56 protein-coding genes and 3 pseudogenes (2 of these 59 only partly in view) are annotated in these 55,903 nt (G+C 61.7%); 31 read left to right on the forward strand and 28 right to left on the reverse strand.

Annotation, left to right across the window (positions count from 1 at the left end):
- The 4 genes in view from OZ411_RS14645 to OZ411_RS14660 are tightly spaced (at most 26 nt apart) and all read left to right on the forward strand, a layout consistent with a single transcriptional unit that may run on beyond the window.
- Window positions 1–96 carry the 3' end of an ABC transporter substrate-binding protein gene (locus OZ411_RS14645; RefSeq protein WP_282528525.1) on the forward strand. The gene continues 1,230 nt to the left of window position 1, outside the view, so 96 of the gene's 1,326 nt are visible here — the last part of the coding sequence; its start codon lies off the left edge, out of view; the stop codon is at window positions 94–96.
- A 21-nt stretch (window positions 97–117) separates the two neighbouring features.
- Entirely contained in the window at window positions 118–372 is a 255-nt protein-coding gene (locus OZ411_RS14650) for a hypothetical protein (protein ID WP_282528526.1), read from the forward strand.
- Between the two features lie 10 nt (window positions 373–382).
- Window positions 383–1,564, forward strand: coding sequence for an acyl-CoA dehydrogenase family protein (locus OZ411_RS14655; RefSeq protein ID WP_282528527.1), 1,182 nt, complete (start codon window positions 383–385; stop codon window positions 1,562–1,564).
- Between the two features lie 26 nt (window positions 1,565–1,590).
- Window positions 1,591–2,991, forward strand: a complete 1,401-nt coding sequence (locus OZ411_RS14660; RefSeq protein ID WP_282528528.1) for an LLM class flavin-dependent oxidoreductase — start codon at window positions 1,591–1,593, stop codon at window positions 2,989–2,991.
- A gap of 28 nt (window positions 2,992–3,019) precedes the next feature.
- Here OZ411_RS14660 and OZ411_RS14665 read toward each other — a convergent pair whose 3' ends face one another.
- The 5 genes from OZ411_RS14665 to OZ411_RS14685 all read right to left on the reverse strand — a co-directional run bounded on the left by OZ411_RS14665 (window position 3,020) and on the right by OZ411_RS14685 (window position 6,959).
- Window positions 3,020–3,502 carry a MetQ/NlpA family ABC transporter substrate-binding protein gene (locus tag OZ411_RS14665; protein ID WP_282528529.1) on the reverse strand — a complete coding sequence of 161 codons (483 nt, stop codon included), beginning with the start codon at window positions 3,500–3,502 and terminating at the stop codon, window positions 3,020–3,022.
- A gap of 151 nt (window positions 3,503–3,653) precedes the next feature.
- Window positions 3,654–4,043 carry a tetratricopeptide repeat protein gene (locus OZ411_RS14670; RefSeq protein ID WP_282528530.1) on the reverse strand — a complete coding sequence of 130 codons (390 nt, stop codon included), beginning with the start codon at window positions 4,041–4,043 and terminating at the stop codon, window positions 3,654–3,656.
- Between the two features lie 133 nt (window positions 4,044–4,176).
- Entirely contained in the window at window positions 4,177–4,956 is a 780-nt protein-coding gene (locus tag OZ411_RS14675; RefSeq protein ID WP_282528531.1) for an ABC transporter ATP-binding protein, read from the reverse strand.
- A gap of 41 nt (window positions 4,957–4,997) precedes the next feature.
- On the reverse strand, window positions 4,998–5,837 hold the full coding sequence (locus OZ411_RS14680; RefSeq protein WP_282528532.1) for an ABC transporter permease: 840 nt from the start codon (window positions 5,835–5,837) through the stop codon (window positions 4,998–5,000).
- 84 nt (window positions 5,838–5,921) lie between these two features.
- On the reverse strand, window positions 5,922–6,959 hold the full coding sequence (locus tag OZ411_RS14685; RefSeq protein ID WP_282528533.1) for an ABC transporter substrate-binding protein: 1,038 nt from the start codon (window positions 6,957–6,959) through the stop codon (window positions 5,922–5,924).
- A gap of 222 nt (window positions 6,960–7,181) precedes the next feature.
- On the opposite strand from OZ411_RS14685, the gene OZ411_RS14690 reads away from it, so the two are divergent.
- The 3 genes and pseudogenes from OZ411_RS14690 to OZ411_RS14700 all read left to right on the forward strand — a co-directional run bounded on the left by OZ411_RS14690 (window position 7,182) and on the right by OZ411_RS14700 (window position 9,763).
- Entirely contained in the window at window positions 7,182–8,063 is an 882-nt protein-coding gene (locus OZ411_RS14690) for a transporter substrate-binding domain-containing protein (RefSeq protein ID WP_282528534.1), read from the forward strand.
- Window positions 8,060–9,190 (forward strand): cytochrome c peroxidase, encoded by a 1,131-nt coding sequence (locus tag OZ411_RS14695; RefSeq protein ID WP_282528535.1) that lies wholly within the window; start codon window positions 8,060–8,062, stop codon window positions 9,188–9,190. The genes OZ411_RS14690 and OZ411_RS14695 overlap by 4 nt, the downstream gene beginning before the upstream one ends.
- A gap of 142 nt (window positions 9,191–9,332) precedes the next feature.
- Window positions 9,333–9,763, forward strand: a pseudogene (locus OZ411_RS14700) (Rrf2 family transcriptional regulator).
- Between the two features lie 9 nt (window positions 9,764–9,772).
- Here OZ411_RS14700 and OZ411_RS14705 read toward each other — a convergent pair.
- Window positions 9,773–10,726, reverse strand: a complete 954-nt coding sequence (locus OZ411_RS14705) for a sulfonate ABC transporter substrate-binding protein (protein WP_282528536.1) — start codon at window positions 10,724–10,726, stop codon at window positions 9,773–9,775.
- A 474-nt stretch (window positions 10,727–11,200) separates the two neighbouring features.
- On the opposite strand from OZ411_RS14705, the gene OZ411_RS14710 reads away from it, so the two are divergent.
- The 8 genes from OZ411_RS14710 to OZ411_RS14745 all read left to right on the forward strand — a co-directional run bounded on the left by OZ411_RS14710 (window position 11,201) and on the right by OZ411_RS14745 (window position 18,020).
- On the forward strand, window positions 11,201–11,773 hold the full coding sequence (locus tag OZ411_RS14710; RefSeq protein WP_282528537.1) for a carboxymuconolactone decarboxylase family protein: 573 nt from the start codon (window positions 11,201–11,203) through the stop codon (window positions 11,771–11,773).
- Between the two features lie 3 nt (window positions 11,774–11,776).
- A complete protein-coding gene (locus OZ411_RS14715) occupies window positions 11,777–12,880 on the forward strand; it encodes an acyl-CoA dehydrogenase family protein (protein WP_282528538.1) in 1,104 nt (367 codons plus the stop codon).
- Window positions 12,877–13,647, forward strand: coding sequence for an ABC transporter ATP-binding protein (locus tag OZ411_RS14720; protein WP_282528539.1), 771 nt, complete (start codon window positions 12,877–12,879; stop codon window positions 13,645–13,647). The genes OZ411_RS14715 and OZ411_RS14720 overlap by 4 nt, the downstream gene beginning before the upstream one ends.
- 13 nt (window positions 13,648–13,660) lie before the next feature.
- On the forward strand, window positions 13,661–14,851 hold the full coding sequence (locus OZ411_RS14725; RefSeq protein WP_282528540.1) for an ABC transporter substrate-binding protein: 1,191 nt from the start codon (window positions 13,661–13,663) through the stop codon (window positions 14,849–14,851).
- The gene (locus OZ411_RS14730) at window positions 14,848–15,699 is read left to right on the forward strand and encodes an ABC transporter permease (protein WP_282528541.1); all 852 of its coding nucleotides are present in this window, start codon (window positions 14,848–14,850) and stop codon (window positions 15,697–15,699) included. The genes OZ411_RS14725 and OZ411_RS14730 overlap by 4 nt, the downstream gene beginning before the upstream one ends.
- 242 nt (window positions 15,700–15,941) lie before the next feature.
- Window positions 15,942–16,655 (forward strand): MetQ/NlpA family ABC transporter substrate-binding protein, encoded by a 714-nt coding sequence (locus OZ411_RS14735; RefSeq protein WP_282528542.1) that lies wholly within the window; start codon window positions 15,942–15,944, stop codon window positions 16,653–16,655.
- On the forward strand, window positions 16,579–16,752 hold the full coding sequence (locus tag OZ411_RS14740; RefSeq protein ID WP_282528543.1) for a MetQ/NlpA family ABC transporter substrate-binding protein: 174 nt from the start codon (window positions 16,579–16,581) through the stop codon (window positions 16,750–16,752). Before OZ411_RS14735 ends, OZ411_RS14740 begins: the two co-directional genes overlap by 77 nt.
- Before the next feature lie 11 nt (window positions 16,753–16,763).
- Window positions 16,764–18,020 carry an amidohydrolase/deacetylase family metallohydrolase gene (locus OZ411_RS14745; protein ID WP_282528544.1) on the forward strand — a complete coding sequence of 419 codons (1,257 nt, stop codon included), beginning with the start codon at window positions 16,764–16,766 and terminating at the stop codon, window positions 18,018–18,020.
- Between the two features lie 58 nt (window positions 18,021–18,078).
- Here OZ411_RS14745 and OZ411_RS14750 read toward each other — a convergent pair whose 3' ends face one another.
- Window positions 18,079–18,921, reverse strand: coding sequence for an alpha/beta hydrolase (locus tag OZ411_RS14750; protein ID WP_282528545.1), 843 nt, complete (start codon window positions 18,919–18,921; stop codon window positions 18,079–18,081).
- A 61-nt stretch (window positions 18,922–18,982) separates the two neighbouring features.
- On the opposite strand from OZ411_RS14750, the gene OZ411_RS14755 reads away from it, so the two are divergent.
- Window positions 18,983–19,345 (forward strand): hypothetical protein, encoded by a 363-nt coding sequence (locus OZ411_RS14755; RefSeq protein ID WP_282528546.1) that lies wholly within the window; start codon window positions 18,983–18,985, stop codon window positions 19,343–19,345.
- 40 nt (window positions 19,346–19,385) lie between these two features.
- On the opposite strand, the gene OZ411_RS14760 is transcribed toward OZ411_RS14755, so the two are convergent.
- Genes OZ411_RS14760 through OZ411_RS14770 form a run of 3 tightly spaced genes read right to left on the reverse strand, consistent with a single transcriptional unit; the run spans window position 19,386 to window position 22,453 of the window.
- Window positions 19,386–20,228 (reverse strand): ABC transporter ATP-binding protein, encoded by an 843-nt coding sequence (locus OZ411_RS14760; protein ID WP_282528547.1) that lies wholly within the window; start codon window positions 20,226–20,228, stop codon window positions 19,386–19,388.
- The gene (locus OZ411_RS14765) at window positions 20,225–21,028 is read right to left on the reverse strand and encodes an ABC transporter permease (protein ID WP_282528548.1); all 804 of its coding nucleotides are present in this window, start codon (window positions 21,026–21,028) and stop codon (window positions 20,225–20,227) included. The genes OZ411_RS14760 and OZ411_RS14765 overlap by 4 nt, the downstream gene beginning before the upstream one ends.
- 3 nt (window positions 21,029–21,031) lie before the next feature.
- Window positions 21,032–22,453 carry an ABC transporter substrate-binding protein gene (locus OZ411_RS14770; protein ID WP_282528549.1) on the reverse strand — a complete coding sequence of 474 codons (1,422 nt, stop codon included), beginning with the start codon at window positions 22,451–22,453 and terminating at the stop codon, window positions 21,032–21,034.
- 443 nt (window positions 22,454–22,896) lie between these two features.
- Between OZ411_RS14770 and OZ411_RS14775 the strand changes: the two genes are divergently transcribed.
- The gene (locus tag OZ411_RS14775; protein ID WP_282528587.1) at window positions 22,897–23,589 is read left to right on the forward strand and encodes a Crp/Fnr family transcriptional regulator; all 693 of its coding nucleotides are present in this window, start codon (window positions 22,897–22,899) and stop codon (window positions 23,587–23,589) included.
- On the opposite strand, the gene OZ411_RS14780 is transcribed toward OZ411_RS14775, so the two are convergent.
- The 10 genes from OZ411_RS14780 to OZ411_RS14825 form a co-directional block, all read right to left on the reverse strand.
- On the reverse strand, window positions 23,590–24,552 hold the full coding sequence (locus OZ411_RS14780) for a HEAT repeat domain-containing protein (protein ID WP_282528550.1): 963 nt from the start codon (window positions 24,550–24,552) through the stop codon (window positions 23,590–23,592).
- Window position 24,553: 1 nt separating this feature from the next.
- The gene (locus tag OZ411_RS14785; protein WP_282528551.1) at window positions 24,554–24,787 is read right to left on the reverse strand and encodes a ferredoxin family protein; all 234 of its coding nucleotides are present in this window, start codon (window positions 24,785–24,787) and stop codon (window positions 24,554–24,556) included.
- Between the two features lie 15 nt (window positions 24,788–24,802).
- A complete protein-coding gene (locus OZ411_RS14790; protein ID WP_282528552.1) occupies window positions 24,803–26,539 on the reverse strand; it encodes a fumarate reductase/succinate dehydrogenase flavoprotein subunit in 1,737 nt (578 codons plus the stop codon).
- Between the two features lie 9 nt (window positions 26,540–26,548).
- Window positions 26,549–26,842 carry a gamma-butyrobetaine hydroxylase-like domain-containing protein gene (locus OZ411_RS14795; protein WP_282528553.1) on the reverse strand — a complete coding sequence of 98 codons (294 nt, stop codon included), beginning with the start codon at window positions 26,840–26,842 and terminating at the stop codon, window positions 26,549–26,551.
- Between the two features lie 85 nt (window positions 26,843–26,927).
- Window positions 26,928–27,737: an ABC transporter permease gene (locus tag OZ411_RS14800; RefSeq protein ID WP_282528554.1), complete on the reverse strand. Its 810-nt coding sequence runs from the start codon at window positions 27,735–27,737 to the stop codon at window positions 26,928–26,930.
- Between the two features lie 2 nt (window positions 27,738–27,739).
- Window positions 27,740–28,537, reverse strand: a complete 798-nt coding sequence (locus tag OZ411_RS14805; protein ID WP_282528555.1) for an ABC transporter ATP-binding protein — start codon at window positions 28,535–28,537, stop codon at window positions 27,740–27,742.
- 14 nt (window positions 28,538–28,551) lie between these two features.
- On the reverse strand, window positions 28,552–29,541 hold the full coding sequence (locus tag OZ411_RS14810; RefSeq protein ID WP_282528556.1) for an NrtA/SsuA/CpmA family ABC transporter substrate-binding protein: 990 nt from the start codon (window positions 29,539–29,541) through the stop codon (window positions 28,552–28,554).
- Window positions 29,538–30,974: an allophanate hydrolase gene (gene atzF, locus OZ411_RS14815; RefSeq protein ID WP_282528557.1), complete on the reverse strand. Its 1,437-nt coding sequence runs from the start codon at window positions 30,972–30,974 to the stop codon at window positions 29,538–29,540. Before atzF ends, OZ411_RS14810 begins: the two co-directional genes overlap by 4 nt.
- A complete protein-coding gene (locus OZ411_RS14820; RefSeq protein WP_282528558.1) occupies window positions 30,971–32,410 on the reverse strand; it encodes an amidase in 1,440 nt (479 codons plus the stop codon). Before OZ411_RS14820 ends, atzF begins: the two co-directional genes overlap by 4 nt.
- A 224-nt stretch (window positions 32,411–32,634) precedes the next feature.
- On the reverse strand, window positions 32,635–32,982 hold the full coding sequence (locus OZ411_RS14825; protein ID WP_282528559.1) for a DUF3088 domain-containing protein: 348 nt from the start codon (window positions 32,980–32,982) through the stop codon (window positions 32,635–32,637).
- 96 nt (window positions 32,983–33,078) lie between these two features.
- On the opposite strand from OZ411_RS14825, the gene OZ411_RS14830 reads away from it, so the two are divergent.
- The 5 genes from OZ411_RS14830 to OZ411_RS14850 are packed head-to-tail and all read left to right on the forward strand — an operon-like array spanning window position 33,079 to window position 38,678.
- Window positions 33,079–34,428 (forward strand): NrtA/SsuA/CpmA family ABC transporter substrate-binding protein, encoded by a 1,350-nt coding sequence (locus OZ411_RS14830; protein WP_282528560.1) that lies wholly within the window; start codon window positions 33,079–33,081, stop codon window positions 34,426–34,428.
- Window positions 34,425–35,195, forward strand: a complete 771-nt coding sequence (locus tag OZ411_RS14835; RefSeq protein ID WP_282528561.1) for an ABC transporter ATP-binding protein — start codon at window positions 34,425–34,427, stop codon at window positions 35,193–35,195. Before OZ411_RS14830 ends, OZ411_RS14835 begins: the two co-directional genes overlap by 4 nt.
- Window positions 35,192–36,058 (forward strand): ABC transporter permease, encoded by an 867-nt coding sequence (locus OZ411_RS14840; protein ID WP_282528562.1) that lies wholly within the window; start codon window positions 35,192–35,194, stop codon window positions 36,056–36,058. Before OZ411_RS14835 ends, OZ411_RS14840 begins: the two co-directional genes overlap by 4 nt.
- Complete coding sequence (locus OZ411_RS14845; protein WP_282528563.1) at window positions 36,055–37,734, forward strand: amidohydrolase; 1,680 nt, start codon at window positions 36,055–36,057, stop codon at window positions 37,732–37,734. The genes OZ411_RS14840 and OZ411_RS14845 overlap by 4 nt, the downstream gene beginning before the upstream one ends.
- Before the next feature lie 32 nt (window positions 37,735–37,766).
- A complete protein-coding gene (locus OZ411_RS14850) occupies window positions 37,767–38,678 on the forward strand; it encodes an EamA family transporter (protein WP_282528564.1) in 912 nt (303 codons plus the stop codon).
- 79 nt (window positions 38,679–38,757) lie between these two features.
- Here the strand turns inward: OZ411_RS14850 and OZ411_RS14855 are convergent, their stop codons facing one another.
- The 6 genes and pseudogenes from OZ411_RS14855 to OZ411_RS14880 form a co-directional block, all read right to left on the reverse strand.
- A complete protein-coding gene (locus OZ411_RS14855) occupies window positions 38,758–39,144 on the reverse strand; it encodes a tautomerase family protein (RefSeq protein ID WP_282528565.1) in 387 nt (128 codons plus the stop codon).
- Between the two features lie 92 nt (window positions 39,145–39,236).
- Window positions 39,237–40,046, reverse strand: a complete 810-nt coding sequence (locus OZ411_RS14860; protein WP_282528566.1) for a PhnD/SsuA/transferrin family substrate-binding protein — start codon at window positions 40,044–40,046, stop codon at window positions 39,237–39,239.
- A 90-nt stretch (window positions 40,047–40,136) separates the two neighbouring features.
- Window positions 40,137–41,174, reverse strand: coding sequence for a fatty acid desaturase (locus tag OZ411_RS14865; RefSeq protein WP_282528567.1), 1,038 nt, complete (start codon window positions 41,172–41,174; stop codon window positions 40,137–40,139).
- 525 nt (window positions 41,175–41,699) lie between these two features.
- Window positions 41,700–42,341, reverse strand: a pseudogene (locus tag OZ411_RS14870) (CmcJ/NvfI family oxidoreductase); the annotation flags it as partial.
- Between the two features lie 12 nt (window positions 42,342–42,353).
- Window positions 42,354–42,509: a hypothetical protein gene (locus OZ411_RS14875; RefSeq protein WP_282528568.1), complete on the reverse strand. Its 156-nt coding sequence runs from the start codon at window positions 42,507–42,509 to the stop codon at window positions 42,354–42,356.
- Window positions 42,510–42,822: 313 nt separating this feature from the next.
- Window positions 42,823–43,437: a TetR/AcrR family transcriptional regulator gene (locus tag OZ411_RS14880; protein ID WP_282528569.1), complete on the reverse strand. Its 615-nt coding sequence runs from the start codon at window positions 43,435–43,437 to the stop codon at window positions 42,823–42,825.
- An 89-nt stretch (window positions 43,438–43,526) separates the two neighbouring features.
- Between OZ411_RS14880 and OZ411_RS14885 the strand changes: the two genes are divergently transcribed.
- The 3 genes from OZ411_RS14885 to OZ411_RS14895 are packed head-to-tail and all read left to right on the forward strand — an operon-like array spanning window position 43,527 to window position 46,063.
- Entirely contained in the window at window positions 43,527–44,546 is a 1,020-nt protein-coding gene (locus OZ411_RS14885) for an NAD(P)-dependent alcohol dehydrogenase (protein WP_282528570.1), read from the forward strand.
- Window positions 44,543–45,400 carry an alpha/beta hydrolase gene (locus OZ411_RS14890; protein ID WP_282528571.1) on the forward strand — a complete coding sequence of 286 codons (858 nt, stop codon included), beginning with the start codon at window positions 44,543–44,545 and terminating at the stop codon, window positions 45,398–45,400. Before OZ411_RS14885 ends, OZ411_RS14890 begins: the two co-directional genes overlap by 4 nt.
- Before the next feature lie 3 nt (window positions 45,401–45,403).
- Window positions 45,404–46,063 carry a nitroreductase gene (locus OZ411_RS14895; protein WP_282528572.1) on the forward strand — a complete coding sequence of 220 codons (660 nt, stop codon included), beginning with the start codon at window positions 45,404–45,406 and terminating at the stop codon, window positions 46,061–46,063.
- A gap of 33 nt (window positions 46,064–46,096) precedes the next feature.
- Here the strand turns inward: OZ411_RS14895 and OZ411_RS14900 are convergent, their stop codons facing one another.
- Both OZ411_RS14900 and OZ411_RS14905 read right to left on the reverse strand, forming a co-directional pair.
- Complete coding sequence (locus OZ411_RS14900; protein WP_282528573.1) at window positions 46,097–47,320, reverse strand: acyl-CoA dehydrogenase family protein; 1,224 nt, start codon at window positions 47,318–47,320, stop codon at window positions 46,097–46,099.
- 106 nt (window positions 47,321–47,426) lie between these two features.
- Window positions 47,427–47,765 (reverse strand): hypothetical protein, encoded by a 339-nt coding sequence (locus tag OZ411_RS14905; RefSeq protein WP_282528574.1) that lies wholly within the window; start codon window positions 47,763–47,765, stop codon window positions 47,427–47,429.
- A gap of 330 nt (window positions 47,766–48,095) precedes the next feature.
- Here OZ411_RS14905 and OZ411_RS14910 point away from each other — a divergent pair, with 330 nt between their 5' ends.
- The 6 genes and pseudogenes from OZ411_RS14910 to istA all read left to right on the forward strand — a co-directional run.
- Window positions 48,096–49,694 (forward strand): ABC transporter substrate-binding protein, encoded by a 1,599-nt coding sequence (locus OZ411_RS14910; protein WP_282528575.1) that lies wholly within the window; start codon window positions 48,096–48,098, stop codon window positions 49,692–49,694.
- A gap of 13 nt (window positions 49,695–49,707) precedes the next feature.
- Window positions 49,708–50,775, forward strand: a complete 1,068-nt coding sequence (locus OZ411_RS14915; RefSeq protein WP_282528576.1) for an ABC transporter permease — start codon at window positions 49,708–49,710, stop codon at window positions 50,773–50,775.
- Window positions 50,775–51,647 carry an ABC transporter permease gene (locus OZ411_RS14920; protein WP_282528577.1) on the forward strand — a complete coding sequence of 291 codons (873 nt, stop codon included), beginning with the start codon at window positions 50,775–50,777 and terminating at the stop codon, window positions 51,645–51,647. The genes OZ411_RS14915 and OZ411_RS14920 overlap by 1 nt, the downstream gene beginning before the upstream one ends.
- Before the next feature lie 9 nt (window positions 51,648–51,656).
- Window positions 51,657–53,294, forward strand: coding sequence for an ABC transporter ATP-binding protein (locus OZ411_RS14925; protein ID WP_282528578.1), 1,638 nt, complete (start codon window positions 51,657–51,659; stop codon window positions 53,292–53,294).
- 134 nt (window positions 53,295–53,428) lie between these two features.
- Window positions 53,429–54,511, forward strand: a complete 1,083-nt coding sequence (locus OZ411_RS14930; RefSeq protein ID WP_282528579.1) for an ISAs1 family transposase — start codon at window positions 53,429–53,431, stop codon at window positions 54,509–54,511.
- Window positions 54,512–54,603: 92 nt separating this feature from the next.
- Window positions 54,604–55,903 (forward strand): annotated as a pseudogene (gene istA, locus OZ411_RS14935) (IS21 family transposase); its annotated part runs 192 nt beyond the window's last position; the annotation flags it as partial.

The raw sequence follows: 55,903 nt of genomic DNA on the forward strand, positions 1-55,903 counted from the left end.
TTCAAGCGTACCTACACCAACCGAGATTTCGACTTCATGAGCAACGGCATGAGCCATTCGTTCGACCCGTCGGTTGGAGTCCAGCGCCTCTATTGATCGAAGAACTTCAAGCCGGGCGTGCCGTTCTCCAACGGCTCGGGCTACAGCAATCCGGAAGTCGATCGGCTGCTCGAAGCAGCCGCGGTCGAAAGCGATCCGGCCAAGCGTCGAGAGCTGTTCTGCGCGTTCCAGGTGATCATCGCCACCGACCTGCCTGATATCAACCTGGTGACTGGTGCCAATTTGACGATCGCCAACCGCAAGGTGCGCGACCACACCATCACGATCGACGGCCCATCGGCCAATTTTGCCGATGTCTGGCTGGAAGCCTGAGGTTCACGCCATGAGCTTTGATCTGGATACATCCAATCCGCATTTCGCAAAGGCCGTCGAACTGCGTGAGATTTTTGCCCGCGACGCCGCGGCGCGCGATCGCGAAGGGGGCAAGCCGCTGGAGCAGCTTGCGCGGCTGAAGGCCAGCGGCCTGCTGAACATCCTGGTGCCGCAAGAATATGGTGGCGCCGGCGAGCGCTGGTCGACGGCGCTGAAGATTGCACGCGAGTTCGCCAAGGTGGACGGTGCGCTCGGCCATCTCTATGGCTACCATTTCGGCTCGCAGCACGCCGCCCAGCTTCGCGGCACGCCGGAACAGGCGGCGGACATCTTCCGCCGCACGGTTTCCGGCAACTGGTTCTGGGGCAACACGGCCAACAGCTTCTCCAAGAGCCTGTTCGGGCGCCGCGATGGCGACGGCTATGTCCTCGATGGCTACCGTCCCTTCACCTCCGGGTCGCACATCGCCGACTATCTGCAGATCGCCTGGGAGGACTACGACACCAATGCGCGCAGCTTTGCTGTGATTCCGGCGTCGCGCGAAGGCCTCCGTATAGAGAACGACTGGGACGGCTTTGGCCAGCGCCAGACCGGCAGCGGGCGCGTCACCTACACCGCAGTGCGCGTTCACCGCAACGAAGTGCTTGAGTACAAGCCGGACGGCGGGCGTCCCTACCAGACCGTCACGCCGTTCCTGCAGCAGAGCGCGCTGCTCAACGTCTTTATCGGCAGTGCGCAAGGCGCCCTGATTGCGGCGCGTGACTACACGCGCGAGAAATCGCGGCCCTGGATTCATTCCGGCGTCGAGAAACACACCGACGATCCCTGGATCAAGCGCATCTATGGCGAACTCTACACCCGCGTGAAGGCCGCGACTTTGCTTGCTGACGAGGCGGCCGAGACGCTTGATCGGGTCCGAGCACGCGGCCAGGATCTGACGGCGAGCGAGCGAGGTGAAGCATCGGTCGTCATCGCCGGCGCCAATGTTCTGGCCGGAGAGGTCGCGCTCGAGGTCACCAGCAAGATCTTCGAGGTGATGGGCGCCCGCTCGGCGACCATCACCAACGGCTATGACCGGTTCTGGCGCAACGTCCGCATCCACACGCTGCACAATCCGGCGGAGTACAAGATCCGCAATGTCGGCTCCTGGTTCCTCACCGGCGCCCATCCCGACCCTTCCGCCTTCCAGTAAATACCCCGAGCGTGAGAGAGAGCAGCGTGTCCAAGATCATCCAAGTCAACGGCTTCGCCATCTTCAGCCTGGTCCATCTATCGCCCGGCCTGTGGCGTCATCCAGACGATCGGTCGCTCGATTTCGCGAGCCTCGACTATTGGACCGACGTAGCTCGCACGCTCGAGGCCGGCAAGTTCGATGCGATCTTCATCGCCGATGGCATCGGTATTCACGACATCTACGCCGGCAATGCCGACGCAGCGCTGCGTAGCGGCGCACAGATCCCAAAGCTCGATCCGATGCTGCTGGTATCGGCAATGGCGCACGTCACGGAGCATCTCGGCCTCGGTGTCACTGCTTCCGTGTCCTATGAACCGCCCTTCACGCTTGCCCGCCGGTTTTCCACGCTGGATCATCTGACCAAAGGCCGGGTCGCGTGGAATATCGTCACGGGCTATTCGAATGCTGCCTCGCGGCCGGTTGGTCGCGACAAGGTCATGTCACATGATCCGCGCTACGATCTGGCGGACGAGTTTCTCGACGCGGTCTACGCGCTGTGGGAAGGGAGCTGGGACGACGGCGCCGTGTTTGCCGATCGCGAAAGCGGCACGTTTGCCGATCCGACGCGAATCCGCAAAATTCGGCATCACGGTCAGCACTTCAAGGTGGACGCCATACATCTCGTCCACCCGTCGCCACAGCGTACGCCGTTCCTGTTCCAGGCCGGCGCCTCCAATCGCGGCAAGGATTTTGCGGCGAGGCATGCCGAGGCGGTGTTCCTGGGCGAGCTTTCGAAGGCCGCCACCGCCGCCAACGTCGCGGAGACCCGGACGCGCGCCCAGAGCTTCGGCCGCGACGGCCGTGATATCCGTTTCTTTGCCCTTATGACTGTGATCGTTGGAAAAACCCGCGCAGAGGCAGAGGCGAAATACCGCGACTACCAGCACTACATCGATCCGAGAGGCGCGCTCGCTCTTCTCTCGGGATGGACCGGTATCGACCTGTCTCGCTACAGCCTCGACGATCCCTTCCCGTCCGTGAAGAAGGACAACGCGGTCACCTCGATGATCGATTCCTTCGCGCGGACTGAGCGTCCCTGGACGACCCGGGAGATTGTCGAACACAGCGCCATTGGCGGGCGTGGCCCGGTGATCGTGGGCTCGGTATCCGAAGTCGCCGACCAGCTTCAGGCCTGGGTCGACGAGACCGATATCGACGGTTTCAATCTCAGCTACGCGGTGACCCCTGGCGGCTACCAGGATTTTGCAGAACTCGTGGTGCCGGAACTGCAGCGGCGCGGCGTCTACAAGACGGAATACGCTACGGGCACATTCCGCGAAAAGGTCTTCGGTCCCGGCCGCGCACGACTGCCCTCCTCACATCCGGCGGCACGCTTTCGTTCTCGTTCAATCGAGGAGCAGCCGCGAGCAACCGCGCGCGCGTGAGCGCGGTAGCGGGTTGCGCCGGCAGCACTCAGGTCGTGCGGGATGACGGAATGCGCAGTCCCGCCTGCTCCATCAACTGCAGCACGCGACGGCCGAAGAAGTCGAGGTCGGGCTTGAAATCGAAGAAGCTGAGCTGAAGCCCATCTATTCCGGCCTTCTTGAGCTGCAGGAATTGATCCACCACCTGCTCCGGCGTGCCGATGGGGGCGACGATCGTCTCGCCGACGGGGGTGATCTTGTACCCTCTCGTCTTGATCTGATTCTCTAGGAAGGGCTTGTGCTGGAAAGCATTTGCGTCCAGATCGCCTGCGTCGAGCGCGGCGTTCGGCAAGAGGTAGTCGTTGAACACTATCACAGTGAGGTCGAGCCCGTGCTTCGCGGCGATCTCGCTGACCTTCGCCCAGACGATCTCGCCGTCGCCGGCCGCAATGCCGACCTTGATCTTCTCCGCCAAGGCAGGCGTGGCGAGGAGAGCAAGGCCGACGACAACAGAGAGGAACCAGCGTTTCATTTATAGATCTCCATCCAGGCGATCGGACTACATCAGAAATCTCGCGCTCGACAAAACGTGTCGAACCAAGACTGTTCGACTAGACATCATATGAACAACCTATCACCTTCCCAGCTTGGTCAAGGCCTTTCACCGGGTTCAGCTTGACAATCTACGATTTGGATTGGTGCCCAGCGCGAGCGAGAGCGTCTTTCAGCTTGTCATACTCCTCACACCCGCCGGGATGACACAGCAGCCGCAGCAGTTCGAGATTCTTCTCGGCGCGCGCAAAATCGCCGGTATCGATGAACAGCTCCCCCTGATATTCGAGCGCCGGCCGATGAGTCGGATCGTAGAAGATGGCTTCCTTGTACCACCGTGCCGCTTCATCGTAGCGCTTGAGTTTGCGCAGCGAGAAACCGAGCAGGTTATACACGTCGGCATGATGGACGGTTTCCGCAAGCGTCAGCAGCTTGGCGGCCGCTTTCTCATATTCGCCGGAATAGATCTCCGCCCGCACCGCCGACAGGTCGGGAAGATCGCTTGACGGCGCGGTGTCCATGGCCATGGCCGCCCCGCTCGCTGCGAGCCCGATCGCAAGCATCACGTTGCGAAGCAAGTTGGCACCGCGAAGGCGTGCCGTCGTCTGCGACCTCAGCATGATGGAACCTCCCAGGAAGGAGCGCGCGTCGGCGTCAGGCAGCCTGAGGCTTGCCGCCATATTCGCCCATGGCCGACAGAATTCCTCGCTTGTAGCTGGCGAACTCTAGGTCCGCACGGTCGCGGTCGCGCGGCAGGTCGATGTCGATCTCCTCGACGATCCGGCCGGGACCGCCGGCCATCACCACGACCCTGTCGCTAAGATAGATCGCTTCATCCACGTCATGCGTCACGAGGATCATGGTGATTTGCTCGACGCGCCAGATGCGCTGCAGCTCGGCCTGGAGATGGACCCGGGTCAACGCGTCCAGCGCGCCGAGCGGCTCGTCGAGCAGCAGGATCTCCGGACGATTCACCAGCCCGCGGGCAATGGCCGCGCGCTGCGCCATGCCGCCGGACAGTTGATGCGGATAGGCCTTCTCGAACCCTTTCAAGCCGACGAGGGCAACATGTTCGGCGATCGTGGCAGCTTTGTCCGCAGCGCTCCTGCCCGAATTCTCCAGGCTAAGACCGATATTGTCCTCAAGCGTCAGCCACGGCAGCAAACGATGATCCTGGAACACGATGCCCCGCGATAGCGCGGCACCCGTGACCTGCTGACCATTGATGAGGATATCACCGCGATAGTCGCGATCGAGACCGACGATCAGCCGCAACAGCGTCGATTTTCCGCATCCGCTCGGCCCGACCAGCGAAACGAACGCGCCCGGCTTCACATCGAGGCTCACATGGGACAGGACGTGCACCGGCGGGCGGCCGGGGACAGCATAGGTCTTGGATACGTTCCTCACCTCGAGCTGGCCGGACGTGGCCATGGCATACTCCTATTCACGTGATGCGGCTGCCGTCGCGTGGCTCAACCCTCGTAGCCCTGCTTCCAGCGGAGCACGCGACGCTGCAAGAGATACATGCCGCGGTCGATGGCGAAGCCGACGAGACCGATGATGACCATGCACACGACAAGCTGATCGGTCAGCAGCAGGCCCTGCGCGCGGAAGATCAGGAAGCCCAGCCCCTCCAGTCCGCTCAGTCCTTCCGCAACGACCACCAGCGCCCAGGCGAGCCCAGCCGAGTAACGCAGCGCGACCATGATCGAGGGCGTTGCGGCCGGCAGGATCACCTTGCGCACGAACTGCCTGCGAGTCAGCGTGAGGACTTCCGCCAGCTCGACATAACTCTTGTCGACGTTGCGAATGCCTTGCAACGTGTTGAGGAATACCGGGAAGAACACGGATTTGGCGATGACAAGCACTTTCGCCGGCGCGCCGATGCCGAGCCAGAGAACGATCAAGGGCAGCCAGGCAATGCCGGGAATGTGCCGGATTGTATCGAAGGTCGGGCCGAAGAACTGCTCAACTTTGCGCGACAGCCCGGCCGCGATTCCGAGCGCGACGCCGACAAGTGAGCCGTAGATGAACGCCTGCCCGACGATCTTGACGCTGGCCAGAAAGTCCAGCGCCAGATTCTGCTTGGTGAGCATCTTCCAGAACGCCGTGACGACGGTGATCGGCTCCGGCAGGAACACCGGGTCGATCCAGCCACGCGCGGACGCCGTTTGCCATAGGGTCAGGATGATCGCGGGCAGCACAATGCCGATCAGCGCCGGTCCCTTGTAAACCCGCCCCTGCCGTGCCGCGACCGCCGAACCGCCGGTTCGGATTCCTGAGCCGTCGATCGCCTCCGCGCTATCGGTCATGCTGGCAACGCTCTTTCAACAGGTCATCACAACGCTCGGCACTCGCCGGGTGCCGAGGCGTCGCGCGTCGGTTACATCAGTTCGTCAATTGTAGATGGAGTGACTGCCGCCCGCGAAGAAGCGTCCATCGATAAAGGCATCGATCTGCGCGTCGGAAAGCTTGCGCTCTGAAAGGATATCGTCGCCGTTGGCGATGTACCAGGCCTGGAACTTCTTGATCGCATCGCGCGCACGGTCGGCATTCGGTTCGCCGGCCATGAACTCCCATTCGCCGGCGTGGGTAATCTGGAACTTCGCAACCTCGATCGGAACGCGCGTTTCCTTGGCTACAATCTCCGCCGCCTCGTCGACGTGATCGGAGGCCCACTCACGCGTGCGCTCGCGGGCAGCAAGGAAGGCCTTTACGACGTCGGGATATTTGTCCACGAAGTCGCGGCGCGCGAAATAGGTCACGCGGCCCGCGTTATTCACATAGATGCCGTCGTCCGGCGACCGGCCAACCACCTTGAGCTTGCCAGACAACCATGCACCCGTAGCGGCCGCGCCGGCCGCAAGATGGAAGGTGGTGGCATCGGCCGCGCCCGAGAGCACCGCGCTGATCGCAACGGCGGTGTTGTCGATCGAGGTGTAGCGTATCCGGCCCTCCTTCTCGCGCGAGTCGAACGGCAGCCCCGCCTTCTGCGTGATCTCAAAGGGCGACGACCAATAGCAGCTTATGCGGCTCGAGCCGAACTTCTTCCCGTCAAGATCGGCTACGGACTTGATATTGTCGTTGTCCGCGCGGGCGAGAATGGGCGCACGATAACGGTTGGATGCCTCGGAGACCCAGATGATCTCGCCATCGAGACCGTTCGCACGGTGCACCGTGGCGGGGTAAATCATGCGCTGGGCAATCGCGATCGCTCCACCCTTGACCGCGGCAGATTCCGCGCCAATCAATTCAGCCGCACCCGAGGCGATGAGGTTGATCTTCTTGGTGCCGATCTTGTCGAACTCATCCTTGAAGAAGCCCTTCTCGCGCGCGATCACCGTCCAGGGCGTGAGCTGCAGATTGATTTCCGGCAGCGGCTCGGCTGCGCTCACCGGATCGACATGTGCTGCAGCGAGAAGCGCGCCCGCCACTGCTAAGTAACCGAGTGTGCGCCTACTGTTTGCCGCGCGCGTGGCTCGCATGTGAATTCCTCGTTCGGTGATGACAAATGAACGCTTTCACGATACTTCATCATCGCTATAAGTCTATACGTTCTATAGACAACTTTATTCTGTAATCATCTCGCTTCAGGGACGATTATTCGCGACGCCTCAAGCAGCTCGCTTCATAATATCGGCGCAGAAGATAACGTGATGAATGCCAACAACGCACACGTCCCGATCTGGCAAATCCTCGCAGCCATCGTGTCCGGTTTGCTGCTGCCTGTCCTGATCGGCGGAGCCATCGTGATCGCACGAGGCGAGCTGGGCTTTGCGTCGTCTGATGTCGCATCTGCCGAGAGGCCTCGTGATAAAGCCGACAACGAGCACCAGTTGAGGCTTGGCATCGTCTATGTGCCGCCAGCCAAGACACCCGACATGCGCCTCTACATCGAGGAAGGATTCGAAACCGATCTCGCGCGCGAGATCGGGGAACGCCTTCATGCCGACGTGAAGCTCGTGCTCGTTCCGCCCGCCGACCGGCTCGCGGCGCTGAATGAAAATCGGGTCGACGCAGTGTTGGCGCGCATCGCCGATGATGATCCGCTGCGCAAGGCCGCGGAGATATTGCCGACTGGATACGAGTCCGGGCTGAGCCCGGTCATGCGCTCGGACAGGCCGCTGCGGCAATGGAGCGACTTCAAAGACCGCGTGGTTTGCGTCACCCTCGCCAACAATCGCGGCCAAAAGCTCGCCCAATCGCTAGGCGCCGAGGTACGAACCCTGCGAGCGCCGGCGGAAGCCTTGATGCTTGTGAGGACCGGCGAATGCATGGCCGCCATCCACGACCGCGCGGTGCTTGATCCCTTGTTCACGAAGCGATCCTGGCAGAAGTTCTCGGCGACCTTGCCTCCCGTCGATCCGACTTCACTGGTGATTGTCGTGGCAACGCATCGAACCGATCTCGCCATCGCGATCAGGCGCGCGCTGACCACGATCGGCAGCGCGGAGCAATGGCAGCAGCGGCGAGAACGGTGGGCCGAGCTTGCCTCGTTCGAGGTCTACAGGGACCAGGCGGGCCCCGATTGCCATTGAGCCGACTGGCAGATTCGAGCAAGGCGGCAAGTCTTTGCTGCGTGGTCAGCCTGACCGTTCTGACGATGCTCGGCATGATCTTCGCGCATGCGACGTCGGTGACACCACGGGACGAGCATCTAGCGACGCTGCGGCAGGCCTACGCGCGTCCTGCGACCGAATGGCCCGCACCATGGCTCGACGCTGATGTCGCCTTTGTTGAACTCGGCAAGCTGAACCTGCCGTCGTCGCCATCCAGCCATGAGCAACGGCGTGTCGCTCTTGGCGCACGCCTCTTCCACGATACGCTGCTCTCCGCCGGCAACGACCTCGCCTGTTCGACATGCCATGATGAGCGGCACGGCTGGAGCAGCGGGATGCCGACGGCGCCGGGACATGCGCTCGCACGCGGACGACGCAATCCGCCATCCCTCCATAACGTGGCCTTACGGCCGTATTTGGCCTGGGATGGTCGAGGATCGTCTCTGGCGGCCCAGTCGCTCGCGCCACTCACGATATCCGAGGAGATGGCAAATAAGGATCTGGATTCCGTGCTGGCGCGCCTGCACGCCGATACCGACTATGCGGCCCGGTTTGCGGAGGTCTACGGCGCAGGATCGATTTCGGCAGACAAACTTGCGGACGCGCTCGTTGCCTTTCAAACTCGTCTCGAGACCGAGACGCGCTTCGAACGCTTCGCGGCCGGCGACCCGAACGCGCTTACTGATCAGGAATTATGGGGCTTGCACCTGTTCCGGACCAAGGCGCGATGCATCAATTGCCACTTCGGCCCGCTGTTGACGGACGATCGCTTTCATAACCTGAAGATCTCGTTCTTTGGCGAGAAGGCGCAGGATCTCGGTCGCTACCAGGTCACCCATCTCGCTGACGACGTCGGACGTTTCCGCACGCCGAGCCTGCGCCATGTCGGGCAGACCGCACCCTATATGCACAATGGCCTTTTTCCGACGCTAGAAGGCGTGATCAACCTCTACGACCGCGGCGGCGGCGAAGTATGGGCGCGGAACAAAAGCGAAGCGGCAAATCCGCTTTATCCGTTCGCGACGCATCTGTCGTCCCACATCAGGCCGCTCGGTCTTTCCGATCAGGAGAAAGCCGCCCTCGCCTCTTTCTTGCGAACGCTTTGAGCGACAGATTAGGCCGGCCGACTTCAACGGGCTTTATTCTTCAAACGCCTGACCAACGTGTCAATTATTCCAAAATGACCGCCAATCGGCGGCAATATGTCCTATAGTATATCTATTAGCTATTCTAATTCGAAGAGACCCGATGCTAACCGCCAAGGGAAAATATGGCCTCAAGCACTTGTCCATCTGGCAGCCCTGAAACCTGGCCAAGCGCTTCATTCCATCGACATCGCGCAGTCCAACAATATCTCCAAGAAGTTCCTGGAAGCGATCCTGGGCGATCTTCGCAAGGCTAGTCTTGTGCATGCAAAGAAGGGGCCGGGCGGCGGATATATGCTCGCTCGCCCTCCGGAGGCGATCAACATCGGGCAGGCGATTCGCGAGCTCGACGGCCCGCTGGCGCCCATCGCCTGCGCAAGCCGTACGGCCTACCGGCCATGTGTGGACTGCGAAGATCCTCGCAAATGCGTCGTACGCATCACCATGACAAGGGTGCGCGACGCCATGTCGGAGATATTGGACCATATGACGCTGGCCGATTTGACCACGACGAAACGAAAGAAACTGGTGTGACGATGCCGCCTATTGTCCGACCTTCCAGGCTGCGTCCGTCACCCTCACAGCCTTGGGAATGAGCTCCAGCCTTGCGAAGGTGTCCGCGATCTCCTGTTGTCCTTCGAGCGTCGCGGCGTCGATCGGCCGGGCGCCGAGCTCGGAACGGTTGACACCGCGCTCCACGACCTCGGCTGGAAGTCCGGTCTTCGAGGCCAACTCGATCGCGAACTGCTTGCGATTGTCCTTGATCCAGCCGTCGATTTCGTCGATCGCCGAAAGGACCGCTTTCAACACCTCCGAATGCTGCTCCGCGATGGGACGCGATGCCATATAGAAGGACACATTCGGCGCGAGCCCAGTGCCGTCAACGACAGTCCTCGCACCGAGGCTCAGCTCCGCCGCCGCGTAATAGGGATCCCAGATCACCCAGGCATCCACCGAACCACGCTCGAACGCGGCGCGCGCGTCCGCCGGCGCAAGGTAGGCCGGGACAACATCGCCGTAGTTCAGGCCGTTGGCTTCCAGTGCCCGCACGAGGAGATAATTGACGTTCGATCCCTTGTTGAGTGCCACGCGCTTGCCTTTGAGATCCGCCACCGTCCTGATCGGGCTATCCTTCTGAACAATGATCGCCTCATTCTTCGGCGACGCCGGCTCGTAGCCCGCGTACACGATGTTGGCACCGGCCGCCTGCGCGAAGATCGGTGGCGCCTCGCCCACCGGGCCGAAATCGGCGGCGCCTAGATTGAGCGATTCGAGCAATTGCGGTCCTGCCTGGAATTCAGTCCAGGTCACCGACCAGCCGAGCGGCGCGAGCTTGCTCTCAAGGATGCCACGCTCCTTCAGAAAGATGAGATTGCCGCCGCCCTTCTGGAACGCAATCCGGAACGTCTTGCTGTCCGCCCGTGACGGTGTCGCGAAGCTGCTTCCACCTAGAATAACGCCCGCAGCCAACAATTGAAAAGTACGACGATTGATCATGATCGAATCCCGTTAACCGATTTGCCCTGCGGCAGGTCAAGCAGAGAGCCAGCGTCCTCATCGCAACCGCAGAATTCTGCGCCAGCCTCCTGGGTCAATGCAGATAACAGCGCTCCAACCGAAACTCGGAGGCGGTGGCGATATATCGGATGTCGATCAGAATTGAATTTCAAAGTTGGTTGCTCGAACAGACGATCGTTTCGAAACAAGTCGGCAAACAATCCATACAATCCAATGCTCAATCAAATGATCAAATGAAGCCGCCGATATCCTCTATCTCGCGCGCACGGAGAGGGGCAGGATTCACCTTCCATGCTCGCTCCATTGCGAAGGAGATAATTTCTCCGAACCGTTTCCGAACAAACAAATTGGCCTTCTTTTTGCGGGCATCTGTTCAATCAAATCGGGACTTCATAGAAAAGCATTCAACAAGGGCGCGCGCGTGAGCGAAGCCCTGCACAGGAGATGTTTGATATGTCCCGTCTGTCTCTCCGTACCATTGATGATGCGCCGGAAGCCGCCAAGCAAGGTATAACTGCGGCGCTGAAGAATAGCGGCTATCTGCCGAATCTTATCCGCCTGCTGGCGAACGCGCCGATCGCGCTGGAGGCCTATCAAACTCTGTCCGCGATCAATGCCAGAGGCGAACTCAGCCCCGCGGAGCGCGAGGCGGTGCAGATCACGGCGGCTGCCGTTCACGGTTGCGGCTTCTGCGTCGCGGGACATACCGCGATCGCCTACAAGAAGATTGGCCTGCACGAGAACGTCGTTGGCGCCCTCCGCGACGGCACCTCCGTTCCGGATCCGCGGCTCGACGCCGTGGCGGTATTCACCAGGGCGGTCATTCGCGGCCGCGGCAATGTGCTGGATGACAAGCTGAAGGCGTTCCAGGCCGCAGGCTTCAGCGAAGCCAATGCGCTTGAAGTCGTCCTCGGCGTCAGCCTCGCAACGTTGTGCAATTTCAGCAACAACCTGGGGCGGCCCGCGCTCAACCCGGAACTCGCCCCCTATGCGTGGAGCGGCGCTGCGGCCGAAGCAGCCGAGTAGGTCATGAGCGCGACAAGTGGAGAGATCGTTCCGGCGGATCTCAGTCAATGGCTTGACGACAACGCCGTTCGTCTCGACGTAGCGTCGGACGATGCATCTGCACTGCTGCCGAAGCTCGCGGCGGCCGGACTGTTCAAGATTGGCGTGCCGGTGCCGTTCGGCGGTGCCGGTGCAGGCCTAGCAGATGCGGTGAGAGCCATTGCGGCGGTATCGGCGCGATCGCTTGCGGCAGGATTCGTAGCTTGGGGTCATCGCACCTTCATCGAATATCTGCTGCAAAGCCCTAACGAGGTGTTGCGGGCAAAGCTGTTGCCGGACTTGCTGACGGGCCGTCGGGCCGGTGCAACCGGCTTGTCGAACGCAATGAAGTTTCTTAGCGGGCTCGAGGAGCTTCAGCTCACGGCATTCGGCCGCGTGCCGACGATCCGGATCGAAGGCAAGCTGCCTTGGGTGACGAATCTACGGAAGGAAGGATTCGATGTCGCCGCGGCCGTTCAGAGCAATGACGGCCGGCCTGCCTTCGTGATCAGCCTGTCTTCCGACGATACCGGGCTGACGCGCACAGACGATCTCGACCTCATGGCGATGCGCGCCACCAACACCGCCGCGATCAGGATCGCGGGTGTCGAGATCGGCGGAGACAGGGTCATTCACGGCAACGCCCGTGAGTGGCTTCCGCAGGCGCGCCCAGCCTTCCTCGGTCTGCAGTGCGGAATGTCGATCGGCTTGGCTGCGCGTTCGCTTTCGGAAGCCCGCGACCAGCTCGGCAACAGGCGCGATGTGCTGACCGATCCGATAGAACGGCTCACCGCTGAACTGAACGATCTGGAGAAAGAATTGCTGTCGCGGTTGAACGGCCCCTTCTTCGTCGAACGACCGCTCGCGCTGTTTCGCATACGCATCCGGCTCGCCGAGATCGTCAACCAGTCGCTCCAGCTTGAGCTCAGCGCCACCGGCGGAAAGGCGTATCTGTCCGCTCCGGGCGAAGGATATCAACGCCGCCTCCGGGAGAGCGCCTTCATCCCCGTCGTTACCCCCAGCCTTGTCCAGCTCAAGACTGTCGTCGACGACCATGAGCGACGATTGACCTCGCGCGAGATCGCATGAGCGACGGAACCATCCTGGAGGCTCATGCCATCGCGCTTCGCTATCCCGGAGATGCCCGCAATGTGCTTGAGCATTTCGACTTCGGACTGAAGTCCGGCGAGACGGTCAGTATTCTCGGTCCAAGCGGGGTTGGGAAATCGAGCCTGTTGCGGATCCTGGCCGGTCTGCAGCAGCCAACCAACGGATCGGTTTTCGTACACGGCACTTCGCTGAGCGGGCCTCACCCGCGCGTCGCCATCGCTTTCCAGGACCCGAGTCTTCTGCCCTGGCTGACGCTTGAGCGAAACGTGGCATTCGGATTGAATTTCAAGCATCAGCCGCCATCGTCTCGCGCCGAGCGCGCCCGCCGTGTCGATACGGCTATCAACGAGGTCGGGCTATCGCAGGCGCGAGGTCAGTTTCCGGATCAGCTCTCCGGCGGCATGGCGCAGCGAACCGCGCTGGCGCGCTGCCTCGCGCGCAAGCCCGACATCCTGCTTCTCGACGAGCCGTTCGGCGCACTCGACGAGGTGACACGAACTCAGATGCAGCACCTGCTTCTGAAGATTGTGCAGGATTTCAAGACCGCCGCCGTGCTGGTCACGCACGATATCGACGAGGCGCTCCTGGTTTCGGACCGCGTCCTCCTTCTCGGCGGATTCCCTGCCCGCCTGGTCGGAGAGTGGCGCATCGCGCCTCCAAAACCGCGCGAGGATTACGTCGCCGAGCTTGGCGCGATCCGGGTCGAAATCGTCAGCACGCTGCGCGGCGCGATGCGCACTCACTAGAAGGATAATGTCGATGTTGTTTGAGGACGATTATTCACGCCGGGATTTGCTGAAGCTGTCGGCTATCCTGACCGCGGGCGGCGCGCTGCCGCTGCTGCGTGCCTACGAGGCGCGTGCGCAGGAGGCGAATGCACCGGTGCGCATCGGCTACCTACCGATCACCGATGCAACGCCGCTTCTCGTCGCCCATGGCAAGGGCTATTTCGAGGCCGAGGGATTGCAGGCCGAAAAACCGGTGCTGTTGCGAAGCTGGGCGCAGATCCTGGAAGCCTTCATTTCCGGTCAGGTCAACGTCGTCCACCTGCTCTCGCCGATCACGGTATGGGCGCGGTTCGGCAGCAAGGCGCCCGCGAAGGTCGTCGCCTGGAACCACACCGGCGGCTCGGCGCTGACCGTTCGGCCGGAGATCAACCACGTGAAGGAGCTCGGCGGCAAGACCGTCGCGATTCCGTTCTGGTATTCGATCCACAACGTGGTGCTGCAGGCGTTGCTGCGGGAAAATGGCCTGACGCCGGTGGGAAAGCGCGACGCGCAGCCGGGACCGAGCGAGGTCCAGCTCATCGTGATGGCGCCGTCCGACATGGTGCCCGCGCTCGCAACCAACCAGATCAGCGGCTATATCGTGGCCGAGCCGTTCAACGCGGCAGCCGAGACGCTCGGCATCGGCAAGGTGCTGCGGTTTACCGGAGATGTCTGGAAGGACCACGCCTGCTGCGTCGTCTTCATGCATGAGCGCGACCTGCAGCAGCGGCCCGAATGGTCGCAGAAGGTCGTCAACGCGATGGTCAAGGCGCAACTATGGACGCGCGCCAACCGCGCCGAGACCGCAGCGCTGCTCTCGAAGGATGGCGCCAACAAATACACGCCGCATGCCACTGCCGTCCTGGAGAAGGTCCTTTCGCCGCCGGAGAGCGACAATACCGGGTACGTGCAATCCGGCGCAATCCGCAACGCCGCCTGGCTCGAGCGTCGGATCGATTTTCAACCCTACCCCTATGCCAGCTACACGGAAGAGCTGGTTCGCCGCCTGAAGGGCACGCTGATCGAAGGCGACCGCGCTTTCCTCAACGATCTCGATCCCGTCGCGGCGGCGCGCGAACTGGTCGACGACAGCTTTGTCAAGAAAGCCATCGGTGCCGCGGGCGGCCTTAAGGCCTTCGGTCTGCCGGACGACTTCTCGCGGCAGGAGCTGATCGTCGCATGACGACGAGCTGGACATCGGCCGGTTTGTCGACGTCAGCTTCGGCGGGCGGCCGCACTGGCCATCGTGTGAAGGCGGGGCCCTGGCTTGCCCCGCTCAAACGCCTGGCGACAGCTTCGGCCGGCCTTCTTGGCTTCGCCGTGTTGCTCCTTGCCTGGTGGATCGGCACCAGCGCACTGGCCGCACCTGGTAGCTTCCTGCGCCACTTCTCGCCCGTGGAGGCCTTTGCAAGCCTCGTTCAGCTCGCGACGCATTCCGACCTGCCGGTTCACATTCTGGTCAGTCTCCGCCGTGTGCTCGTCGGTCTCGGGGTCGCGCTTCTAATCGGCGTACCGCTTGGACTGGCCGTCGGCAGCTCCAAATTGCTGAACGCTGCCACGTCACCGGCCTTTCAGTTTCTGCGGATGATCTCGCCTCTGTCGTGGATGCCGCTGGCCGTGATGGTGTTTGGCGTCGGCGACCGGCCGATCTACTTCCTGCTGACGTTTGCCGCGGTATGGCCGATTCTGCTGAACACCGCGGAAGGCGTCCGGCGCCTTCAACCAAGTTGGCTCAGCCTCGCGGCGAGTCTCTCCGCGACACGCTGGGAGACGCTGCGCCATGTCGTGTTCCCAGGAGTGCTGTCGCATATTCTGACCGGATTGCGGCTTGCCATCGGTATCGTCTGGATCGTCCTCGTGCCCTGCGAAATGCTCGGCGTATCGGCAGGACTCGGCTATTTCATCCTCGATACCCGCGACCGGCTGGCTTACTCTGAACTGGCCGCAATGGTTCTGGTGATCGGAGCACTCGGGTTCTTGCTCGACGCCGCCGCACGCGGCCTTTATCGGCTGGCAACTCGCGCTCGCTGAACGAATCCGATCAGACCCGGATCGAGAACAATAACGAACGTAGCGGAAAGCAAAGAATCGCTTATCGCGCAATCCTTCCGAGCGGGATCATCTCCAAAGGCCTCAACATTAATAATTCCATTTCATTGACGCGGTCGATCGTACCGACCAATCATTTCAACGGTCGCCGATATACTGCGCTCAGCAATTGCCGGCACTGATCATCTTTTTCCTTGACCGCTTATCTTGAGACCCGACACCACATGAAAGCTCTTTCCCGCTCCCTTGCCCTCGCCTTCTCAGGGCTCGTTTTTGTCTCGCTCGTCACACAGTCGACCGCCGCCGACAAGCCGCTCAAGGTTGGAGTGTCCGCCGGCCCCTATGGCGACATCCTGCGCGAAGCCGCGCGCCTGTCGGAAAAAGAGGGCCTGAAGGCCGAGATCATCGAGTTCAGCAACTGGAATCAGCCAAACGCCGCGCTGCAGGCTGGCGACATCGACCTCAATAACTTCCAGCATAAGTTCTATCTCGCCAACCAGATAAAGGCCCGCGACTACAAGCTGGTCGGTCTCGACGAGTCCATCCTGGTGCCGGCCGACATCCATTCCAAGAAATTCACCAAGGCGTCGGACATCCCGGACGGCTCCAAGATCGCGATCCCCAATGATCCGACCAACGCGGCGCGGGCGCTGCTCTTGTTCGAGAAAGCCGGACTGATCAAGCTCAAGGCCAATGCGGGGTTGTCCGCCAGCGTGCTCGACGTGGTGGAAAATCCCAAGAAGCTGCAGATCCTCGAAATCGACGCCGCTCAACTGCCCCGCTCGCTCGACGACGTTGCGGCAGCCTTCGTCTCCTCCAACTACGCCTATCTTGCCGGGCTCGATCTCAACCAACGCGCTGGTGGCCGAGACGACGGATGCCGAGGCGAAGCCCTACTTCACGCTTATCTTTGCCGCGCGCGAGGATCGCAAGGATGATCCGCAGATCAAGAAGTTCATCGCGATCTATCGGTCACAACCGGTGAAGGACTTCATCCGCGCTAAATTCAACGGCTCCATCCTGCCCGCGTGGTGAGCGAGGGTAACATGCGCAATCCGACACGTCGTGATTTCCTCATCAGCACCACGGCGCTGATCGGCGCCAGTACGGCCGGAGGCCGCACTATCCTCGCCGATACACCACAGTCCTTCGACCTCATCATCCGCGGCGGCGAGGTCATCGATCCCAGCCAGAATCTGCGCGGTATCCGCGATATCGGCATTCGCCTGGGCCAGATCGCGGCAGTTGAGCCGAGTATCGATCCCTCGCTGGCAAAGCGGTCGATCGACGCCAAGGGCAAGATCGTGACGCCCGGTCTCGTCGATCTCCATGCGCATATCTATCCCTACGGATCGGCGATCGGTATTCCACCGGACGAGCTTGTGCCATATTCCGGCACGACCACCTATGTCAGCGCGGGCGATGCAGGGGCGAACAATTTCTCCGCGTTCAAGCGCGCGGTAGCGGCGCAATCGCGCAGCCGGGTCTTTGCTTTCGTAAACATCTCCACGATCGGCTTGACCGGCTTTCCGGTCGGCGAAACCGTCAACATCAAATATGCTGACGTCGATGCCACGGCGCTCGCCATCGCTGAGAATCAGGACATCGTGCTTGGCGCCAAGGTACGCGAAACGCTGGCTTTGGTGGGAGACAACGGGATCGAACCGCTCAAGCGTGCCATTGCAGCGGTGGAGCGATCCGGCACCAAGGGACGGGTGATGTGTCATATTGGCGATGCCCCCGGAGACCTGCAGGTCCTCGTCGATATGTTGCGGCCGGGCGACATTCTCACGCACCCCTACAGCAGCCTCGGCAACAACACCGTTCAGAACGGCAAGGTATTGCCTGCCTTGCTGGAAGCAAAGAAGCGCGGCGTCCTGATCGATGTCGGTCATGGTGCCGGCAGCTTCAACTTCGATATCGCCGAAGCAGCGATCCAGCAGGGTCTTACCTTCGACACCATCTCGAGCGACGTGCATGTCGTCGCCGCGAACACCCCGAGCCAACCCTATCTGCCCTGGGTGTTGAGCAAGTTCCTCGCATTGGGCTTTTCGCTCGAGGACGTCATCGCGGCTGCGACGATCAAGCCCGCCGCCATCATCGGCAAGGTCCCGAAGCTCGGCACATTGCAAGTGGGCGCGCCCGGCGACGTGTCGATCCTCGAACTGATCGAAGGGCCTGTGCAAGTGCTCGACACAGCGAACAATCCGCGCACAGGCAAGGCCTATCTAAAGGCAGTGCAGACGGTACGAGACGGTGTTCCGTTTGGACGGCCCTATCAGTTGCCGTTTTCTGTGAACTGATGCGGCAATCCAAGGAGATGACGCGCCGAGTCAGCTCTTTCGGCGGCACCGCGCGGCGCTAGTTGGGGCTCCGCGGAAGATCGGCAATCAGACCCGATCCTCGCCCTTCTGGCATTCTCGCTCGAAACGATGGGTGGTTGCCGTCGTCGTCCAAATACTTGCCGAGCACCTCCAGAATTGCCGCCTTAGCCGCTTTCGGACCGCGGTCGCTCATATCGGTGTGGCGATAATCTGTTCGGACAACCGCAATTCCGGCCTTCTCGCACATCTCGTCGTCCGGCACGACGCCGGAATCTGCCTTGAAGACCGGATCTCGTGAACGAAACGAGAGAATCTTGACTCGACCGTCAGTCATGAACGGCACGCGCAGATTATCGAGCGTCACAACCTTCCTGACCTGATCGGGATATATTTTCGCAAAGTACTTCGAAATATCGCCGCCATTGGAGTGACCAACCATCGTCAGGTGATCGTAGTCCGCGTTTGGCTGCACGGCTCTTAGCTCGCCGATGGCAAACCTGATATTGGCAATGCCACGTTGGTAAACCGGCAGACGGCCAACATAGGGTTCACCGACCTTCGTCGCCAGCGGCGGATCGCTCTCGAGATCGTGCTGGATACTCACGACCATATAGCCGCGAGCGGCAAAGACGGTTGCCAGGAACGAATATTCGGTGAACCTCACGGTGTTGCCGTGAGCGACAGGCAGCGTGATCATCTGTGCATCCGCCTGCATTTCCTTGTCGCGACGCACGACAATTTCGACCGTCACAGCGCGATTGTCACGCGTCGGATCATAGAAGGTTATTGTCTCATGGCGGACCGCCCAGACATTGGCGCTGACATGCGCCACTCCCAGGAGCACGAGATTCAAGAGCAGGACCGCAACTCCGCGCAGCATATTCTTGTCGAGCGTCCCTGGATTTGATTGCGATCTACGGATGACGCCTCAACGAGCGGTCATGGTCCTGCGTTATGCCAAGCTTGGCGGCCATTATTCCGGTCGAAGCAACGCTACGCTTCAATATCCGCGCAATCTTTGCGACGGGCGTGTTCTTCCGCGCGAGTCCCTTGAGCTTATGTTTCTCCACGGCCGTCCATGCCCGATCGTCAATCAGAGACAGTGGTTCGCTGATCGCCGCATTTCGCTGATCGCCGCATCGTGTCTCGGAGTCACATTTATCCCCTGCAGCATGATCACTAAATCCCGCGATCAGCCTGGAGAAACGCTACGACAGATTTTCGAGATTGTATTTTTAAAGATAGCGCCGGACAGGCAATATTCGCGAGAGACGATCGCCGAACGCAATTCAACTTATCTATAGGCAACCGCCGTCGCCCGCGAGATGATCAAGCAGGACGGATCTACGTTCTATTGACCCCGAGCGGACTCAAACGCGCCAGCGGTAGCGAGTCGTCCGGACGCTTGAGGAGATTGAGGATCTGGCGCTTCAACCGCACGAATTCGGATTCAGTCACGAGCTCGGCATGGCGAGGCCGTCCGAACGGCAGAACGATATCCTCGATCACCCGCCCCGGTCTCGCACTCATGACGACAACTCGATCAGCCAGAAACAGCGCCTCCTCGATATCATGTGTCACGAAGACCGTGGTGGTCGGAATCTTGGTCCAGATATCAAGCAGCACCTCCTGCATCATGCTGCGTGTCTGCGCATCCAGGGCGCCGAACGGCTCGTCCATCAGCAGCACCCGCGGCTGGTTGATGAGAACGCGCGCGATCTCGACACGCTGCTGCATGCCGCCCGAGAGCTGCGAGGGATAAAATCGCTCGAAGCCACCCAACCCGACCAATCTCAAAATCTCATCCGCGGCCCCATGCCGATCGGCCTTGCCGACACCACGCATTTTCGGGCCAAACGCAACGTTGTCGCGTACCCGCTTCCAGGGAAACAGCGTGTGTTGCTGAAACACGATTCCCCGATCCGGATTCGGCCCCAGGATTGGTTGATCGTCCACGGTCAACTGCCCCCGCGTGACCGGCAGATGCCCCGCCAGCGCGCCGAGCAAGGTCGATTTCCCGCAGCCCGACGGACCGAGCACACAGACGAGTTCGCCCGGCGCAACCGCAAAGTGGAGGTCGCGAACCGCCTCGAAGGCATCCGCTCCCTCCCCAAGCGAAATCGAGACATGCCGGACGTCGATCCGTCCGACGGTCTGCGTCGAAATATCGGAAACTCGGATATTCATCGCGCAACGGCAGGATGCAGCCACGGCATCAGGTAACGCCCCAACGTCGTCAACAGCCAGCTACTGCCCATTCCGAGCAGGCCGATGACCAGCATGCCGACAATGATGTCGGCATAGTTCTGCAGCGTGTAGGCCTCCCAGGTGTAATAGCCGATGCCGAATTGCCCGGAGATCATCTCTGCCGTGACCAGGCAGAACCATGACGTGCCCATGCCGATGGCGAGCCCGGTGACGATGCTGGGCGCGGCGCCCGGCAGCACGATCTCCCGCAGGATGGCCGCAGGCGTTCCGCCGAGGCTGCGGGCAGAAGCAACCAGCCGCCGGTCTATATTGGCAACGCCATGCACCGTGTTCAGGATGATGGGAAACAACGCGCCGATGAAGGTGATGAAAATCATCGACAGTTCTGATGATGGAAAGATCAAGATCGAAAGCGGTATCCAAGCCACCGCCGGAATCGGCCGCAGCAGTTCGAGCGGCGGCAGCAGCAGGTCGCTCGCGGCACGCGATCGGCCGATCGCAAAGCCGAAGATGACGCCGATCACGACCGCCGCGCCGTAGCCGGCGAACACCCGCGAGAGGCTACTGCTTATGTGCGCAAGCAGCTTCGGCGACTTCAGAAGGACGATCGCCGACTGCACGACCTCGGTTGGCGGCGGCACGTTGCGGAACGTGACGATGCCAAGATGTACGTGCAGCGCTGAGGCAAGTTGCCACAGCGCGATACAGGCGGCGATCGAGAAGCCGCGCACGAGCCAGCGCAGTCCCGGCAGTCGGTCCGCGATACGCGCGACCGCCATCGTTCACCGGCTCGCCACGAGGGATTCGCGCGCGCCGGCGTAATCGACCACGGCGCCACCGTGCTGCTTCGACCACCGTTCGGCGCCATCCTTGAGCAAAAAAGCGCTCAGCTCGCCCTTGGGAGAACGCACGAACCACGCCTGGTTCGCGAACAGCTTGATCCCGCTCTCGCGATCCTGCGCATAGACCACACGAACCGCCTTGCCCTCCTTCTCAAGCCCCGCAAGCGCCTTCAAGGCATTCTCCGGCGTGCTGTAGTGACGGACGAGAGGCTCATCCTTGACCCAGATCTGCGCCACCAGACTGAAATCGGTGATGTCGGCGCCGGTCGTCGCATCCTTTGCCTTCAGAGGAAGCTGGGCATAGTTCTTCGACTGAGCTTCGTAGTCACCGCCGGCCCGCGAAAGCGCCGTGCGGATATATTTTTCCGTTACGAACTGATTGATATCGAGGTCGCTGTCCGCCCGTTTCAGAAACTTCAGGGTCTTGATCGAGGTTGCCACCGCCTGACGGTATTCCGGCTTCCAGGTCACGTCGCGGGTTTGTAAGCCCAGCGGCCCGTGAAACAGATAGACCACTTCCGCCTCGATGCCGGTCACCTTGGCGATCAGATCGCTGTACTTCTCGGGCTCTTCCGCGATCAGGCGATCCGCCTCGAGCGCGGCACGTAGATAGGCAACCACGATCTCCGGATATTTCTCCGCATATTCGGCATCGACGAGCGCTCCGTGGAACGTCGGCGCGCTTGCCTGCGAGCCATCGAAGATCTTGCGCGCAAAGCCGCGCCAGGGAAACAGCTCCGCAAACGGAACAAAGTCCGCATGAGCCTCGATCTTGTTGGCCTGCAGCGCGGGACCTGCGACTTCAGGCGCCTGCGTGATGATATTGACGTCGGTCTCCGGACTCCAGCCCTCGGCCTCGACAGCGCGGAGCAACATGCCGTGCGATGTCGATGCGAAGGGCACCGAGATCGTCTTGCCCTTGAGGTCTCTGATCGACTGCACCGCCGAGTTCGTGGGCACCACAATGCCGTTGCCGCTGCCCTTGGTGCTGCCCGAGAGCACACTGATGAAAAGGCTGCGGCGGCCGGCCTTCTGGAAAGCCACGCCATTCAGCGAGCCGGGGAAATCGGCCATTGCTCCGAAATCGAGCTTGCCCGCCACCATCTCGTTCGTCAGCGGCGCACCGCTGGTGAAATTCTTCCATTGGATGTCGTAGCTGGCGTCCTTGTACTTGCCGTCACGCGGGAGGAATTTCTCCAGCAGCTTCAGTTCGCGGATCAACAGACCGCCAGTTGCGCAATTGATGGTGGTGTCCTGCGTTCCCACCGCGACGCGAATGGTTTCGGCACGCGAGATGCCGGTCAGGCCGAGCGCCGCAACGGCAACCGCGGCGGTCATCCTCACAAAACTGAAAGAACTCATCGGCCTGTCCTCGATAGTAATCACCGACGGACTTCCGCCAGCAAAATAGGGAGAGAACTATTGGACCGATGCTGTCGGCGCTGAAGCAATTACTTGCATCGCGATTTCGTCACGATGCGCGAACGGGCGCACTAAATGATTTTCTCACGGTTATGCTGTCGGCAGATAAATCATTTCGACAATAACTGGTTTGGGCGTCAGCTTTGCTAAGTGCATTTGGAACGGATCAAAGAAGTGGACTTTGCCTCTCGCTCACCCTTAGCTATTGGCCGACACCGCAAGGTAAACAGACGGCAATGACGATACTGAAGGAAGCCTCCGAATCCGAGTTCCCCGCCCTGATGGTCCGGACTGGCGCCGCCGCTCCCCTCGATTTTCAGCGGAGGGAAAAGTTCGCCGCCGTCTCCGCCCCGGGCGCCGCAGCCAGCAACTCCGCGTTCTTCATGAGCGAGAGCATCGAGGGACTGAACGTCGGCGCACACTTTCTTGATCGGCTGTCAGCCGAGCAGAAAGCAGAGGTGCAGGCCGCCGGCCGCGTCATCCCCGTTGCCCAGGGCGACATGGTGTTCAGCCAGGGCGAGCACCATGACGGCATCTTCATCATTCGGCGCGGACAGGTCCGGGTCTATTACACCGCCCCCTCCGGTCGCGAGATCACCCTCGCCTACTGGACGCCTGGCCACTTCATTGGCGGCCCCGAAATATCCGGCGGCGGCGTGCATATGTGGTCCGGCGTCGCGATGGAGGATTGCGAGGTCACGGAGTTGTCGAGCGCCGCGCTACAGAAACTGCTGGTGCAGATGCCGACATTTGCGCTGGCGCTCATCGACGGGCTGATCGCCAAGGGCAAATGCTACTCATCGATGGCGCAGATGCTGGGAACCCGCTCCGTGATCGAACGGCTCGCACAATATCTGTTGAACCTTTCGGAACTCTACGGAATTGCCGATGGCGACACCGTCATCATCAACCGCAAGGTGACGCATGACCAGATCGCCGCGATGGTCGGCTCGACCCGCCAATGGGTCACGATGATGTTGAAGCGGTTTCAGACCAAGCGCATCATCGCGATCGAGGGCAGCGTCATCCGGATCAAGCGCGTCGACCTGCTCGAGAAAATCCTGTTCAAGGAATAGTCAACCCTCCCCGATCTGCCCGAGCGCCCAGATCACGGTCTTTCGCACATCCGGATCCTCGTCGGCCGTGTGCGCGGCAAGCGCCTCACGGGCGCGCGGATCGGCGATGTCGCCAAGCGCCGCAGCCGCATCCTTGCGCAGCGACGGCAGATTATCGTCGAGGAAGGGAGCAATGGCGCCGACGGCATCCCGGATGCGCAGCTTGCCCAGGCTTTGCAGGGCCCTCTGGCGAACCTGCCAATAGCTGTCAGTGAGCGATGCAACCAGCGCAGTTGCCACCGAAGCCTGGCCAATCCGTCCGATCGTCTCTGCGGCAACCGTCCGCACCTGCCATTCCCGGTCACTTAGCGCATCGGCGGCGGCCTGGGCCGCCGCCTCATTCCGCGCAAAGGACAGCGCATTGACTGCCGCAAGCCTGATCTCCGCGTTCTCATCCCTGGTCGCATGGATCAGCGACGGTAGTGTTTCGGTCTTCTTGAGATAGCCGATCACACCGACAGCCTGCACGCGTACGGCGGGATCATCGTCGCCGAGCGCCGCAATGGCGGGCCCCAGCGATGCACCGACCTGGAGCGCCTTGAGCGCGCGAAAGATCGCGGCGCGCACAAACGCTGAGGAATGCGCCGCCAGGGGCAGCAGCAGGTCACTGGCCGCGGGATTGCGGAGTTCGGCAAGGCTGTCGGCCGCTGCCTGAGCGACATCTGCGTCCGGATCGAGGACAGCGCCAAGCAGTGCCTTGGCCACCTCGACGCCGTCAAACTCGCCCAGCGCCCGAGCGGCCTGCTGCCGGACCTCCGCGGCGGCATCGCGGACTGCCTGCGCCAATAGCGGAACCGCCTCACCGCTCGACGTCTCCACAAGATCGATCACCGCGAGCCGACGCACCGACGGATCCGCGCTCGCCAATCGCTCCGCGATCTCCTCGACGTCGCCGAACGCTTCGAATGGTTCGAATGCAGCCATGTCAGCGCAGGAGATAGGGAATGTTCACGGTCACCGCGCCGGTCGGACAGTCGGCTTCGCACGGCATGCAGTACCAGCATTCGTCGTATTTCATATAGGCCTTGCCGGTGAGATCGCTGATCCGGAGCACGTCGAGCGGACAGACGTCGACGCAGACCGTACATCCCCTGTCAGCGATGCATTTGGCCTCGTTCACGATGACTGGAACTGTGGTGGGCGTGTGGGCAATCGGCATTCGACGTCCGTATGTTCAGGCGTGCTGGCGGATACGCTGGCGGTCGTAGGCCGAGCGTTCGGATTCGTCGATCGGGACGATATAGGGCGCTACCGCCCGCTTCTCCGCTGTCATCCGCCCGCCCTGCTTGCGTAGGATGCTGTGACAGAACCAATCTTCGTCGTTCTTCTCTGGGTAGTCGACGCGGTGATGATAGAGACCCCAGCGGCTCTCGGTGCGGAACAGCGAGGCGAACGCCGCCATCTCGGCGCAATCGACGATCGAGGCGACTTCCAGCGAGCGCATCAGTTCGTGCGCATCGCGCACCACCATGGCGTTCTCCATATCGTCGCGGATTTCCGCGAAACGCGCCTGTCCGAGCTTCATCTTCGCGGTGACTTTTGGCGGCTGAAGGTAATCATTTACAAAGCGTCGCACCTTGTACTCGAGCTGGTTCGGCGGGATGCCGTCGTCCCGCTTGGTCGGCGCCAGCACACGCTCCTGCTCGGCCGCCACCGCAGCCGGGTCGTAGTCCGCAAGATCGCTGTTGGCGGCGACCTCGGCGGCGTGCTCGCCCGCCACGGCGCCGTTGGTGAAGGCGCCGAGCATGTAATTGTGGGGCACGCTCGCCATGTCGCCGGCGGCATAGAGGCCCGGCACCGTGGTGCGCGCAAACTCGTCGACATAGACGCCGGACGTACTATGCCCGGAGCAGAAGCCGATCTCGGAAATATGCATCTCGATCATGCGTTCGCGGTAGTTCGTGCCGCGATTTTCGTGGAATCGCCCGCGCGACGGCCGCTCCACATTGTGCAGCACCGCCTCGATCTTTCCGATCGTATCGCTGTGGAGATGATTGAGCTTCAGGAAGACGGGCCCCTTGCCGGACTGCAGCTCGTTGTAGAACTCCTGCATCATCTGTCCGGACCAGTAGTCGCATTCGATGAATCGGTTGCCTTCGCTATTGGTGGTGTAGGCTCCGAACGGGCCGGCCACATAGGCACAGGCGGGCCCGTTGTAATCCTTGATCAGCGGATTGATCTGGTAGCATTCGAGGTTCGCAAGGCCCGCGCCGGCATGATAGGCCATGGCATAGCCGTCGCCGGAATTGGTGGCGTTCTCATAGGTGCCCCAGAGATAACCGGATTGCGGCAGGCCCAGCCGCCCCGCTGCTCCGGCGCAGAGGATCACCGTCTTCGCGCGCAATACCAGAAACTCGGCGCTGCGCGTATTGACCGCGATTGCGCCGGCAATCTGCCCGTCGCGCCCCGTCAAGAGACGCGTCGCCATATAGCGGTTGGAGATCAGCACCTTCTCGCGGCGAAGCTGGCGATAAAGCGCCTTCTTCACGGTATCGCCGTTCGGCATGGGCAGCACGTAAGAGCCGAGATGGTGGACTTTCTTGACGTCGAAATCGCCATTCTCGTTCTTCTGGAATTTGATGCCGAAGCGATCGAGTTCCTGGATGATGTCGAAGCAGCGCGACGCATATTTGTACACTGGCGCCTGATCGCAGATGCCATCGTTGGCAATCGTGATCTCCTTGGTGTATTGCTCGGGCGTGGCGTAGCCGGGGATAACCGCGTTGTTCAGGCCATCCATGCCCATCGCGATCGCACCCGAGCGCTTTACGTTGGCTTTCTCCAATAATACGACGCGCGCGGCCGGATTGCGGCGCTTTGCCTTGTAAGCGGCCATTGGGCCAGCCGTGCCGCCACCGATCACCAGGACGTCGCAGGCAACTTCCGTCAGGCCGTTCTTGATCTCATCCATGTCGCGACCTCAAACTGGCTCCTGCTCGGCGAGCTCGCGCAAGTAGGACCACGGATAGATGCCACGGTCGTGCCCGTCCGAAAAGAACAGGCGCACGGCATAGTTTCCGATCGGCTCGATTGCAGCGACATGGAGATCCGGCGGAAGCGCCAGTTCGATGCCCTCGACCCGGCGACGGATTTCGCCTGCCGCGCGACTTGCCCGGCGCAGCGTTTCCGCTCCGACCAATCGGGTTCCGCAATCGGGCCAGGTCAGCGCCAGCGCTGTTGCGTTCTCGCATAACTCGACCTGAGTTGGTTGCACGTTCACCTCATGTTGTTGCCTTGGTTTTTAGGCCGGGCCGAACCATTCGGGCGCGCAATAAATTGCTTTCGCACCCGTTTCACGATCAGGCCGGCCGCGTCCGTTCGGTCTGTCCGCCCTTCTGGCCGGCTTTCTCGGCGCCATACCAGGGCAGCAATCGGCGCACCGCCCGTTCAAACAGAAAGTCGGCCGCGAATCCCATCGCGCCGAGCGTGATCAGGCCGACGAACATCTGGTCGACGCGAAACACCTGCTGCGACATCTGGATGAGATAGCCGACACCGAACGCGGCGCCCGCCAGCTCCGCCGCCACCAGCACCACCAGCGCGACCGAAAGGCTGACGCGCAGCCCGGCGATGATGAAAGGCAGCGCGCCGGGAATAACGACGTAGACGAAATTCCGCCAACCGCGCGCCCCAAGGCTTGCCGCCGCCCGCCCGAGCAGCGGATTTGTGTCGCGAACGCCGATATAGGCGTTGACCCAGACCGGGAAGAACACCCCCCAGGCGATCAGGACAATCTTGGACGCCTCCCCGATCCCGAACCAGAAGATCGCAAGTGGCACGAAGGCAAGCGACGGGACGGCGCGGAACATCTGTACCAGCGGGTTGATGGTCCCATGCAGCAGCGGCAGTCGCGCCATGGCGACGCCGAGCGCCACGGCCAGCACCGATCCGCCGACGAATCCGATGGCCGCGCGCAGCAGGCTGGCGCCGAGATGCCGCGCCAATTCGCCATCAACGAGCAACGACCAACCGGACTGTGCGATCGTGCTGGGTGCGGGAAGCATCACGTTGTTGACAAGCCCGCTCCGGCTCAAGGCTTCCCACGCGCCGAAGAAGACGAGTGTGCCGACGATGCCGGCAACCGTGTTGCGACTCAAGGTGAGCGCCATCCCTATTCCGCCGTCTCGAGGCCGATCGCGCGCGCGACGTGTTCATACAATTCGTTGAAGCGAGGCGATGTCCGGCGGCGCGGTCGTGGCAGATCCAGCCGGATATCTTCCACGATCCGGCCTGGGTTCGGCGACATCACGATCAGCCGGCTGCCGAGCACGAGGGCCTCCGCGATGTTGTGGGTCACGAAGAGGATGGTCGGCCGCTCCTGGCTGTGGATGTCGAGCAGCTTTGTTTGCAGCGCGCTGCGTGTCATCGCATCCAGCGCCGCGAAGGGCTCGTCCATCAACAGCAGCGACGGACGCGTCGCGAGCGCACGCGCGATCGCGATCCGCTGCTTCATGCCGCCGGAGAGCTCGAAAGGATATTTCGGGCCCGCTTCAGGCAGTCCGACGAGCTTGAGCAGCTCGCGCGCGATGTCAGCCCGCTCACGCGCCGCCCGGCACGCCATCCGTAACCCGAACTCGACATTGACCTGCGCGGTCAGCCAGGGAAACAACGAATAGTCCTGGAACACCACGCCGCGCTCGGAACTGGGACCCTCGATGGCACGGCCATCGACGCGAATGTTGCCATGTGAGGGCGCGATGAATCCGGCGAGGATGTTCAACAGCGTGGTCTTGCCGCATCCGCTCGGACCGAGAACACAGACGAACTCGCCGCGATCGATGGTAAGCGTGATATTGCCGAGCGCCGTGGTCCGGCCGCGGTCGGAATCATAGACGTGGCCGAGTTCGACGCAGGAGATCAGCGGTTGATCAATGGCGACCGGAGCCGCGATTTCCACCCTAGCGTTCATGCAGACCGTCTGCCCTATTCCTTGCGCGCCTGGTCGAGCAACGACGTCACCACGACTGTGCTGAAATCGGGAATCTTGGCGTCCGGCCGCACCAGCTTGCTGTCGACGGCCCATTTGGCCTGTTCCTGAAGCAGTGAAACCAGCGCGGGTTTGTCGAGTTCAAGCTTGAAGTTCGCCCGCTTCCAGAAAGACTTTGCAATCGCCGGATCGAGCTTGATCCGTTCGGCCGTCAGCGTCGCCGCGGCCTCCGGATTCTTCCTGATGTTGTCATCGGCCTCGATCAGCGCCTTCAGCGCCTTGACGAGCAGCTCCGGTTTGTTGTCGATGGTCGACTGCAACGTGATGATCGCCGAATAGGTGTTGTACAGTCCCTCCGAGCGGATGATGTGGAACCTGTCCTTGCCTTGCGCGATCGCTTGCGACAGATGCGGCTCGGTCCAGATGAAAGCATCAATCGCCCCGCCCGAAAGACTGCTCGCGAAATCGCCGGGGTTGAGACTGACCGCGGTGATGTCCGACCACGACAGGCCCTGCTGCTGCAACAGCTTGAACAGGTAGTAGTGTGCGTTTGTGCCCTGCGAATAGCCGATGCGGCGTCCCTTGATGTCCTTGGCAGACTTGATGTCCTTGATGGCGACGAGATCGAAGGGCTCGTGCCGGTTCAGCGTGCCGATCACGCGTACCGGCAGTCCGTTGAGGGTGGCGAAGACGACAGGCGTCTCGGCCGCCGTGCCGATCAGCACGCCGCCGCCGACCAGCGCGTCCAGCACCAGCCGGCCGCTTGCGAACGTCGACACTTTTGGAACAAGGCCCTGCTTCTCCCAAGTCTTGTCGTGATCGGCGACGAAGAATTGCCCCCAACCAAGAGCGATCCCTTCGCCGATGGTGATCTCCTGCGCGCGCGACGGCGCCGTCGACAGCACCGTGAGCGCCCCAAGCGCTATGGCTGCCAGCGCTTGCGCGAGCCTTCTTCGTCCGACAAGTGCAGCAGCAATCGATATCACGTTACGATCTCCTCGTGTAAGTCGGCATGATTGGAGTTGGCGGCCGCCCGCAGATGGCGAGCGCCAGTTGGCAAGTCGCTTGCGCCGTGAAAGCGTTCGGCAACGGACGCGGCGCGATGGTCTGCGAATGCCGGCGCGATCACCGTGATCCCCTGCGGCAGGCCATTGGGCAGGAATCCGCTGGGAACTGCGACCGCCGAGAGATCCGCTAGGTTGACGAAATTCGTGTAGGTCCCGAGCCGCGCGTTGAGCGTGATCGGATCCGCCTCGACCTCGTCGATGCGGTAGATCGTGCCAGTGGTGGGAACCACGAGGACGTCGATCTGGTCCCATAGCTTTGCCACCCGCCGTTTCAGAATGTTCAGCCGCTGCTGCGCAGCGAAGACGTCCGCCCCGGAAATGGTCTTGCCACCGGCGAGGATGTCGCGCGTGACCGGAAATAGCGCGGCAGGCTGCTCATCGACGATCCGGCGCAACGCGCCATATCGCTCGGCAAGCCACGGCCCCTTGAACAGGAGATCATTGATCTCCGTGAACGGCGCGTAGTCGATATCGACCTTGCTGCCGCCAAGCTTCTGCAGCCGTTCGACCGCGCTGCCGAATAGCGCCGCGGCGTGGGAGTCGCCAAAGAATTCCAATTGGCTCGGGACGCCAAACCTGAATTCGGCCGGCAACTGGCTGGACGCTTCAAGCGGCTCTGGCCGAGAGAATGGATCATCCTCGTCATAAGCTCGCGCAACCTCAAAGGCCGCCTGCGCGTCCCGAACAGTCAAGGCGAAGATCGAGAGCGTCTCGATCGAGCGGCAGGCTGCGACCGTGCCGACGCCGCTGATCAGCCCGCGCGTCGGCTTCAACCCGACGACATTGTTGAAGGCCGCCGGCACCCTCCCCGATCCGCCGGTATCGGTGGCGAGCGCGAAGCTGACCAGGCCCGCGGCGACAGATACGGCTGCACCCGAGCTCGAGCCTCCCGGGATATAGGCGGCATCGAAGGGATTTCGCGCCACGCCATAGGGCGAACGAACTCCGATCAGGCCGGTCGCGAACTGGTCCATGTTGGTCTTTCCGATCAGGATCGCGCCGGCCGCCAGCAGCCGTTCGACCGCTGGATTGTTCCGCGTGGGCACGTAAGAGAAGGCCGGACAGGCAGACGTCGTCGGAAAGCCGACGGCATCGATGCAGTCCTTGACGCTGAACGGAATCCCCCACAACGGAAGCGCCTCGCGCTCGCGGCTGGACATGGCTTCGAGCTGTCTTGCACGCGCGAGCGCGTCATTACGCCTGACCACACTGATCCAGACGCCGTCGGCGCCGCGGCTTTCGATCTCGTGCAGAATCCGCTCCACCACGACTGACGGCGTAAGCGCGCCGCCCGCGTAGGCGGCCGCCAATTGCGGGAGCTCGAGACGGAGGTCGCTGATGGGTTTCGTCATGCCGAATCTTTCAGCCGCGCGAACGGACGCGCCTGCTCGAACGCCCGAGCGGCGCGCAGCACGGTGGCATCGGCGAATTTCGCGCCGATGATCTGCAGGCCCACTGGCAGCCCCTCCGAAGTGAGCCCCGCGGGCACAGAAGCTGCCGGCTGCTGCGTCAAGTTGAACGGATAGGTGAATGGCGAGCGGATCGGCCGCACGACAAGATCGGTCTCCGAGGCCTCAATCGCGGAGGCTGGATGAGCGGTTGTCGGCGTGAGCAGCAAGTCCCATTGCTGGTGAAAGCGATTGAAATGCCGCCCGAGTTCCTCGCGCCGGTCAACGGCCCTGAGATAGGTGACGGCGTCGATCGGCCGCCCCTTCTCGGCAACTGCCTGCAGGCCCGGCTCGATCAACGCACGGCGATCGGCGTCGAACGAGGCCACCAGCTTTGCCGCGCCCGCGAACCAGAAAGTCTGAAAGAGGTCGATGGGATCCTCAATGCCGGGATCGACCTGCTCCACGATTGCGCCGAGATCCGAGAACGCCTTGGCCGCGTCGGCGACAATCTGCGCAATTCCGGGATCAACCTGCGCATAGCCAAGCGCCGGGCTGAACGCGACGCGGAGTCCTCTGACGCCTTGGTCGAGATCGGTGCGCCAGGAATTCTCCTGCGCCGGCAGCGCGTTCCAGTCGCGCCAATCGGGACGCGCAATGACGTCGAGCAGCAGCGCCGCATCTCGCACCGTGCGCGCCATCGGCGTGACATGGAAAAGCGAGCCGTTCTGTGACGGCGGATAGACGGGAACGCGACCGAAAGTCTGTTTGAAGCCGAATACACCGCTATGGGCCGAAGGCAGCCGGGTCGAGCCGCCTCCGTCGGTCGCGACATGAAGCGGGCCAAAGCCAAAGGCTGCGGCGGCGGCCGACCCGCCGCTGCTGCCGCCCGGTGTATGGGCGAAATTCCAGGGGTTGCGCGTGATCCCTGTCAGCGGGCTGTCGCCCAGCCCCTTCCAGCCGAATTCCGATGTCGTCGTCTTGCCCAGCAGCACCGCACCATGCTCACGCAGCCGCGCGGTTGCAGGCGCGTCCTCGTTCCACTCCTGGGCCGGATCGACGGCGCGGCTGCCACGCAGTGTTGGCCAGCCCTTGGCCAGGATGAGGTCCTTCAGCGCAACCGGCACGCCATCGACGAGACCAAGCGGCTCGCCGCGTTGCCAGCGATCTTCGGATGCCCGCGCCGATGCATTCGCGCCATCGGCGTCGAGCAACGCAAACACATTGACATGCCTGTCGAGTCGCTCGATGCGGTCAAGCACGGCTTGCGTGACCTGGACCGGCGAGAGAGTTCTTGCCCGGTAGTGGTCGACCAGTTCGACCGCTGACAGCGCGGTTATATCATCCAGCCCTTGTTGCTGGGATCCTGGATTGCGCGCGGAAGCAATCTGAGCAGGCATATCGCATCGCCTCGTCTGGAGCTAATTATTCGCCGAACGGATTATCGCTAGGCGGTCGGGCGCGTGCGATTCAGCAATTAATTGCGACGCGACCACCGGTGCAGCCAGAACGCAAGATCCGGCATGCCGACGAACACCACGTCGAAATGAAAATCTACGAAGCCGATGCAGGGCAGCGGAGTTCAACTGAGCTTCGAACCTCAGGAACTTAAGCGGCGGCGGAGTTATTGATGAATATGTGGGAAAGCATACCGTTCAGCGAGATACTGAAGGATGCGCTCGGATGAGTCGATGAACCGCTTGCCGTTGGCGATCTTCGCGTCGGCCGGCACCGGGTGCGTATCATCAAAGACCAGCACTGGGAGTGATTGATGCTGCTCTCCGAGAATGTCGACGATCGCGGTCCGCGGCCGGTCGAACGGCAGCCGCTGCACCTCGATTTGGGTCGCCAACCCGGGGAAAGATCCGAGAAGTCCCTCGATCGCATTGCAGTGCGGGCAGACGAAGAAGCGGCCAGGCCGGGCCGGATCCTCAAATCCAGGCTTGAGCAGGAATAGACGGTCGCCACTCATGACTGTTTGGCCAATGCTGTCTTGCGCCAGACGCTGAATGTAGAAGTGAGCGCTGGCCAGTCAATGAAATGAAAGGAGCTTTCTTTTGGCGCACAAATGACTGTCGTGTCGCTGCAGGTGCGGCAGCTGGAAGGTTCATCGCTTCTCGACTTTATTTCCGTGTCCGACGATTCGATCTTATCTCGAGGCGCATCTCCTGGCGTCACGGCGCTTCGAAACTCCTGGGTTATCGCTGGCTTCAAACAACCGCACACAGGGAAAACCATTCTCGCTCGTCATTGTCGCGTGAAATTTTGCTCTCTCAAACTTCGGATTTCCGCGATTGCCAGCGGCGCGACTTGTCACCAGAGTGCGGCAGGATTTCCGCTTCTTGCTGACAGGTCCTCGATGTTGCGCTCGTCTTCCCGTTTCCCGGCCGCAGACCGTTCTTCGCCATCGCTCGCCCGCCGCCGCTTGCTCGCCAGCCTGGCAGGCGCTGGCGCGACTGCCCTGTTGGGTCATCGCGCAACTGCCCAGCAACCACTGAAGGGTGTCCTTGGCTACGGCAGCGTGGGCTACACTTGGGCGGTGCCTTACATCGCCGAGGCCGCAGGCTACTTCAAGCAGCAGAATATCGAGCTATCGACGTCCTCCTTCGAGTCTGGCCGCGACGCCATGCAGGCACTGCTCTCCAGCTCGGCGGACTTCTCCGCCTCAACGGATACGCCGCTGGTGTTCGCGGCGCTGTCCGGGCTGCGGCCGGTGGCGGTTGCCAACTACAGCCGCTACTCGCGCGACATGAAGATCGCGGTGCGCAGTGACGGCGCGGTCGATCCGAACACGCCGGCCAGCCTGAAAGGACGCCGCATCGCGACCCGGATCGGCACCTCCGGTCAATATCTGGTCGCCAGATATCTCGAGCTGGCCGGCCTCAACGCCAGCGATGTAACCATCGTCGACCTTGCGCCGAACAACATGGCCACCGCCCTGACCCGCGGCGACATCGATGGCTTCTGCTGGAGCAGCCAGACGGTAGCGGTGGCGCAGCGACAGTCCGGCGGCAAGGTCGCGGAGATGACGTTCGACGGCATCGAGCGTTACTTTCAAAGCCATCAATTGCTGCTGACCACCGAATCCGTGATCGAGAAGAAGCCCGAACTGGTTCAAGCGACACTGCGCGCGCTGTTCGCCGCCGAGGAGAGGATCACGACCGACCGCGACTGGCCTCAGTTGATTGCCGAGCGCATCAAGACGCCGGCTGCCGACATCGCGCAGGCGACTTCGACGTTCACCTTCAAGATCGGGTTCGACCAGCGCTTCATCGACGATCTGGTCTCGCAGGCCGAATGGGCGATTACGGCTGGCCTCACCAAGCCACCCAAGGGCGACCTGCGCACGCTGCTGCGGTCGCTGGTGGTTGAAGGGCCGACCAAGGTGTTGCGTCCCGACCGCGTCACCTTGACATGAGCGGCGCCCTGATCGAGGTCGCCGCAGTCTCGCAGATTTTCGCGGCACGCGACGGCTCGCCCACTTTCGCGCTCCGCGACGTCTCGCTCACCGTCGGCAAGGGCGAATTCGTCTGCCTGATCGGTCCCTCCGGCTGCGGCAAGACCACGCTGATGCACCTGATCGCCGGCTTCATCACGCCGACGCGCGGGCGCGTGAGTTTCGCCGGTGCGGCGGTCACAGGACCGGGCCCGGAGCGCGGCGTGGTGTTCCAGGAATATGCCCTGTTCGCGTGGATGACCGCGCGCCAGAACGTGGAGTTCGGCCTGCGCATGCGAGGCTTTCCGCGTAAAGCACGGACCGAGCGTGCGCTGGCGGCGCTGGAGCGGGTGGGCCTCGCCCACGCCGCGAACAAATATCCGCACGAACTTTCCGGTGGCATGCGCCAGCGCGTCGCCGTTGCCCGGGCGCTCGTGGTCGAGCCGGCAGTGCTGTTGATGGACGAGCCCTTTGCCGCGGTCGACGCCATTACCCGGCAGGCGCTGCAGGAGGATCTGTTGCGGCTATGGCGCGACAGCGATCTCTCGGTCATCTTCGTCACCCACAATATCGACGAGGCTGCCTTCCTCGCCGAACGCGTGGTGGTGATGAGCCCGCATCCCGGTGCGATCCGCGCGGACATCGCCATCGACGCACCCTACCCGCGCGACCGTGGCAGCGCCGCCTTCGGCGCGCTCTATCGCGAGATCTCCGCCGACCTTGCCGGAGGCACCCGGAACGCCGCATGAGTCTGGCCTCATCCGACAGAGCATTGTCGCCGCCGCGGGATGAATTGACCCCGAGCTTCGGCGCCGAATTCCGCGCAGCGCATTGGCGCGCCCGCCGGCGCGCTGTCGCGCTGCGGCTCGCATTGAATGCCGCCGGCGTGCTGCTGTTCATCGCCGCCTGGGAGGCGATCCCGCGCTGGTCCACTTGGGTCAACGAAGTGCTGTTTCCGCCGCCGTCCCAGGTGTTCGAGACGTTCTGGCCGATGCTGAAATCCGGCGAGATCGGCCACAATATCGTGGTCAGCCTGCGCCGCGCCGGAACGGGTTTTGGTCTCGCCTTCCTGCTCGGAATCGCGGCGGGCCTGCTCACCTCGCGCATCCGCTTCTTCCAGTACCTGCTGGAACCGCTATTGCACGGCTTCCGCGCGATCCCGACCATCGCCCTGGTGCCGCTCTGCATCCTCTGGTTCGGTATCGGCGAGACGGCGAAGCTCGCGCTCGTCACATGGGGCGCGTTCTTTCCGATCTGGATCACGACCCATATTGGCGTGCGCGATGTCCATGTCATCTATCTGCGCTCCGCCGCCTGCCTTGGTGCGGGACGTTTGGCGACGCTGTTCCTGGTGGTGCTGCCGGCAGCCCTGCCCTTCATCCTCTCGGGTCTGCGCCAGGCGATCGCGGTGTCGCTGATCGTGCTGGTCGCTGCCGAACTGTCAGGCGCTTCGGCCGGCGTGGCCTATATGATGTCGCAAGGTCACCAACTGTTCCGCGTCGATATCATGTTCATCGGCCTCGTGCTGCTCGGCGTCTTCGGTTTTCTCGCCGATCGGGCCTTTGTTGCGCTCGCCGGTTGGCTGTTCCCCTGGTACGACAGCGCGCGATGAGGCCGATAACACACGCCTTCGAGCCGCTGGTGTTGCGCAACGCCAGCATCATCACCTTCGACGAGGCAAGACCGCGCGCCTGCGCCATCGCACTCCGCAACGGCCTCATCGCGGCGGTGGGCAGCGATGCGGACGTAATAACGCCACCGGGCGCTCGCGAAATCGATCTTGGCGGCGCCTGTATCATTCCGGGGTTCAACGACACGCACGCCCATATGGAGCGCGAGGGGCTGAAGCATCAGCGCCCATCGCTTGCGGAAGCGGGTTCGGTTGCGGACATTCTCGACACGATCCGCGGGCTCGCGGCGAAGACGCCGCCAGGCCAATGGATCGTTACCATGCCGGTGGGACGTCCGCCCTTCTATTTCGACGGCGTCGCTTCGCTCGCCGAGAAGCGGCTACCGAACCGTTACGAGCTCGATGCCGTTGCACCCGATCACCCCGTTTACATTCCCGGCGTGTTCGGCAATTGGGGCAAGCCGCCAGGATATTCCGCGCTCAATACGCGCGCGCTCGCGCTCAACGGCATCGATGCCCGGAGTGCGCCACGGCTGGCCGGGATAGAGATCGAGAAGGACGCCCACGGCGAGCCTACAGGCATCATCGTCGAACACAACAACCGCCCCACAGTGGAGTTCGACCTGTTGCCGGCCGTGCCGCGCTTTGGATTCACGGAGCGGCTCGAGGGTGTGCGGCTGTCGCAGCAGCTCTACAATGCGAAGGGTACCACCAGCATCTACGAAGGCCACGGCTCGGCCGCCGAAACCATCTCGGTCTATCGCAGGCTCTGGGAGCTGGGCGAGCTCAGCGTGCGGGTCGGGCTCGTGGTCAGCCCGAGCTGGTCGGACCTCACGGAGGCACGGCGGATCATGCGCGACTGGCTCGCCACCGCGCGTGGCGCCGGACTTGGCGATCCCTGGCTGCGCGTTTCCGGCGTTCATCTTGCGTATGGCGGCGATCCTGCCGTGGCGCAGTGCGCCCGCGCCCATCTACCCGACACCGGCTGGAGCGGCTTTGTCGAGCAGGCCGTGACGCCGGCTGATTTTCGGGAAGCCTGTTTCCTCGCCGCTGAATTCGACCTCCGCCTGCACACCATCGTCGGTGACACGCTGCACGAGATCGTTCCCGTACTGCAGGCCGTTGATGCGCGCTTCCCGCTGCGCCCGCGACGCTGGGTGATCGAGCATATCGGCCGCGCCCGCGAAGCCGACATCGAGGCTCTCGCCCGCCTCGGCGTGCTGGTCACGACGATACCGACCTACTATCTGTGGAAGGGCGGTGAGAAATATCTCGATGAGCCCGGCGGCGGCAGCCTCGTGGTGCCGCATCGCTACCTGCTGAACGCCGGTGTGCCGCTGGCTATCGCCACCGACAACATTCCCTACGATCCCTTCTTTACGCTGTGGGTAAGCTGCGCGCGCGAAGAACGCCGCAGCGGTCGCGTGATCGGCGCCGACCAGCGACTCACGCCGGAGGAGGCGTTGCGCCTCTTCACCGTCAACGGTGCCCGCCTGACTTTCGATGAGCACTGGAAAGGTCCATTGAAGCCGGGATTCGCGGCCGATATTGCGGTGCTCTCGCACGATCCGACAACGCTGCCCGTGGCCCAGCTCAAGACGCTCGAGTGCCGGCTGACTGTGGTCGGCGGACGCATCGTCCATGAAGATCGATTGTAGTTCAGCCGACCTCTTTTGGCGCCCGTCAGGTGATGAGCAACGCGTACATCCATCTGCTGATAGTGTATGTCGTTTGGGGCACGGTCTATCCAGTGATACGTCTATCGCTCACGGGTCCGGACGCCCCCTCGCCGCTGCAACTGCAAGGGGGGCGCCTTTTCCTTGCGGCAGTCATCCTTGCGGCGCTTGCATCGTTGAGTGGCCGTCTTCGACCTGTTCCCTGGCATGACGTCGGACTATGCGTAATATGCGGTCTGTTGTTCTGGGTGTCAGGGAACGGCTTTGCGACCTTCGCCCTTCGTGAGCTGCCCTCCGGCTGCGTTACGATGGCCATGGCAACGATCCCGCTCTGGACGGCTCTGTTCCAGTTCTGCGCAGATCGCCAGCCGATCGGGCGTCCGCAGATCGCGGCTCTGGTGCTCGGTTTTGCGGGGATGGGGATTGTATACGTTCCAGCTTTTTCCGGTGGAGTGGAGTCCCATCTGGACAAGCCGATCGAACTGACGGCGGCTTTTCTTGCGCCTGTCACCTGGGCGATCGGCTCCGTCATTCAGCAACCGTCCCGCCTGAAAATCAATGTCACGGCGGCGGCGAGTATCCAGCTTGCGGCCGGCGGCCTTGCATGTATCGGCTTGGCTTGGCTCGAGGGTACGCCGTTGCCGAAGCAATTGCCGCCTGGTCAGGCGCTGGCGTTCGGATACCTCGTGGTGTTCGTCGGCGTGCTCTGCTTCAGCTCCTATCTCCGTGTCACGAGGATGTTTCCCGCCCATATCGCGGCCACATTCGCCTACGTCAATCCGATCGTGAGCGTGCTGTTGGCCAGCTATCTGCTTGGAGAACGACCTTCGGCGCTGTCGCTTCTCGGAGGTGCGATCGTCATTTCCTCGGTCGTCATTCTGCTGTTGCAGATCACGCCCGCCGACAAATGCATCTCGAACGGTTAAGCGGTCAGCGGTGATACTCCATGCGCAGTTCGGCACTCCACGCTACGATGTTCAAATCTCCGCGCTCCAGCAGGGAAGTCTAAACGTCGACCTTGAAGCCAAGATCAATCTCCGATGCGGGATGACCACCTCTAAGTCCCCAATTCTCGGCTGGCACCTCAATCAAGATGATCTTGATCTCCGTCGCCGGCACCCCGAGCGCGGACAAGTTCGCGACGAGGGCTCCATATAATGCGCGCTTGGTTTCGAGCGATCGCCCTGAAAACAGCGTGACCTCGATGCGTGTGTAGTGCTCCGAGCGACCAGTCGGGACGATCCGGGTGGCCGCGTCGTAAATGTCCAGAACGACGTCGCGGTCGTAATCAGGTATCTTAAGCACGGAGAGGAGCGCCGACTGAACAGCCCCGATAACCCCCTCCTCGCTATTGAGAGCCCATGTGCCCGTCGTGATCCGCGTGCTCGGCATTTTGAAACTCTCCTGAGAAACAGAGGTAGAAGGTCATCGTTGTTTTCTACGGCTGACGACGATATCTGCGAAGCGACAATGAGTGGATGCGGCTATCTTATTTCAGGAAAGCCGAGTTCGGCAGCTTCCCGCTCATATTCGGCCAAACGCTCGTAGCCGGCGGCATCGGGCACCGACAACCCCGTGAGCTCCAGCGTTCCGCGTATGTCGGCGATCTGCGGATCATTCAGGATCTCCTGCAGCGCCTCGGCAAGGGCCACGGCGTCGGATGCCGCAGTCTTCACGGAGGTGACGAAAGGCAGCGAGGGACTGGATACGGTCTCGTCGATGATCCGGTACCGTTCCGCTGCATCGGGCCGAAACTTCTCGAAAAATCCCCAAGTCACGCTGTCGATAGAGCAGATATCGATGCTCCCCCTATCAAGACGCTCGAGGCTCGCCACATGCCCGCCTGTGATGACGACCGAGGAAAAGAAGGGCTTGCCGCCTGCAATCCGCGCCAGTGATAGCCGGGGCAGGTTCATTCCGGAGTTCGACAGCAGGCTATTGCAGCCAAAGACCCGCCCGCGCAAATGTTCCAGGCGTTGGGCCGGATCACCGGCACGGACTATAAAGAAGGCCCGATGGGTGGATCCCACGCATCCAGGGAACGCATAGTGCGGGGTAGCAAGGATAAGCCCTCGATCGCGATAGTGCTTGAACAGCGGATAACCGCAAACCTGGGTAAAGAAAACGTCCGGGCCGATGCCCTCATCGGATACGACGCGATTGCTATCCAACCTGATTTCCGTCGTATCAACGCCCTTGACGCGAAGCCGTCGCTGCAATGCGGCCAGGAAGGCCGAATTGGCCACTTCCATCTCGGGAAGCGCGTACATCGGCAGGCTTGCTGTCCGTGTCATTTCGTCATTCACCCTCGATCTTGACCGATTGGACCCTTCGCAAGAGCTTGCCTCGGACGGCAACTGTCGGACGGCTCGCACGCAGCCGACTCAGGATGCCGGAACCCTTCTCACGCGGCTATCCGGATGAACCGGGATGAAAATCGGCGTCACCAGCCAGCGACGCGCGATCTCGCCGTAACCTCGAAACACGAAGCCGCCATTGTGGGCCTGGATGCGCTCGCGGTGCTGCCGCCATACGCGGGGGACTTTCCACCACGGCAATGTCGGGAAGACATGATGAACGGCGTGAAGGTTGTTCCATAGAAACAGCAGGCCGAACACCCAGTTCGATTCGACCACTGCAGTACGTTCGCTGGGCCGCTCACCCCAGCGGTGCTCGGTGAAACTGCGCATCATGCCCAGCATAAGGCCAGGATAGACGAACTCTGCGAGGTACTGCAAAGCGGACATGTCGAAGACTTCCGCCACAAGCAGCAGAACCAAACCCACTCCAATGAGGTGACGCGCCCATATGCCGACATTCGCGGTGTCACCGCTGATCATCTTACCGACTTCCTTGACGAAGAAGTGCGGGGTGCGCAGGAACGGGCCAATGAACAGGCGGCCCAGGAAGGTCTGGTTGACGATGAGTAGCCATCTCGACAGATCGCCGTAGTCCTCCCAATCTTCCTCCTCGTGATAATACGACTCCGTATCCTGCCGCGGATACGTCAGATGGCTGTTGCGATGGTGTTGCGAATGCAATCGACGGTACAGCTCGAAGGGAAACCAGATGCCGATCGGTGGCCAGACCAGCGCACGACGCAGCCACTTCGGCAATCCCCGCATGCTGTGAATCGCCTCGTGCTGCAGCGAGAAATGCCACTGCACGACGTAACCCGCGAGCGGCGCCGTGATCCACCAGGGTACATAGCGATGCGACGCGAGCAGAAACAACCAGCTCGCATAGCTCACGGCCGCGACAAGCAGCGTCGGCCCGTCGTGCCGCTCGAACCATGATTCAGAATCAGGATCGCCGATGGTGGCGAGCAACAGGCGGCGTGTCGCGCGGTTCGAGCCAACTGGTCCGGCATAGCCGATAGTCCCATGATCATCCGGAACAAAGGTCGAATCGTTCGACGACATACGTCCTCCGCTGTAGGCGTGAAATATAGTGCGCGGGCCCTGCAGCCCTCGCCTCAACCTCATTGCCAATTGATTGCCACGTCGCACGTCCCGGGCAGGACGCAGAATGAAGTCCCTGACCATGAGGCTCGGGTTCGGCCTGGTCAACGAAATGAATTTCTTAATGTCGGAAGCGCCGGAGAAGCACGCTTCACGACTTCAGTCGCTGCTAGTCGTTCCTTCGCACGTACAAATATATGGGTCGCGCAAACGATAAATTGGAAAATGGATTTCTCGCTGTGTTCCGCTCTATGCGCAGATCGGACTCTGCACGAGTGCGACCATTGACGCGGCCGACAACATCGCGCGCACTCAAATGCAAGAGATGAACCATCGCAGCTAAAGAAGGCTAACAAGCCCTTCCCGCCGCATCGGTCGGTAACCGATAAGTGGGCAGTCGCCTTGGCGACGACGGTCCTCTTCAACCCCGCTACACTTGTCCCCTCTCACCAAGGAGGGAGAGTTAAAGCTACGCTGCACCGCGGCTCAGAAAAACACCAGCGTCCGAACCTCGATGCTCTCTCGCGGCGGAGCACCCGGTGCAACCGGGTTCTCGAACGACGTGTGAAACGATAATCGGGCGCGGCCGTCATTGGCGCTGTCATGTATTCGGATCAACAGCGCCTCGTCGGTTTGCATCTCGGAGAAGTAGTACCAACGGTGAGTTGGCTTGTACTCCACTCTCGAGGTCTCGCCACGAACATGCGCATAAACGAGATCGCTGAAGATCAGGTCGTCATCGGTGAAAGTTCGCGCATCGCACAGCGCCAGCGGCGAATCCAGCACAGGACCACGGACCGGCCGCCACACATTGACGATGCCAAACCTGCGCTTCAACAGTTCGTCCGCTTCCGCCCCGAGGTGATCGCGGACCCGGCGCGGTGCCGAGTTTATCGTATGATCGTTATGCACTTGTCGCGATGGTGTAGCCAATCCCGGCAGTCCGGCGTTGCGCAAGTTGTGGTCGAAGATGAAGACGCGGCTGGCGCCGAGCTTGTCGCGCAATAGCTGTTCGACCTCCGCATAGTAAATGCCCTTAATCTCCTCCCGATCGTAAAAACTGTTGACCGCGGTCGGTGCCTTGACGAGCGCGAAGCCGTTGCGGTCGAGAGTGAACTCGGCCTCGCGACCGCGCGCGTCCTAGATCAGGACTTCCCGGTGATCGTCGATGCCGTTCCATTGCGGCACGCCGGGAGGCGGTTCGATGCGATAATAAACAGGCTTTTCCGGACCGCGCTTAAGGTAGTGAAGCGTCGCGGTGAGGTTTCGGGGGCCAATGGCTTCGTCGAGTGCCATGATTGTTGCTACTCCACGGTGGTTGTTACGCTGGCCTCGCAGCTATCGTGCTACGACCGGAATACGCCGCACGCCGGCTCGGAAATCTCGCGACGATCCCGTTCTTCTTTATTTTAACGCCAAGGCGCCAGAACGTCAGCGCGGCTATCTACCAAAAAGTTTCTTTCGACGCATTCGGCTCCCCAAAAGATGCACAGATCAGAGAAAATTTCCCTTCTGTGACAACTCACTTAAATCCAGGTGACTGGTGGAGACCTCGCTAGTGGTCTTCGCGTGCCTGAATCGTGCGGGCGAATACCGAACGCCGTACGTGTTAGATTTTGGTCGCCGCTCCGATTAACAGCGCCTTCATCGCCGTGCCCGTCAGGGCCATCGGAATTGCGTCCTTTGATGCTGCGCGCTCGAGCGCAAGGCCATGCGATAGAGCAAGCAGCGTCGTGGCGAGGTCGGCGGGCGCGAGGCGCCCTTTCTTGCCGAATTTCGCAAACGTCCGCTCAATCAGGCCGGATAGCGTTTGACGATATTCGGCATACGTCCGGACAAAGGCGTCGTCGGCCTTGTTTGCGCGTGATACGCGCAACTGGAACTCGGCCATCAACAAGCACCAATCGGGACTGTCGCCAAGCTCAGTGTACCGTGCGGCCGCTTTTTCAACTAGCTGCTCGAAGCTGTTACTCGTAGTCAGCATCGCTTCAAAATCGCCCAGATCCCTCTCGAGGTGTCGCTTGAGAAGCGCGAGAAAGATTTCGTCCTTGTCGATGAAATTCGAATAGAACGCGCCGCGCGAGAATCCGGCATTTTCGGCAATCTCATCCACCGACGCGCCTTCGAAGCCCAGCCTGGCGAAGCAGGCGGATGCCGAGCGCATCAGCAACTCGCGCGTCCGTGTCTGACTCTCCTCGCGATTCAATCGCTTCGCCTTCCGCATTGGTCCTCCTGTCGCGAGCCGAATCCCAAGGCTTGACAGACTAACAGCTTTGCACTCAGATACATTTATGTATTTGGATGGTGATATGTATGAGATGCTGGGAAGTTCAGTCATTCGACATTGAAGGGCTGGCGCTCGGGGAGCGGCCTGACCCGGTCGCGGGCAAAGGCGAGATATTGGTGGAAATCGATGCCGTCTCGCTGAATTATCGCGACCTTGCGATCGCACGCGGCGTTTACTCGCCCTGGCAGCCGCTCCCCATGATCCCTGCCTCCGATGCTGTCGGCCGGATCGTCGCCGTCGGTCCGGATGTCGAGCGATGGCGCGTCGGCGAGCGGGTAATCGGCTGCTACATGCAGGGCTGGGACCGAGGGCCGAGCGAGCCTTCTGACCGCACCCGCACGCTGGGTTCGCCGCTGGACGGCGTGCTTTGCGAGCGCCGCGTCTTTCCGGCTAATTTCGTGGTCCGCGCGCCCGAGCGATTGACGGACTTCGAATGCGCAACGCTTCCTATCGCCGCGCTCACCGCCTGGTGCGCTCTCTTCGAACTTGCCGGCGCAAAGCCCGGCGAAACGGTCGTCGTGCAGGGCTCCGGCGGGGTGTCGACATTCGCTGCGCAATTCGCTCTCATTTCAGGTCTGCGCGTGCTGGCGGTGTCGCGTTCCGCGGCCAAGGCTGCTGCAATCCGCAATCTCGGTGTGGAGCATGTGATCCTTGCCTCGGATACACCTCAATGGGGCAAGGAAGTCGTGCGCGCGACACACGGACAGGGAGCGGACGTGATCGTGGATGTGGGCGGTGATGCCACGTTCGCCCAATCCGTCGCTGCAAGCGGCCAGAACGGTCGGATCATTGCCGTGGGCTTTCTCGGGGGTCTGTCGACCCAGGTCGAGCTTGGTCCGGTGATTTCCAGGAATCTTACGATCCGCGGCATCACCGTCGGGTCGCGCGCCAGCTTCGAGGCGATGCTCTCCTTCGTCGAAACGGCCACATTCAAGCCGGTGATCGACAGCATTTATCGATTCGAGGCGGTGCCGGAAGCCTATCGCCGGCTCGCCAGCGCCGACCAGCACGGCAAGATCTGTATCAATGTCAGGAGCGCTCGATGACGAGGCTTGCCGAGTGGTGGAGTGGCGGTTCGACGATCGAAGTTGATGGACACGCCATCTTCACGCAGGTGGAAGGGAGTGGTCCGACCGTCGTCTTCCTTCACGGTTTTCCGACCTCCTCCCACGATTGGGCCGGCGTCATCGCTTCTCTACGCGACTGCTACCGCTGCGTGACTTTCGACTATTTGGGCTATGGCGCCTCCGAAAAGCCGACTGATGCGGATTATTCGGCGCTACTTCAAACCGACCGTGCGCTCGCGATTCTTGCATCCCTCGGTGTTACAGAGGCCGATGTCGTCGCGCACGATCTGGGCGGCATCCTGCTTCAGGACATTCTGCACCGTCAGTTCGGGGGCAGGCTGGAACTCGGTCTGAGGCAGGCGATCTTCATGAACTCATCGGTCTATGCTGGGCTTTACCGTCCGAGTCCTGCGCAACTCGCGCTCGCCGACCCAGTCCAAGGGCCGATGATCGCGCAATCGATCTCCCGCACAACGCTCGAAGACGCGATGGCGCCACTGTTTCCGTCTCGCCAGCTTGCGGCCCCAGAACTCGATGACATGTGGGACGCCATTCGGCGCGCAAACGGACAACTGCTCTGGCCGCAGCACCTGGTCTACATGGCCGAACGGTCCAGGCTGTCCCGGCAGTGGGAAGCCACACTGTCGCGGACCAGCATCAAGCTCGGCTTCGTCTACGGCGCCGCCGATCCCATTTCCGGCGGCGCGATTATCGAGCGCGCCAGCGCGGAGCTTCCGAATGCCCGTGTGACCGCACTTGCCGATCTTGGCCATTTTCCGCAGCTCGAGCGGCCCGACGAAGTGGCCGACGCACTCGCCGAACTCCTGGGTTGATCCATGAATGTCGCGGAAGCCGTCGAACAGCGTATTTCGGTCCGATCGTTCAAATCCGATCCCGTCACCAAGCAGCAGGTCGTGAGGCTCCTCGAGAAAGCTGCGCGCACGCCATCGGGCGGCAATCTGCAGCCATGGCGCGTTTACGTGCTGGCCGGCGCCGCGCTTGACGAACTCAAGGGGCGCGCAACTGCAAATCCGCTTGGAGAGCCTCCGGAATATCAAGTCTATCCAGCCTCGCTGTGGGACCCGTATCGGCGCCGGCGCTGGGAATGCGGCGAGGATCTTTACACCACGATCGGCATTCCGCGGGAAGATCGCGCCGGCCGACTGCAGCAACTGGCCCAAAACGGGCAACTATTCGGCGCGCCGGTCGGCCTGTTCTTCTGCCTCGACCGGAGGCTCGGCCCGCCGCAATGGGCCGATCTTGGCATGTTCATCCAGACGGTGATGCTGCTTGCGGTCGAGGATGGTCTGTCGACCTGTGCCCAGGAATACTGGTCGCGTTATCCCCGGACGCTGGCAGACCTACTTGGGCTGCCGGTCGAGGAAATGGTGTTTTGCGGGATGGCCTTGGGATACGCGGACGAGCATCCCATCAACACGCTCAAGACCAGACGGGATCCGGTTTCCGATTGGACCGCGTTGCGCGGCTTCAACTGACGTCACCAGCCGACAACATTGCGCCAGGCTCAGTCAGGGCGTTCCAATCCGGTATTGCCCTGGTGGAGGCGCGCCGTTGACCGCGAAGTCGCCCACAACGCGATCTCGATAGATACGCGGGTTGTGCGTGGCGATCGTCCGGGCATTTCGCCAGTAGCGATCGAGCGTGAGATTTCGAGCGGTGGACGACGCGCCGAGCGCATCGAAAAGAATGGTGGTTGCCTCCAGGATCAGATTGGACACCACCGTGACCGCCTGATCGAGCTCGATCTCCGCGATCGTGATCGCGGCCGTCTTGCGTTCCTCATCGTCCGTGAGATGAGCTTCATACGCGCGCTGCAGTGCCTCGGCGACCTTGAGGACGATAGCTCCCGCGGCATAGGCGTTGCCGCGGACCCTACCGACGACCTGAAGAATCTGCGGGTCCGCAGCCGCACTGCTCGCATTGCCGTGACTGAAAATACGGGTGCGCTCCTTGACGAGCCGACTCACGTCGCCTGCGGCAGCACGGCCAATGCCCGCCAGCGTCGCCAGATGAACAAGCTGATAGAACGGATTGGAATATCTGAACCGTTGGGCGACGGAACTGATATGATCAGGCTCCACCGGCGCGTCAGTGAAAATCGTCGTCCCGCTGGCCGTCAAGGCCTGACCAAAGCCATCCCAATCGTCGAGCACCTCGACGCCCTTGGCGTGCCGGGATACGACCACGCCGACCTGCTCACCGTTCTCGTGCTGCGCGGCGACGTTGATCCAATCGGCAAACAGCGTACCTGTCGTATAGTACTTGCGGCCATTCAGAACAAAGCCGCCATTCTTGCGCGAGACCGTCGTCGAAAAGACTTGCAGCTTGCTGTCGCCGACCTCGGTATTTCCATTGCCAAAGAGCGTCTTCTCGCCGATGCGACCGAGCCATAACGCGCGGCGCTTCGCATCGGATGAATTCAGAACGTCCTCAGTGAAGCCAAAATGGGCGCGCAGTGAGTTTGTAACATTGGAATCCGCCTCAGACAGTTCGATCAGCAGATTGAACAGCTCCGGAAGCGTGGCGCCGGCTCCTCCGAACTCCGTCGGCACACGAACGGTCGTGAATCCCGCTGCGCGCAGGACCTTGATTTCATCGTAAGGCAGCCGATGTTCAACATCCCTCGCGGGTGCTGACGACCGGATCTGCTGCAACAGCGGCCGGAACGGCTCCGCCAGTTCTTCGTAGCGCGCGCTTGGGCCACTGCCCCAGCCGAGGTCTATCTGCGTCATGTTTCATTCTCCCCGGCTCACGCGAAGCTCGATGCTCGAAGGACAATCGACCAGTCTCGGAGCACGTTGAGAGCACCAACGAGCGAGTGCTTTGCTGATACTGAGGTTACGTCATTGCCGTCGATAATCCACTGAAATTATCTACTAAAAATTCTTGATCGATTAGCCTGGCTTGGCGTGAAACTACCGTGGAATGGATTGCGCTTTCTCTACCCGCCGAACTACGGCTAAAACGACCATCAAGGCGATGGCATCGTCTTTCGCGCAGCGAAGAAGCTGCCCGTGCCTGCTCCGGATCGTCAACTAGGCCTTCGATGCGTTCGTTGGCGCTGCCGCCGTCCGCGGCAAGAGAGCGAGATCCTTTGAAGGCGGGCAAAAGACAAGCTGGGTCGGACAGCATTGAATGCTTGGATCGGCGTGTCGCATCATTCATTTCATCCACCATCGACACGACATCGCAAATTATTTTTCAAACTTTGCACGCGGACATCTCGCTGGCCGATTGCGTGTTGCGTTTGCACAGGCCAGCGAATTACATCGCTGTTCAAAGAGAAACCCTGTGATCTCGATGATCGGATGACGCAAGAGCACACATGCGCTCGTCGCTATGCGCTTCAGGCGCTGTGGGATGACTGGCAATTCCATTTCATTTTTCTTCTACCTGGACGAGTTCGTTTCGAGAACACGCGGCTCCTCCGCTTTTGCCGTTCAAATCACGTAACCAAGAATGACAAGGATTAGCATGAGAGGTTTGCACAAGTGGGTCGTCCGCAGCATGGCCGCATTGGCGCTCATGGGGACGGTGAATGCGCAGGCTACGACGGCCAGGGATGACAAAGAGACACTCGTTTACCTGCATTCCATCGAACCCAAGACGCTCTACCAGTGGTGGACGCAGGCCGAGTACCCGCGCCGCCAACTTCAGGACAGTCTGGTCTTCCTGGATGGCGAGGGCAAGCTGCACCCTTGGTTGGCGAAGACCTGGAAGCAGAACGGCACGGTCTGGACGTTCACCCTGCGCGATGACGTCGTGTTCTCGGACGGATCGAAGTTCAACGCCGAAACGGTGGTGAAGAACGTCGGATTCTGGCTCAAGATTTCCACCTCGGTACCCGACTCCTTCTTCAAGGAAGCCAAGGCCATCGACGACAACACGGTGGAAATCCACACCACTATTCCTCAGCCCTGGCTGGCCCACCTGTTGTCCAGCGGTGGCTTTGGCGTGAACTCCGCGCCGTCGCTTGCGCGCGACCTGAAGGAGATCGGCGAGAACCCGATCGGCAGCGGCCCATTCGTACTGAAGGAGTGGAAGCGCGGCGAAGAGATCGCGCTGGCGCGTAACGATAACTATAAGTGGGGTCCGGCTCCCGGTCACGCCGGCCCGGCTTATCTGAAGACCATCCGTTGGAAGTTCGTGCCCGATGCCAACGCCCGCTGGCTGGCGCTGGAAAAGGGCGAGGCCGACCTGATCTACGACCCGCCTTCGGTCAAGTGGAAGGAAGCGAAGGACAAGTACCTGACGTCAACGCGTCATGCTCCAGGCCGCGCCCAGACGCTTTCGCTCAATGCCGAATTCGGTCCTTTCGTGGACAAGCGCGTGCGCCAGGCGTTTGCCTATGCCAGCAACCGACAGAAAATCGTGGACACCCTGTTCCGCGGCTCTGTGCAGTACGAGGGCAACGGCGCCTTATCGCAGACCACGCCTGATTACATCAACCTGGACGGCGCCTATCCGTATGATCCGCAGAAAGCCGTCAAGCTGCTGGAAGAGGCGGGTTACACCACGGTCAACGGCGAAGGCTACCGCGTCAACCAGGAAGGCAAGGTGCTGGAAGTACAGTTCCCTGTCTATCCGACGATCGTCAGCCCCGAGGGTTATGCCTCGCTGCAGGCGCTGCAGGCGGAAGTGAAGAAAGTTGGCTTCAAGATCAACCTGATCGCCCTCACCCCCACCGACTTGGCTGCCGGCCGCTACACCAAGCCGGACGAGTACCATGTCTATCTGGGTTACTGGACCTGGTATGCGCCTACGGTGCTGTCCATCAACTATCGTCCCGGCGACGGGTCCCCGACCGGCACCATCTTTGGCCGCCAAAACCTGAACCAGATTTTGACGACCGGCAGTTCGCCCAACCCGCACAATCGCGTGCGTTCGCGCGACTGGAAGCTGCAGGAAGACATCATCGACGCGCACCGTGAAGAAAACCCGGAAGCCCGCCATGAAAAGCTGGCAGCCATCCAAAAGCACATCAGCGATGAGGCGCTGGCGCTCGGGTTCTATACGTCCACCTGCAACATGGTCGGCCAGAAATACCTGAGCGGCCTGATTCACAACATCTTCGGCCCGATCTTCTACGATCTGAAGAAAAACTGACTCGGGAAAAAGCGTGAGGGACATAACCGCGCATCAGGCGACCGTGCCGGCGGCTGACCTGCTGGGGAATCCGCCATCAGATGTCTGGCAGCAGGAGGACGAGGCCGCCGGCGGCAAGAAGGCATCCGGCGTCGGTCGTGCCCTGCTCGGCAAGTTGGGCCAAGCCCTGTTCACGCTGTGGGCCACGGTGACGCTGCTGTTCATTGCCCAGGTTGTGTTGCCCGGAGACCGGGCAACCATTTACCTGAACGTGTATGAAGGCTACAGCGTGACACGCACGCTGGAGGAGCTTGCCCCCATCAATCGGGAGTTCGGTTTCGACCGTCCCCTGCTGGAGCAATACGCCCGTTATGTAGGCGGCGTGCTGCGCGGGGATCTGGGCATTGCCCTGCAAAGCCGGCGCAGCGTGACCGACCTGATCTTGGAGCAGATAGGCGCTACCGCCGAGCTGGCCGTGGCTGCTATCGCGCTGGCTTGGCTGATCACGCTGGCCTGGACGCAGCTCACCGCAGGCCGCGGGCCGCGGATTTCGCGCGTCGGCGCCGCCGCCGAGGCGCTGGTGGCCGGCATGCCGTACTACTGGCTGGGCCTGATGCTGCTATTGGTCTTTGCCGTGCACCTCGATTGGTTTCCGGTGCTGGGTGGCTCATCCCTGCGCGGGTTGTGGCTGCCGGCGCTGACGCTGGCGTTGCCTTTGGCCGGGTTCCTGGGGCAGGCCATCCGGGGCGAGTATGAGCGTGCGCTGAAGCAGCCGCATGTCCTGTCTTCCCGCGCACGCGGAACGGACGAGTTGCGCGTGCGGGTGGTTCATGCGCTGCGCCCTGCCCTGATTCCGGGCATCACCCTGACGGGATGGGCGCTAGGCACCCTGGTATCCGGCGCCGTCATCGTTGAAAACGTCTTTTCGCGCCCAGGCATCGGCGCGCTGCTGGTCTCGGCGGTCGAACTCAAGGAGTTCGAGCTCATCTCAGGCATCATCCTCATCGTGAGCATGGTCTATGTGCTGATCACCTTCGTGACAGACTGGCTGTACACGGTGGTGGACCCGCGCATCGGTTTCCAGCGCAAGGGACCCGCCTGATGTCGGTATTGAAAACACGGCTTCCTGCCAGCCTGGCGAATGGCTGGCTTGCCGAAGCATGGGCCGAGGCGGTCCGCGCGCCGTTGCTGGTGTGGCTATCGTGGCTGGTGATCGCCTTGACTGTCTGGGCATCGATCGCGCCCGCCACGCTGGTGCTGCATGCGCCGCTGGAAACCGACCTCGCCAACGTGCTGGTGCCATTTACATGGGACCATTGGCTGGGTACGGACGAAATTGGCCGCGATCTGTATTCGCGCCTGGTGTATGGCGCACGGGAATCCTTCCTGATCGGTCTGCTGGCCATCGTCGTCGCCATCGTGCTGGCGCTACCGCTCGGCTTCTTGGGCGCGTTGGCGCCCTCGTTCGTGCGCCTTGCGGTGGATCGCTTTATTGAGATCCTGCTGGGCTTTCCCACGTTGCTGGTCGCCCTGCTGTTCGTCACCATCCTGGGGCAAAGCCCTCTGAATGTGGCGGTTGCTGTGGGCATCGGCTCCGCTCCGGGATATGCGCGGCTGATACGCGGGCAAACTTTCCTGGTGCGTAACAGTGGCTACGTCGAGGCTGCCGCGGCGCTGGGACATGCTCCGGCCACTATCCTGTTCCGGCACATCATTCCCAACGCCACACGCCCCCTAGTGCCGATCGCCGGGCTTGGGGTGGGCAAGGCCATCGTGTGGTCGTCGAGCCTGTCTTTCCTTGGGTTGGGGGTCAAGCCGCCATCATCGGAATGGGGAGCTTTGCTTGCCGCCGGCAAGGGACAGTTGCTGGAAGCGCCCTGGCTGCTGGTCGTACCAGGCACCGCAGTGGTGCTGGTAGCGCTGAGTTTTTCGACTGTCTTCAGCTACATCCAGGCGCGATCCGAAGGGGCATAAGACACGACCATGCCGACGGATGACGTGCTGTTCCGGGTGGAAAACCTCAACGTCGGATTTCGAACGGCGCGTGGCTATCGACACGTCGTCAACGACTTCAACCTGACGCTGCGTCGCGGTGAAACAGTGGCGATCGTTGGCGAGTCCGGCTCGGGCAAGACGGTGGCTACCCGTTCCCTGATAGGCCTGGCCGGCGACAATGCCGTGATCGACGCGGACGTGCTGCGCTATGGCGATCTAAATTTGCTCAAAGCCAGCCGACAGCAACTGAAGGCGGTGCGCGGCGCTCAGGTAGGTTACGTGCTGCAGGATGCCTTGGTGTCGCTGGATCCGCTCCAGCCGATCCGCAATGAAATTGCCGAACCGCTCCATGCACATGCCCGCCTCTCGAGAGCGCAAACTCACGACAGAATTCTGCGACTCCTGACCGAGGTAGGCGTACCCAACCCCGAGATACGCAAGGACCAGTATCCGGGGGAATTGTCCGGCGGTTTGCGCCAGCGTGCTCTGATTGCGACCGCGCTGGCGCTGCACCCGCCGGTCATCATTGCAGACGAACCCACCACGGCGCTGGACGTGGTGGTACAGGCTCAGGTCCTGCGTGTGCTGGAACAACTGATAGCCGGCGGCACCAGCCTGATCCTGATCAGCCACGATCTGTCGGTGGTGGCGCGGCTGGCCGACCGCATCCTGGTCATGAAGTCCGGCGTGGTGGTGGAAAGCGGCACGCGCGACGAAGTGTTGCGTAATCCGCGGCACGCTTACACCAAGGCCCTGATCCGCGCGATTCCGAGCGGCGACACCCGCGGACGCCGCTTGAGTGCATCAGCGCCCGCCTCGTTCGGGCAACGCCCGACGGGCGGTCCGCGGCAGAACGAACCCGGCGAAGTCATCCTACAAGCCCGCAACCTGAGCAAGACTTTTCGTGGCCCGGACGGGCAGCGGCTCAAGGCCGTCGACAATGTATCGTTCGATCTGCTCAAGGGCGAGGTGCTCGGCATTGTCGGGGCTTCCGGCTCCGGCAAGAGCACGGTGGCCAGACTGCTACTGGCGCTGGAGAACTATGACGAAGGTGCCGTGCTATATCGGGGCATGGAGTGGTCCCGGGCCGACGCAAGAACCAAGCGACAGGTACGCGGTAAGATCTCGGTCGTGCACCAGGACCCGTACAGCTCTTTCGACCCGCGCTGGAATGTCGGGCAGATACTGAGTGATGCCCTGCGCCTGCATGCGGGGCCGCATAAAGTGACTCACACCGATATGGTCGGCCTCTTGGAATCGGTGGGCCTGAATGAAGGCCATCTGAAAGTGCTACCCCTGCATCTTTCCGGCGGGCAACGCCAGCGAGTGGCCATCGCGCGGGCGCTGGCGGTAAAGCCGGAAATCCTGATCCTGGATGAAGCGGTGTCAGCGCTGGACGTGAGCATCCAGGCGCAGATACTCGACCTGCTGGAAGATCTGAAGGCGCAATATGCCCTGAGCATCATCTTCATTTCGCACGACCTTGGCGTCATTCATCACATGGCCGACCGCGTGCTCGTGATGAAAGATGGGGCCGTGGTCGAAACGGGTGATGCCGTTGGTATTTTTCTTTCGCCCCAACATCACTACACCCAGGGCTTGATCGCCGCCTTGCCACAACTGTAAGCGCGCTTGTCATTCGGCCTGCAATATTGACCCCCTAAGCTGGGTAGGGGAATCGCATATGGGCTTAGAGGGGTATTGCATAGCGGAGCGAATTGGATTCTTCGGGTGTCTCCCGATTCCCGAAGGAGACCAAGATGCGCAATCTCAGGCGGATGTTTCGACCGCTCAAGGATCCGCGTGCCAGCAACGCCCAACACAGTCTGGTGGACATCCTCGTCATCGCCTTGGCGGCGACGCTGGCCGGCGCCAAGACCTGCACCGAGTTCGAGTTCTTCGGCAAAGGCCGAGAGGAGCTGTTGCGGCGGTTCCTGGAACTCGGACACGGCATTCCCAGCCACGACACGTTCAGCACCGTCTTCCGTGCACTGGACCCGAAGGGTCTGGAAGCGGTCTTGCGCAAGTTCAGCAAGGGCTTCGGCGTCAAGGGCGTGGTCAGCATCGACGGCAAGGCGCTGCGCGGAGCCTTCACGCGTGGCCGGCGGGCCGCGCCGCTGCATATGGTCAATGTCTGGGCGGCAGGCACGCGCATGGCGTTGGCTCAGAGGAAGGCCCCCAATCGCAACGAGGTTGCCGGCGCTCTCGAAGTCCTCGCCCTGCTCGATCTGCACGGCACCCTTGTCACCGCCGACGCCTTGCATTGCCGGCCCGACACGGCGCAGGCCATCCGCGACCGGAAGGGCCACTATGTGTTGGCCATCAAGAGCAATCGTGGCCGGCTCTTCAAGGCCGTCAAGGCGCTGCTCGATGCCGCCCGAAAGCCAGCGCGGGCGAGCCAGCGAAGCACCACAGCTCACGGCCGCGTCGAGCGCCGGCGGGCCATCGTCGCGCCGGCACCACAGTTGGCGAAGCAATACGGCTTCCCCGCTATCGCTGCCGTCGGCCGCATCGACAGTTGGCGCGCCAACGCCGGCAAGGCTGCCAAGCACAAGGTCCGATACTTCCTGGCCTCGCGCCTGCTGTCGGCCAAGAAGCTGCTGGAGGTCGTGCGCGCCCACTGGGGCATCGCGAACAACCTGCACTGGGTCCTCGATACGGTGTTCGACGAGGATGCCTGCCGCAGCCGCAAGGATCACGCGCCGGAAAACCTCGCCGTCATCCGCAAGCTCGCCATCAACATCCTGCAGGCAACGCCAGGACCTGCTCGCATCAGCCACAAAATGCTCCAGGCCAGATGGAACAACGACTTCCTTCTCTGCGCCCTCGCCCATATGCGATAGCCCTACTAAGCTGGGGGATCGGCGTCCAAAATTGACCCCCTACAGATTGGTCTGTTGCGCTGCCTGCTTTGGAACGAAGCAGGTGGTGGGGGATGCTGATCGTGGAGACCATTGCCCGGATCCGGCGCGAGCACTTCATCAAGGGCAAGACGATCAAGGAGATCGCCCGTGACCTGAAGCTGTCGCGGAACACGGTTCGGAAGGTGCTGAGGTCGGGAGAGACCTCGTTCGAGTACGAGCGGCAGTGCAGCCACGACCAAAGCTGGGGCGGTGGGCATCGGAGCTCGATAGGCTATTGGCGGCGAACGCGACCAAACCGGCTCATGAACAGCTGACGCTGATCCGGATCTTCGAAGAGCTGCGCGGCCGCGGCTATGACGGCGGTTACGATGCGGTGCGGCGTTACGCCAGGCGGTGGAGCAAAGAACGTGGGCAATCGACTGCGGCCGCTTATGTCCCGCTGAGCTTTGCCCCAGGCGAAGCCTACCAGTTCGACTGGAGCCACGAGGTGGTCTTGCTGAGCGGCACCACGGTGATGGTGAAGGCCGCCCATGTCCGGCTCTGTCACAGCCGCATGCTGTTCGTGCGGGCCTATCCGCGGGAGACGCAGGAGATGGTGTTCGACGCCCACGACCGGGCGCGTTCGCCCTGTTCAAAGGCACCTGCACCCGCGGCATCTACGACAACATGAAGACCGCCGTAGAGACGATCTTCGTCGGTAAAGGGCGTCTCTACAATCGCCGCTTCCTGCAGATGTGCAGCCACTATCTGGTCGATCCGGTTGCCTGCACGCCAGCGTCGGGCTGGGAGAAGGGGCAGGTCGAGAACCAGGTCGGGCTGGTCAGGGAACGCTTCTTCACGCCGCGGCTGCGGTTCAAAAACCTCGACGAGTTAAACGCCTGGCTGCTCGACAAATGCATCGCCTACGCTAAGGCTCATCGCCATCCGGAGCTGGTCGATCAGACGATCTGGGAAGTGTTCGAAGCCGAGCGCCCCAAACTCGTTCCCTATGCCGGCCGCTTCGACGGCTTCCATGCGGTGACGGCATCGGTCTCGAAGACCTGCCTGGTGCGCTTCGACAATAACAAATACTCCGTCGCAGCCAGCGCAGTCGGACGACCGGTCGAGGTTCAAGCCTATGCCGATCGCATTGTGATCCGTCAGGATGGACGCATCGTTGCCGAGCACCCGCGATCCTTTGGTCGCGGCGATACTGTCTACGACCCCTGGCATTATGTGCCGGTGCTCGCCCGCAAACCCGGCGCCTTGCGCAACGGTGCTCCCTTCAAGGACTGGGTGCTGCCGGCCGCGATCGAGCGGATCCGGCGCAAGCTTGCCAGCACCGACGATGGCAATCGGCAGATGGTCGACATCCTCAACGCGGTGCTGACT

Origin of the sequence: Bradyrhizobium sp. Arg237L (assembly GCF_029990105.1) — a bacterium.
GTDB lineage: Bacteria > Pseudomonadota > Alphaproteobacteria > Rhizobiales > Xanthobacteraceae > Bradyrhizobium.

Bases quoted from the DNA above. Each gene is read 5' to 3' on its own strand.
- OZ411_RS14655 (WP_282528527.1), top strand. From the start codon at position 383: ATGAGCTTTGATCTGGATACATCCAATCCGCATTTCGCAAAGGCCGTC.
- OZ411_RS14665 (WP_282528529.1), bottom strand. From the start codon at position 3,502: ATGAAACGCTGGTTCCTCTCTGTTGTCGTCGGCCTTGCTCTCCTCGCC.
- OZ411_RS14670 (WP_282528530.1), bottom strand. From the start codon at position 4,043: ATGGACACCGCGCCGTCAAGCGATCTTCCCGACCTGTCGGCGGTGCGG.
- OZ411_RS14675 (WP_282528531.1), bottom strand. From the start codon at position 4,956: ATGGCCACGTCCGGCCAGCTCGAGGTGAGGAACGTATCCAAGACCTAT.
- OZ411_RS14680 (WP_282528532.1), bottom strand. From the start codon at position 5,837: ATGACCGATAGCGCGGAGGCGATCGACGGCTCAGGAATCCGAACCGGC.
- OZ411_RS14690 (WP_282528534.1), top strand. From the start codon at position 7,182: ATGAATGCCAACAACGCACACGTCCCGATCTGGCAAATCCTCGCAGCC.
- OZ411_RS14705 (WP_282528536.1), bottom strand. From the start codon at position 10,726: ATGATCAATCGTCGTACTTTTCAATTGTTGGCTGCGGGCGTTATTCTA.
- OZ411_RS14710 (WP_282528537.1), top strand. From the start codon at position 11,201: ATGTCCCGTCTGTCTCTCCGTACCATTGATGATGCGCCGGAAGCCGCC.
- OZ411_RS14715 (WP_282528538.1), top strand. From the start codon at position 11,777: ATGAGCGCGACAAGTGGAGAGATCGTTCCGGCGGATCTCAGTCAATGG.
- OZ411_RS14720 (WP_282528539.1), top strand. From the start codon at position 12,877: ATGAGCGACGGAACCATCCTGGAGGCTCATGCCATCGCGCTTCGCTAT.
- OZ411_RS14725 (WP_282528540.1), top strand. From the start codon at position 13,661: ATGTTGTTTGAGGACGATTATTCACGCCGGGATTTGCTGAAGCTGTCG.
- OZ411_RS14730 (WP_282528541.1), top strand. From the start codon at position 14,848: ATGACGACGAGCTGGACATCGGCCGGTTTGTCGACGTCAGCTTCGGCG.
- OZ411_RS14735 (WP_282528542.1), top strand. From the start codon at position 15,942: ATGAAAGCTCTTTCCCGCTCCCTTGCCCTCGCCTTCTCAGGGCTCGTT.
- OZ411_RS14745 (WP_282528544.1), top strand. From the start codon at position 16,764: ATGCGCAATCCGACACGTCGTGATTTCCTCATCAGCACCACGGCGCTG.
- OZ411_RS14750 (WP_282528545.1), bottom strand. From the start codon at position 18,921: ATGCTGCGCGGAGTTGCGGTCCTGCTCTTGAATCTCGTGCTCCTGGGA.
- OZ411_RS14755 (WP_282528546.1), top strand. From the start codon at position 18,983: ATGGTCCTGCGTTATGCCAAGCTTGGCGGCCATTATTCCGGTCGAAGC.
- OZ411_RS14760 (WP_282528547.1), bottom strand. From the start codon at position 20,228: ATGAATATCCGAGTTTCCGATATTTCGACGCAGACCGTCGGACGGATC.
- OZ411_RS14765 (WP_282528548.1), bottom strand. From the start codon at position 21,028: ATGGCGGTCGCGCGTATCGCGGACCGACTGCCGGGACTGCGCTGGCTC.
- OZ411_RS14770 (WP_282528549.1), bottom strand. From the start codon at position 22,453: ATGAGTTCTTTCAGTTTTGTGAGGATGACCGCCGCGGTTGCCGTTGCG.
- OZ411_RS14775 (WP_282528587.1), top strand. From the start codon at position 22,897: ATGAGCGAGAGCATCGAGGGACTGAACGTCGGCGCACACTTTCTTGAT.
- OZ411_RS14780 (WP_282528550.1), bottom strand. From the start codon at position 24,552: ATGGCTGCATTCGAACCATTCGAAGCGTTCGGCGACGTCGAGGAGATC.
- OZ411_RS14785 (WP_282528551.1), bottom strand. From the start codon at position 24,787: ATGCCGATTGCCCACACGCCCACCACAGTTCCAGTCATCGTGAACGAG.
- OZ411_RS14790 (WP_282528552.1), bottom strand. From the start codon at position 26,539: ATGGATGAGATCAAGAACGGCCTGACGGAAGTTGCCTGCGACGTCCTG.
- OZ411_RS14800 (WP_282528554.1), bottom strand. From the start codon at position 27,737: ATGGCGCTCACCTTGAGTCGCAACACGGTTGCCGGCATCGTCGGCACA.
- OZ411_RS14805 (WP_282528555.1), bottom strand. From the start codon at position 28,537: ATGAACGCTAGGGTGGAAATCGCGGCTCCGGTCGCCATTGATCAACCG.
- atzF (WP_282528557.1), bottom strand. From the start codon at position 30,974: ATGACGAAACCCATCAGCGACCTCCGTCTCGAGCTCCCGCAATTGGCG.
- OZ411_RS14820 (WP_282528558.1), bottom strand. From the start codon at position 32,410: ATGCCTGCTCAGATTGCTTCCGCGCGCAATCCAGGATCCCAGCAACAA.
- OZ411_RS14825 (WP_282528559.1), bottom strand. From the start codon at position 32,982: ATGAGTGGCGACCGTCTATTCCTGCTCAAGCCTGGATTTGAGGATCCG.
- OZ411_RS14830 (WP_282528560.1), top strand. From the start codon at position 33,079: ATGACTGTCGTGTCGCTGCAGGTGCGGCAGCTGGAAGGTTCATCGCTT.
- OZ411_RS14835 (WP_282528561.1), top strand. From the start codon at position 34,425: ATGAGCGGCGCCCTGATCGAGGTCGCCGCAGTCTCGCAGATTTTCGCG.
- OZ411_RS14840 (WP_282528562.1), top strand. From the start codon at position 35,192: ATGAGTCTGGCCTCATCCGACAGAGCATTGTCGCCGCCGCGGGATGAA.
- OZ411_RS14845 (WP_282528563.1), top strand. From the start codon at position 36,055: ATGAGGCCGATAACACACGCCTTCGAGCCGCTGGTGTTGCGCAACGCC.
- OZ411_RS14850 (WP_282528564.1), top strand. From the start codon at position 37,767: ATGAGCAACGCGTACATCCATCTGCTGATAGTGTATGTCGTTTGGGGC.
- OZ411_RS14855 (WP_282528565.1), bottom strand. From the start codon at position 39,144: ATGCCGAGCACGCGGATCACGACGGGCACATGGGCTCTCAATAGCGAG.
- OZ411_RS14860 (WP_282528566.1), bottom strand. From the start codon at position 40,046: ATGACACGGACAGCAAGCCTGCCGATGTACGCGCTTCCCGAGATGGAA.
- OZ411_RS14865 (WP_282528567.1), bottom strand. From the start codon at position 41,174: ATGTCGTCGAACGATTCGACCTTTGTTCCGGATGATCATGGGACTATC.
- OZ411_RS14875 (WP_282528568.1), bottom strand. From the start codon at position 42,509: ATGGCACTCGACGAAGCCATTGGCCCCCGAAACCTCACCGCGACGCTT.
- OZ411_RS14880 (WP_282528569.1), bottom strand. From the start codon at position 43,437: ATGCGGAAGGCGAAGCGATTGAATCGCGAGGAGAGTCAGACACGGACG.
- OZ411_RS14885 (WP_282528570.1), top strand. From the start codon at position 43,527: ATGAGATGCTGGGAAGTTCAGTCATTCGACATTGAAGGGCTGGCGCTC.
- OZ411_RS14890 (WP_282528571.1), top strand. From the start codon at position 44,543: ATGACGAGGCTTGCCGAGTGGTGGAGTGGCGGTTCGACGATCGAAGTT.
- OZ411_RS14895 (WP_282528572.1), top strand. From the start codon at position 45,404: ATGAATGTCGCGGAAGCCGTCGAACAGCGTATTTCGGTCCGATCGTTC.
- OZ411_RS14900 (WP_282528573.1), bottom strand. From the start codon at position 47,320: ATGACGCAGATAGACCTCGGCTGGGGCAGTGGCCCAAGCGCGCGCTAC.
- OZ411_RS14905 (WP_282528574.1), bottom strand. From the start codon at position 47,765: ATGGTGGATGAAATGAATGATGCGACACGCCGATCCAAGCATTCAATG.
- OZ411_RS14910 (WP_282528575.1), top strand. From the start codon at position 48,096: ATGGCCGCATTGGCGCTCATGGGGACGGTGAATGCGCAGGCTACGACG.
- OZ411_RS14920 (WP_282528577.1), top strand. From the start codon at position 50,775: ATGTCGGTATTGAAAACACGGCTTCCTGCCAGCCTGGCGAATGGCTGG.
- OZ411_RS14925 (WP_282528578.1), top strand. From the start codon at position 51,657: ATGCCGACGGATGACGTGCTGTTCCGGGTGGAAAACCTCAACGTCGGA.
- OZ411_RS14930 (WP_282528579.1), top strand. From the start codon at position 53,429: ATGCGCAATCTCAGGCGGATGTTTCGACCGCTCAAGGATCCGCGTGCC.